This window comes from Clostridium moutaii (genome assembly GCF_041205085.1).
Classification (GTDB): domain Bacteria; phylum Bacillota; class Clostridia; order Clostridiales; family Clostridiaceae; genus Clostridium_B; species Clostridium_B moutaii.
Map to the genome: position 1 here is coordinate 286,783 of NZ_JBGEWD010000001.1, position 57,671 is coordinate 344,453.

Genomic DNA, 57,671 nt, shown 5'->3' on the forward strand with positions numbered 1-57,671 from the left:
TCCCCTTATGGTGATACCTTTATTTTTCAGGTAATCAACCGTTAAAAGTGTATGATTTATAGTTCCAAGACCTGCCCTGGCAACCAGAACAACATCCATGTTCATGTCTTTTATTAGATTGTCCAGAGTGTATATTTGGCTGTCGACATCCGCAATAGGACAAGTTACACCCCCACTTCCTTCACATATAATATAATCATATTTTTTCTTTAAATTATTTAATTTATCCTCAATCACTTTTATATCAATAGGCTTGTTCTCAATTTTTGAGGCCAGATAAGGAGAAACTGCTGTTTCATAAATATAGGGTGTTAAATCTTCGTATTTCTCATGAATACCGGCAATCGAGCATACAAATTCAGTATCTCCCGGTATAATCCTTCCATTTACGGATTCAGCACCGCTTAATGCAGCTTTAAAATAAGTTGTTTTGCAGCCATTTTTGCATAGAATATAAACTAAAGCTCCAGTAACCAGTGTTTTTCCGATTTCCGTATCCGTTCCCACTACATAAATACCTTTTGTCATTTATAAATACCCTCCGGTTTCTATTTTTAAAACTTAATTACAGACAATTTTTAAAACCTTTAATTTTAAGGACAAAAATGCCACCGATACACTTATCACAAGATCACCGCCTACGCATATAATAAAGCCGTAAAATATGGCCCATCCAATGGTCTTGCTGTCACCCATGTATAAATTATAAATTAAATACAAATGTAATACACCAAATAGATATACAAAGAACAATCCACTTAGAACACATAACAGGGATTTTATAAAAGTAATATTTTTAATTTGAGCTGATAATTTTCCAATTACGTAAGCAGCTACTATAAAACCTATCAAATATCCAAAAGTAGGCTTGAATACATAAGATAATCCTCCTCCTTCTGTAAAAATGGGGATTCCCATAAGGCCCATTCCCACATATAATATTTGAGATAGCGCTCCCAATTTAGCACCTAGAAGAATTCCACTCAATGCACAAAATAACCACTGCAGTGTAAAAGGTACAAATGGTATGGGTATTCTTATAAAAGCACCTATAGCTGTCAATGCTGCAAAAATCGATACTAAAACCATATCTTTTGTTTTCATCAAGATCACTCACCTTTGTTAAATTGTCAACCATATATCAAAATTAAGTTTACAATTACCTATTATAATTTCATATTTAACGCTTTGTCAATACAAAAAATATGTTGATATATTTTTTATGAGTTGTTATAATTGTATTGTTAACCTTTGTATAAAATTAAGTTTACAATAAATAAATTGTATAGGGAGATATTTTTATGGATGAATTATGGAATGAAATATTAAAAACAGGACAGAAAATCTTAAATGGAGGAAACATTACAAGGGAAGAAGCTGAAATTCTGGGGAAATCCAAAGACAGTGATATATTTCTGCTGTGCAGCTTTGCCAATAAAATAAGGGCAGAATTCAATGGAAATAATGTGGATTTATGTTCCGTAATAAATGCAAAATCAGGCAATTGTCCTGAGGATTGTGCATTTTGTGCTCAGTCTGCCCATCATCATACAAATGCAAAATGTTATCCGCTTGTGGATGAAGATAAAATTGTTGAAACTGCAATAAGACGTGAAAAAGCAGGTGCCAAGCACTGTGATATTTGTACAAGCGGCCTTGGCTATACTGGAAAAGAAAAGAATTTTAAAATCATATTAAATGCATTTAAAAGGATGAAGGAGAGTACCAATTTGAAATTATGCGCTTGTCTTGGAACTCTTACCATGGATGCGGCAAAGCAGCTGGCAGATGCAGGAGTTGAACGCTATAATCACAATCTTGAAACAGCAAGAAGTTTTTTCCCTAAAATTGTTTCAACTCACGGATATGAGGAAAGAATTGACACCATACGCTATGCAAAAAAAGCAGGTATGGAAGTATGTTCCGGAATGATTATAGGTTTGGGGGAAACCATGGAACAGCGTATAGAACATGCATTTTTGTTAAAGGAACTGGATGTGGACGCAGTACCTTTAAATGTGTTGAACCCGGTTAAGGGTACAAGACTCGAAAATGCAAGCCCGCTTACTCCTCTTGAAATAATCAAAACTTTTGCCATAATGAGATTTATATTACCTGATAAAAACATAAGATTCGCCGGTGGAAGAGAGAAAAATCTCAAGAGTCTTCAGCCCCTTGGATTTATTGCCGGTATAAACGGTATGCTGATAGGAGATTATCTAACTACAGGGGGACAGGAAGTAAACAAAGATTTTCAAATGCTTCAGGACCTGAATTTAACATATTGATTAATTGCACTTCACATTAAGCATATAAAATACAATTTTACTGCAGAGGAGACCTAAAACTATACCTGCCAAAACATCTGTAGGATAGTGGACATAAAGATACAGTCTTGAAAAGGCTATCAAAAATGCCAATACAAAAAACCCTGCTGCATATCTTTTAAAATATCTGGACAACACTGCGGCGGCTGCAAAGGCTGCCGTAGTATGACCTGAAGGGAAAGATGAAGACAAAGGCCTTGAAATCAAAAGATTCATGGTACCAGATTCTACAAAAGGCCTGGGTCTTTGAACAATGTGTTTAATTATACCTTCACCTAATACAGCTCCCAAAATCACAGCACACAAAGTTGCAATACCTGCATTTCTATACTTTTTGGTTATTATCAAAAATACCGCTATTATAATCCATATGGTCCCCAGGTTTCCCAACCGGGTAACGAAAATCATAAATTTATCCATAAAAGGTCCATGCATATTATTTTGTATGAACTGAAGTATGGAATTATCAAATTGATGCATCAAAGATATCATTTTTATTACCTCTTTTATATTTTATCCCATGGCTAGCCAAAGTGGGGTATGATAAGTATTCTTTATAGGCAAACTCCACCTCACCCGAAAATCACTTGATCTCTTGAAATCTCTTCTCTGCTGCCTCTATGGGTGCCACAGCTTCCCACAAGAAATTATATCACATCTTAGCGTTCTTTTTACGAAAGTTCACCACTTTTGCCTTTTAAGGCCTGAAACGCGGAAATTCCTGATTTTATTGCAGTACCCTTTATGACATTTTTTTATATGTTACATGATATCATATATTTAGAAGGAGGATAATTAAAAAATGCGAGCAGAAGAATAATATTTTTCAATAACCGCAACTTAAAATTCTGTATATTAAAAAATAGAGCTAAAATATAACATAATCGGTAGGTAGTGGAGAACCTTAATAAAAATTTGGTAATAGTAATTTATTATAACAAAGAGTGGAGGAATATATGATGAGAAAAATAACCATCATTTTAGTTGTTATAATGTTGTTTATGGTTATAGGTTGTTCAAATAAAGACGTAATTAAACACAGTTACACTTATAAAGGAGAAAATGAATTTTGGACTACCCAGTATAAGGTGAATGCCACAGGTACATTCACTAAGAAAAATGATAAACTGCATTATGAAGGTAATTCTAGCAACACATTAACAGTAACTTATAAGAAAAACATATCCAAATTATCTTCAGTAAAACATCTGGAAATATCGTATAAAAGTAGTGTTGGCGGCGGAAAGATAACGGAAAATTATAATAATGGTTCTCCAAAAGGAAAAACTTATACTATGACATCAAGTAGCACAAATGGAGTAATAGAGGATAAAGATGAAGTAATAAAAGTCACCATAAATCTTGATGGAAAAATACAAACAATTGAATTAAAGACTCTACACTCTCAATAATTTTTATCATGCCTATTCTATTTTACACAAACCTGTCTCTATATCCATATCCAGTAGAACCGAACTCAAACTTTTCCCATGAGTATCCAGTGACAGTGATCTTGTAACCCCTCCGCCCAATGCATCGTACATGACAAAATTCAAGGCACATATATTGGGCAGTTCATATCTTTTAACTTCTCCCTTTACTATATCCTTAAACCACTCCTTTACTTTTTCCTCAGTGACAATTTTTTTAATCAATTCATAATCATCATCTCTGTAGGCTATAAGTGATATATTTGAAATATTCCCTTTGTCTCCCGTCCGTGAATGTGCAATATCCCTTAATTTCACTTTTATACCTCCTCATAAATTACTTTTGTGATTATATCTCCACTGGGTACAAGTATAGATGCAACTGACACTATCTCCCTTATATATTTTCTAGCTCCCCCTCCTCCTGATGGACCATTGGTGTACAGGGCTTCAATTTCATTCCCTATTATTTCTGCACTTTGTCTATTTAATGTCCTTGCTGCAGCTCTAAGCCTCACTTCCTTAAAATCTTTTTTATCATCATTCAGCATACTGCTTAAATGATTTCCGTAAAGAGAATTTACTCCCATAAAATCAATTCTTAATTCTTCTACCGGTACATTTATATATTTCAACCTCTTTTTTATTATTTCTCCAGCTAACTCGGCTCTGCCATAGGCTCCTGATCCTCCGTAACTTATTTCACCTTCCCCTATATAACAATCTTTATAACCTATGCTGACTTTAAACAAACCGGTCTTTTTTTTCCCACTTGCACCTTTTACTAGGACTTTATTTTTTTCAATTTCCTGAACAGTCACTTCTGTAAAATCTGCTATAACATCTGGTGTAAAATAATTTGATGGATCATGGATTTCATATATAATCTGCTCCTTGCAAGTGTGCTCAGTAACCATTCCACCTGAATCTTCAAGCTTTGTTATAACTATATCACCATTTTCAGTTACCTCTGCTATGGGGAATCCTAAATTCCACAATTCCGGCACATCCTTATATCCCGGATCTGCAAAATAACCTCCTGTTACCTGACCGGCACATTCCAGCAGATGTCCCGCTAAAGTACCTCTACCAAGCAGTTCATAATCCTTTTCCTTCCATCCAAACTCAAATATCAAGGGTGCCAAAGTCAATGAAGGGTCTGCTGTTCTCCCCGTTATTACAATATCGGCTCCATTGCCTAAAGCTTCTATTATACCCTGTGTCCCTATATATGCATTTGCCGAAATTATATTTGATTTTATGGAATTTAGTCTTTTCCCAGTCTCAAATATTTCACAGTTCATATATTTATCTATATGTTCTAAAATATCATCTCCCAATACTACTGCTATCTTTAGGCCCTTTACTCCCATTTCCAATGCAGTCTTTTTCACTGCCTTAACTGCAGATAGGGGATTTGCAGCACCCATATTGGTTATTACTTTTATTTTCTTTTCATTACATAGAGGTAATATTTTTCTCATACGATACTCCAGAAGTTCATTATAACCTTTATCCTTATTGATTAATTTCTGCTGCTGACCAATTGCTATTGTCCTTTCCGCCAAACACTCGAATATAATATAATCAATATTTCCCTTTTTCATAATTTCTACAGCAGGTTCTATTCTATCTCCTGCAAAGCCTGCACCCGAACCTATCCTTACCTTTTTCATATTTAATAGCCTCCCTGAAATAATTATTTAAAAAAGACTGCTTCAAAGTTTGCCATGAGCAGTCTTCTCAATAAGCAGCCTTCCTATGGAAAAAAATATTTCTACTGCTAAATTCCGAAAAGTTTAAGCACCATCCAGCTGGATGCATAATAAGTCATATACTGTACTCCAGTATGCACACCGAAGAACCTGTTTAATATGCCGCCAAAAATGCCAATTGTCACTGAAATTCCAACTCCAACAAGGCCAGCTTCATAAAAAGATAAAACCGTTATCAATCCCACAAACATACAAATTATAGCTTCCTGACTTACATTTCTCAAAACCCATGCGCTGGCTGTTCTGGCATAATTCATAGACAATGGATAAGCTATGATATAAGCTACTATAATTCCTATCAATCCATATAATGCAAATTGCCCAGGTGTCAGCAGATTATGCAGATTGTGAACAGGTTGACTGGAAAATACAGGAGGAGCGTTGAACAGTGGTCCTGCTGGTCCAAGTCCTACAGGGCTCAATGGTATTCCAAAAGCAATTAAAGGTATTAATGTTTCAGCTACATAAGTTGCTTCAGTTACAGCATTCATTACACTCAAACAAGTTGTAAGACGCTGGTATAAGCTCTTTACTTTAGATGCCACTACTTCTCCAATCATTACTGTCATACCTACAGGGCTGAATGTAAAAGTAAGGGCAGATATACCGGCACCGGCAAAAGTATATGCAGCTTGTCTACGTGTAAGTATTTTCAGTGGATTGGGGAAATAACCCTTCCATGTTTTGAGTTCAGGAGCCAGCCAGAACTCCCTTGGTGAACTTTTAAGAATGGAACCGTGAGTCACCGGGGATAAAAGCGTAATTATATCGGCAAACATGGGGCCAATAGCAATACCAAGAAAAATTCCTATAGAAATACTCTGATGTCCGGCACCGGCCAGTTTAATAACACCCTGAAGAAATACGGCAAACGGTATTAATACAAATATGCTTGCCCACTTTCCTTTAGATGTATAGGCAATTATAATTGCTGCAATTGTAAAAATAATAGGCGCCCATATCTCCACTATATGAGAAAAAGGAGCAAGCAATGTGGCAAATCCAACTGAAATAGGCAGTGCAATAATCGCCCCAATGATTGCACCAGAAATCATCTTACGCAGAGCAACATGTGGAACACCCAATCGTCTCAGAACATTTGCATATTCCAAAAGTGGAACAGCCATTGTATCTCCCGGCACACCCATTAAGGCCGTCGGAATGGCATGAGTCATATGTTTGGAAACGGCTCCGCCAATAAAAAATGAAAATATGGCTACAGGTGGAAACCCCAGTAAAATAATCAACAGTGTTATTGGTGCAACTGTAGCAGTTTCATCAGTTCCGGATATAAGTCCTATAAATGAAAAGATTATACTACCCAGAAGAGCGCCTCCAATACCCCATAATACATTATGCAAAATTAGTGCATTCACAGTTTACCATCTCCTTTTCCTTATTTTTTTTCTTTTTCTCCAGTAAATAGTTCATACAACTGAAGACTTTTCATTTCTTCTATAACCTTTGTTTCTGCTGTCTTTAACTCTTCTCTTTCTTTATCCAGGTCTATGTCAAGCTCCTTCAGCACTAAACTTCTGTCTTCTTCGGAAAAATTTTTTTCTTGCAGAATGCGCTTTGGTTTAAACAGTTTAGCAGATATAAATGCACTCAACAGAGAAGACAACATGCCAATTAGCAGAGCATATGCTTTGCATAGTTTCACCGGTGTTTGCGGAAAATGCACTTGAATAAAACTCAGACTAAAAATAAAACATGGTAAACTAATAGCTATACCAATAATAATTGCAAAAAAGAGATGTCTAACATTTACCGTATCGCCCCATATATCTGCATAAATTTTCTTTTCCATATTAAACTAACCTCCATATTAAATTAGTAATGTTGTATCCTGTATAAGTAAATAGTCCTTTACTTATACAGGATAATAACATTCATCAAAAACATCACAAGAGTTTAAATGCTAGGCATATTACATGAAATGACATCTGTCAATATATTTTTTATTTAGAGTATTCCTTCATAAGTTCCTGGGCATATTCCAATCTGACGTTTTTTCCTTTCACCATCTTTTTTACAATTTTCTCAAGTACTTCACCCTTTGCCCCTGCAACGGAAGCTATGTTTCTGGCATGAAGGGACATATGTCCTCTCTGAATGCCCTCTGTGGCCAGAGCCTTGATAGCTGCAAGGTTCTGTGCCAATCCCACCGAAGCAATTATCTCTCCAAGTTCTACAGCACTCTTGACTCCCAGCATTTTTACCACAACCTGTGCTGCCGGATGAATTTTTGTAGCACCTCCTACAAGACCAACCGCCATTGGAATTTCAATTGTACCTACAAGATCTCCATTTTTATTCTTTTCCCAGGTTGTAAGGGATGTATACTGTCCTGAACGTGAAGCATAAGAATGGGCACCTGATTCTATTGCCCTGGTATCGTTACCTGTAGCTATAACCACAGGAATAATTCCGTTCATAATTCCCTTGTTATGGGTAGCCGCCCTGTATGGATCTGCTGCAGCAAAGGCATATGCAGTAATTATTTTGTCAACAACCTCTTCTCCACCTAAAGTTTCCTTTTTAATTGTCGCCCTTGAACGGACAAGTCTGTGTACTGCCAGGTTAGATAAAATTCTTAAATACACTTTACCTCCTGTAATTTCTTCAATAAAAGGTGCAACAGCTTCAGCCATTGTATTAACAGCATTGGCACCCATTGCGTCTAAAGTATTCACTTTAAGATGAACAACAACCATTTCACCTGCACTGGATTCAATAACCCTGACTTCAATGTCCTGCATTCCACCTCCGAATTTAACCAAGACCGGATCTTTGGCATTGCAGATCTCAATGATCTTATCTTTGTTTTCATAAATCTTCATTTTTGCATAATTAGGATCTGCCACGTCAATAATCTGAATTTGTGCAATCATGACAGAACCCGTATTGCTTGCGAAAAAGCCACCGGTTTCCCTAGCCATTTTAGCAGCATTGCTGGCAGCAGCAACCACAGATGGTTCCTCAATCACCATGGGTATTACATAATCTTTGCCATTGACAACAAAATTAAGGGCAACTCCCATGGGAAGTTGAAAAGTGCCAATTACATTTTCAATCATATGATCTGCTTTATCTATATCAAGTGCACCAGGTTCTTTTATGATTTTTTGCTCTTCCTCCGAGATGCCTGTAAATTCACTTACTTCCTTCAGTCTATCCTCTAGTGAAAGTTTATAAAATCCTGAATAACTGCTTGTTTTCATTTTTCCCATCCTTTCAACGCTAATTTTATTTATTATTGATTACCCGTTTACAAATTTACTCTTCTGTATCAATCTTCATTCTCATAAAAGCAGAGCCCATTGATTTTCCAAGGGAATCCAACCTTATGGAGAGAGTTGCTCCACCACCCAGTGCATGTTTCATTACAAAATTAAAACCTTTTAACGTATCCACATCATACCTTGTAATTTCTCCTTTTACCATATCGCCAAAATATTCTTTTACCTTTTCAACTGTCAGCACTCTTTTTAAAAACTCATAATCCTTGGGGTCACGGGCAAATACACACACATTGCTTGTATCACCCTTATCTCCGGATCTGCCGTGAGCTATATCTTTCAAATATATCTGAGCCATTTATTTCACCTCCAAAATATTTGACGTCAGCTTTACTGCATCTCTTGGAACAAATGTCGGCCATAAACCTATAACCTCGCGTACTTTGGCTCTGCCCCCAAAAAAACTTGCTCCTGGAGGACCATTCAGCTGAAGCGGAGAAATTTCAGGAATGATTTTATAAGCTTCCGATTTATCAATGGTACGTATGGCAATTCTTAAAACAATCTCATTCATATTTTTAACCAGTTCAGGATCCATATTGGCAACGTCTAAATGAAGAGCATTGAGTCCCAGATAATCTATCCTTATTTCTTCAGCCTTCAAGTTTTTGCGTTTCATTTTTTTCATCAATATTTCTGACGCATATTTTGCCTTTTCATAGGCATCCGGCCAAGCAAAGCACAAATATGTCTCCACCTTATATCCTGCATGATATCCCACACACAGCTTTAACTGATCAGGGCGCTTTTTACCTTTTATTCCTGCAACTTCAACTCTATTATCACCATCCTGAGTCAGTGTAGCATGGCTTATATCTACCGTAACATCAGGAGTGATATAATTCGAAGGATCATGCACTTCATATAAAAATTGCTCTTTACAGGACTGCTCACAAATAATACCGCCGCAATCAGGTGCTTTTGTTATATGGAGTTTATCATCTGTAATTTCAGCAATAGGAAATCCCAACTCATCCATTTTTGGAACTCCACGCCAATCATAGTCATAATTGCCGCCAGATCCCTGTCCTCCACATTCAAGTAAATGTCCAACCATTATTCCTCTTGCAAGATTATCATAATCATCTTCCGCCCAGCCAAATTCGTGCATAAGAGGTGAAAGAAACAAGGCCGAGTCGGCAGCCCTTCCTGTAACTACTATGTCAGCCCCCTGTTCCAGACATTCTACAATAGGTTCGTGTCCATGATATACATTCACATTTAAAATTTTGTCCTTAATATCAAGAAAGTTTCCTACATTATCGATATTTTTAAATTCAACGCCCTGGGCAAGTAATTCAGGTATCTGTGATTTTAAATCATCCCCAAGTACATATCCTATTTTATAACCTGACATTTTTTGCTCTTTTGCAATTTCTGCAATCTTTTTTACACAACCGGGGATATTCATGCCACCTGCATTGGATATGATTCTGATGTTTTTTTCATAACTTTCCCTGCCGATTTCCTTTACAAGATTTACAAAATCCCTTGCATACCCTGCATCAGGATTTTTGCTTTTCTGTCTCTGCATAATTGAAAGAGTTAACTCCGCAAGGTAATCACACCCCATATAATCAAGATTGCCTTTCCTGACCATATGTACGGCAGCATCATTGCTGTCGCCCCAAAAACCTTGTCCGCCACCAATACGTATTTTTTTCTTATCCATTCTGATACCTCCTCCTGCTTTGTACTATGTTTAATCAGCAAGCATTGTGCCAACGTTTTCATTGCCTTAAAAATAAGGTAATTTAAAGATTTTCACTTTAATTGTGAAAACCTTATCCAGACATTAGTGCCGATTTTGCCACACTTTGCAGAAAAATCAGTGTTTACTTTTAGCCTTATGTGTTTACTTTTAGTCACTGACAATCTCATATTCCTTCAATTTACGATAAAAAGTTCTTCGGCTGAGCCCCAGCAGCTGCATGGCTTTACTTTTATTGCCTTTACTTGTTACAATAGCATCCATAATTATCTTCTTTTCAAAAATTTTTACCGCTTTTTTTAATGTTCCATGACTGTATTTAAGTTCATCTTCTATTTCTATATTTTTCCCCATTGCTTCTTTCATATGAGGAGGTAAATAAGTAATATCAATGCAATTATCCTGACACATAATTACAGAGTATTCCACACAATTTTGAAGCTCACGCACATTACCCGGCCAGTTGTAAGAATAAAAAAATGAGTGTATCCTTTGAGAAAAAAATACATGCTTTTTGTATTTTTTATTATATTTCTGCATAAAATGATTTGCCAATAATCCTATATCTTCGCCTCGTGCCCTTAGAGGCGGTACTTTAATTTCTACCACATTTAACCTATAGTACAGATCTCTCCTGAATTTCTTCTCTTTAACCATCTTTTCAAGAGGCTGGTTTGTTGCAGCAATTAATCTGACATCTACAGGTATATTTTTTTGCCTTCCGATTTTTTCTATATCTCCTTCCTGCAGTACTCTCAAAAGTTTTGCCTGTATTGCCATAGGCATGTCACCTATTTCATCAAGGAACAGCGTTCCTCCATTGGCTAATTCAAATTTTCCCATTCTTCCACCGGATTTTGCACCTGTAAAGGAGCCTCCTTCGTAGCCAAAAAACTCGCTTTCGATTAAACTTTCAGGAACAGCTGCACAGTTGACAATGATCATTGGATGGGATTTTCTTTCGCTATTTGAATGTATGATCTTTGCAATCACTTCCTTTCCAGTTCCATTTTCACCTTTTATCAATACCGATGCTTCTGTTTTTGCCACAATCAATGCCTGTGAAACGGTCTTTAAAAAATCCGGACTTTTTCCGACAATCTCAAGTTTTGACAGTTCATTTTGTGCTTCAATTTGTTGTTTAAAACGCATGACAGTTTTATTTGCCTCTTCCATTTCTCTTCCCAATTTTACAATTTCAGTTGAATCAGTAAAAATCGATACGACTGCCTTCAATTCTCCGTCCTGTTCAATCGGATATATGTGTACTGAGACATATTTATCCAATGTATTTATCTTTTGTTTATACCTTATTATAGGCACCTTAGTTTTAAGTACATTCAATATCTCTGCTCCCGGCTCCACCTGCTGCATCTGTCTTCCTATAATTTTACTTATTGGAACTCCGAGAATTTTTGTATATGCATCATTTACATAAAAAATCCTTCCTTCTGCATCAATTGCAACAACTCCTTCCTGAAACTTATCTACAATATTGCTTATTATACTGGTATTTATACTATTGATAAGGTACCTAAATAAGTCTCTATCTACTTCCCCCACCTTATTTTCAGCATCATCTACTACTTCATAAACCGAATTATTCCACAGTGCATGAGCAACACTTAAGCTGTATATGCAACAATCTTTATTTATTCCATTTTTTATTTGCTTTTTCCCCTTCCAGGGCACCATGATATCCTGTATCCTCATTTCTTATCCCCCTCATTAAAAAATAATAGATCTATTGCATAATCACAATTTACCTATTGATTCAATCTTATGCTTTCATATACTGTAGTCATAACTTATGACTACAGTATATCCTGACTGGAATCTTATTTTCAAATAATTATTTATCCCATGGCTGCCATTGCTAACATTCACAGTTTTTTCAAAGCGGCGATGGTAAGCAATGCTAGGACCCTGCAGGGGTGTATGTACTTTAATTTGCATAAATAAATACAAAGAAAAGATTATTTATATAATTTTCCTCATTTAAAATGTTAAGTTCAGTTGACAAATTTCCATTTTTGCTTGATAGAAAAGATTTTTAGTGTTTAGTATACTATAGTTACAAGTTAACTTGAATTAGAGGAAAGGCTGGTGATAGTTGTGTCATTAGGCGAAAATTTATTATATCTGCGTAAAAAGGCTGGTTTATCCCAAGAGGCTGTTGCTGAAAAATTAAACGTATCCCGGCAGACAGTAAGTAAATGGGAAACAGGCCAGACAGTTCCTGAGCTCATTAAAGCAAAATTACTAAGTCAACTTTACAATGTAAGTTATAACTATCTTATTAGCGGAAGCCATATGGGCGGTGATGTTACTGATATTGAAATGATAGTTGATGAAATTGACTGGACAAGTGCCTGGAGTAAAAAGTATCCCATTTTAGATTCATATCAAGGCATGAAAGGAATAAATACCTATAGTGAGAAAATATCTGAGTTGTATGATACTTTCAAAAATGAGCTGGGATTTAACGATGTGGACACGGTTTTGGTTTTAAAGGACATTCTTTATCAAAAATATAAAACGGCAAAAAAGAAAACCAATCCTTAAATATAAAAGTTTAAATAATGGAATTCTCTTATTTAAAAGAAAAACAAGTATGGATTTGGGTAAAATTACAATCTATACTTGCTATCTTTAATTGCATTACAAATTAAAAACTAGTGAAGCAATCTTTATCAATTGCCCTCTGACTTCTGCTCTTACTGGCTCTCATAAGAAGCAGAATTACCTGAAACCATTTGAAACAACAAAACGGCATAATAAAAACTGACCATACCGTACTTCTTCATTGGGAGATACCTTATAGCATAAAGATTAATATTCTATTATTTTAGAAACATATATTAATCAAACTTTCATTTTTGTAATAGAAGTTGAAAAGTTTCTATTAAAAAAACTATTTCACTAACGCCCATAAGTTGAACTCCTATTAATGTTTCAGGAGTTTCCGGATCTTCTTTTCTCTCCATAATATAACTTATCCACAACACAACAGCAAACACAATTCCTAAAGTTAAAATAGAAAGTCCATCATTATGAAAAGAAAACCAAAGTCCTGATTTTAATCCTTCCTTTATGTACAGCAGTATATTTGCAGGATAGAAAACTATACTGGCTATTATTATAAGTTTAAATTTTAAATAGGGAGCTAATCCAACTAGCAGTATCCAGATCCCCATAAATCCTATGAATAGCATAATATATCCGTATGGAAATTTACCTTTTATTCCCTTGGATGATGCATTATTTTTTAACGTCTCAACATAAATAGCCCGGGAAGTATTGGTCAGATATCCTATTTTATATTTCTTTCCCACTTCAACATCTGAAATAAAAGAGAAGATAAGCTGTTTATCTCCTATATAAACATATTCATGAATATCTTTTCTCACATTTTCTATTCTACTTACATTGCCAGTAATATAACAAAGCTCTCCTTTTATAAGCTTGGGGATATCTAAAAAATATGATCCCAGAACTCCAATAGTAATTATCATTATTATTATAACCCAAATACTTTTCCCTAAAATTTTCAAAACCTTTATCCTGCTTTTTCTACTGCTTTTGGGTTCATAGAATTCATATTTAGGGGGTCTATAATTTTTATTTACATTAAATATAATATTAGGGAAAAATGCTATAATACCTCCAACCAGTAACCCAAAAGCTATTTCAATTACAAAAGATATAACCTGAAAAATATACATCTTCTAACCACCTTGTTTTGACTATCACATATGTATTTTACTAAAATTATAAAAGAGAGTTTGTCCAAAAACAGTTATATAATCAATGCTTTTTTTATACATTCTCAAATATGGATTATTCTGCTTATATTGAAGCAATATGACTTATGCTTATAGTATATCCTGCCAGCACCACTATTTTCAAAGACTAATTTATTCCAATTATTAATTACAAAAAAACAGCCAGCAGGTTTTTCCCCGTTGGCCGTAAAAATAAAAATCAGTTTTAAATTCAAGTCTTTTATCAGCTTTTATTTTTAAGTCCTACCTTATGATATGATTTTCCCTTCAGGACTTATTATAAAAAATTCACCGAATTTAGTAATTCTCCATATTTTTATGATATGATTGTATTATCTTACTATAAAAGGAGATGATGTAAATGTTCAAAAAAGTATTTTCCTGTATACTGATATCAATTTTTCTGGCATGCTCAAGCGGAGCTGTGGCGAATGTAAAAGCCAGTACTTTAGCTGCACCTGATAAAACTGAATTTACAGTGAGCATTGATGGAAGTAGTATCCCATCAAAATATGTACAACCTTATCAGGATTCAAACTCAGTAGTTATGGTTTCCCTCAATGTGTTGTCTTTAAAATTAAATTCAAAACTGCAGATAAAAGGTGACAGTGCTGTATTAACTACTCCTGATTATACTGTAAAGCTTGAAAGCACTAATAAAAAAGTATCTGTAAACAACAAAAATATTAACTTATCCACAGCACCTGTGATTAAAAATAATTATGTTTTTGTACCCCTTGAATTCTTTAGTCAGGTGTTTGACAAAACCATAAACTGGGACAGCAGCACCAAAACAGTTAAAATATCCACTCCTTTAAAAAACACATTGAATCAAGGAGGATATTCCTACACTTCACAAAAATTAGATACCTATTTAAATACACTGCAGAACACGGATAATTTTCATGGAAGCGTACTTGTAGCCCAAAACGGAAAGATACTTCTGGACAAAGGTTACGGCAAATCGGATTTCGAGCAAAACATACAGAATGCACCGGACACCACATTTCCAATAGGTTCCATGACCAAACAGTTCACAGCCATGGCAATAATGCAGCTGGTGGAAAAGGGATTGATAAATGTAAATGATCCACTCTCCAAATATATTCCCGATTTTCCAAATGGAAATATCATAACAATAGAAAATCTTCTCACCCACAGTTCCGGAATTGTAAACTGCACCAATCTCCCTGAATTCTGGAGCATGAGTCAGGACTCTTTAAAAGATATAAACAAGGTAATAGATCTATTTAAAAATAAGCCCCTGGAATTTAAACCGGGAACCAATTTCAGCTACAGCAATTCGGGATACATTCTTTTAGGATATATAGTTACAAAGACAAGTGGAATGAGTTATGAAGATTATCTTGAAAAAAACATCTTCCAGCCGCTCAACATGAAAAATACGGGATTGAGCTACAAGGGCACTGAAAAAATATATTCTTCTACAGGTTACAGCGGTTATCTGGACGTCTATCCTGTAAGCGACGAAGCAACACTGAATGGATCCTACGGTGCAGGATGCCTGTATTCCAGTACAGAAGACCTTTATAAATGGGACAGGGCTCTTTATACTGAAAAGCTGGTAAAGAAATCCACTCTGGAAAATATATTTTCAAATCATATAGCCATGACACCCTCCGGCCCCTACTACGGTTACGGCTGGATGCTCGCAAGTGGAAAATACGGAAAGGAAATATACCACGGTGGAAATACAGTTGGATTTACAAGCAATATAGCCAGGTATCCGGACAAGGATCTCACTATAATTATTCTCAGCAATATAGGTTATTACAATATAAATCCTCTAAATGATACTCTGGCAGATATAGCCCTTGGCGGAAGCTATGAACTTCCAAAGGCAAAGCAGATAGTTAATGTGGACAGCAAAACCCTTGATAAATATGTGGGTAATTATAAGCTTCAGGGAAATCTCGGAAATGTCTCCATAACAACTGATGGAAAAAATCTCTATTTTGAACAGAACAGCAGCGGTGAAAAATATGAATTGTTTCCTCAGTCACAAAATGAATTTTTTCTGAGAATAGCGGATGTAAGTCTCAAATTCAACATTGACAGTAAAAATGCAGTTACAGGACTTGAATTATACCAGCTGGGATTTGATGTACACGCTGACAGATCGGAATAAGAAGGGACAAACAGGGGTCTGACCCCCTTACAGAAAATGTAAGTGGGCCAGACCCTAACTTGTCCTCTAAAGCAATTTCAAAATATCTTCTTTCATCTTCAAAAGTTTCTGTGAAAACAGCCTGTTTTCTCTGTCGTCCCTGTTAAAATCCACTGCTATCTCTTTTTTCACCCTCCCTGGTTTTGAAGAGAGTACATATATTCTGTCTGAAAGCACAATGGCCTCCTCAATGTCATGAGTTACAAAGAGTATACTCCTGCCAAGCTTCTCCCTCATGCTTAAAATCCATTTCTGCATCTTTCCTCTGGTTATGGAATCAAGCGCGCCAAAGGGCTCATCTAAAAGCATCACTTCCCTGGAAGAGAGAAAAGTTCTCAAAAAACTGGCCCTCTGTCTCATTCCACCTGAAAGCTCATAAGGATATTTATTTTCATAGCCGCCCAGCCCAAATATGTGAATGTATCTTTTTGCATCTTTTCTCGACTGTTTCTTATCCCTTCCCTTTATGTCAAGGGGCAGCACCACATTTGAAAGTACAGTCTTCCAGGGCAGGAGTAAATCCTTCTGCTGCATGTACCCTATATCATCCTTTACAAAAACCCTGCCTGTGTCTTCATGTATGAATCCCGTTATTATGTTGAAAAGTGTACTTTTTCCACAACCGCTGGGTCCAAGGATGGAGACAAATTCTCCTTTTTCAAGATACAGGGATATATCTTGAAGTATTGTTTTGTCTTCAAACCTCTTGCACACATTTTCAAGTTCAATCATTACTTCATCACTGTTATTTTGGCAGGAATTCGTTTGTGAATGCATCACTTGTATTTAACTCCTTTTTTATAAGACCTTTGTCCTTTAAAAATTTGGCATAACGCTGCCATACTTCGGATTTCATAACTCCCCATCTAGGTGCATCCGCCACATACTGCTTAGCCATATATTGTTGACTTTGCACAGCAAGATTTTTGTCTATCTCAGGTGCATATTTCAAAAGTATATCTGCACTTTCCTCAGGGTGCTTTATAGAGTATTCATATCCTTTTGCAGTAGCTGCCAGGAATTTTTTTACCTTTTCGGGATTTTTGCTTATAATCTTGTCACTGCTTATAAGAATAGGTGTATAGTAGTCAAGAGCCGGATCCAGATCTTTAACAGGTATATAATCCAAATCTTCACCTTTCAACTTTGCCTGAATTCCAGTCCATCCTTCAAAAATCCATGCAAAATCTATATTCTTTTTTGTAGCTGCAAAGAAATCGTCATTTCCAATATTCACTATTTTAACCTTGCTGAAGTCCCCTCCGTCTTTCTCCATGACAGCTTTAAGTACTGCTTCTTCAGAAGGCGATCCCCAGCCTCCGTATACTTTTCCTTCAAAATCCTTGGGAGTTTTTATGTTCTTGCTTTTAGGTGCGGCAAAACCTGACGTATTGTGCTGAATTATAGTGGCAATAGCCTTTACAGGAAGAGGATTGTCACTTGTAAGTGCATAGGTGACATCCTCCTGATAACTGACTCCGAAATCACCTTTCCCAGCTGCTATGAGATTTGTGACGCTTCCCTCGGAAGGCTGAACTATTTTGACATCCAGTCCTTCATCCTTATAATATCCTTTATTCAAGGCCACATACAATCCAGTATGATTTGTATTCGGAGTCCAGTCCAATATTACAGTTGTCTTGTCTAAGGAATTTGATGTTTCCTTTTTATCATTTGTCCCGCATCCGTCCAATGCCAGTACGATTGTAAAAATAGCCAGTATTAAAAATATAAATCTGCTTTTTTTCATTATTATCCCCTCTTATTTCCAATGTATTATTTTTTTGCCTATAAAGTCTATCATATAGATTATTGCAATGCTCACTGCAACAATAACCAGAATTGAGGCAAATACCTTGTCCAGCTGATAGGCGTTTTTGGCCCTCACCATGTATACACCTATTCCGCTGTCTCCCCCCAGCCATTCACCTATAATTGCAGCCATTATCATGTAAGTTGCGGCAATCTTCAAACCTGAAAAAAAGTTGACCAGAGCATAGGGAAGTTTTAGATGGTAAAATATCTGTAATTTTGATGCCTTCATATTATGGAACAGATTTATGTAGTCCATGTCTATTTTTTCAAGACCATCTACAAGGCTTACAACTATGGGAAAAAAGCATACCGTTATTACAACTATTATCTTGGGAAGTGCTCCAAATCCGAACCATATTATAAAAAGCGGTGCTATGGCTATAGTGGGAACTGTCTGGGATATTAATAAAATAGGATAAAGTGATTTTTTGACCACATGAAAACTGTCCATTATTATAGCCAGTACAAAAGAAAATACTATGGATATGAAAAATCCTATAAAGGATTCATAAAGCGTGGTTTCCGTATTTTCCATTATATTTTTAAAGTCCGAAGCAAGAGTCTTTATAATATCCCATGGAGAAGGAAGAATATAAGGCTGTATATACTGAAAGCTCACTATTATCTGCCATAAAACCACAACTGCTGCTATGGTAACTACCGGGTATATCTTATCTTGAATATTTTCTGATTTTTTCATTTTAAACACCTTAAATTCATAATTTAAATCTGTTAAAATTGCTGGATATTTTGTCTTTAACCTCTTCATATTGAGTCCCTTTTATACTGGAGATCTTTTTTACAATATTTTCAACTTCACAGGGGTATCCATACTCTTTATTCACCCATTCAAGAGAAGTGGGTCCGTCTGTTTCGGTCAATATTCTATCCATGGGAAGAATCTTCACTATTTCATCTGTAAGCCTGGAATACCCTATATCAACACTTATGGTAAAATAGCATCCCAATTTTAAAAGTTCTTTAAGAGTATCCACCTTTCCGCTGTACCAGTGAATTATAGGTGTTCTCAATTTATAACTTCTTATATATTCCAGTATTTTTTCTTCCGCTCCCTTGGTGTGAATATTTACTATCTTGTCATAGTATTTTGCCCTGTCCAGAAAGTATTCAAATACCCTGCCCATTTTGGGATATTTTTCACTCTCCAAAACCCAATAATAATCAAGACCTATCTCTCCTATGGCCCTGCACTCCTTGACATAACCGTCAAAGCCATCAAGATCACCGCAATTTTTATATGCTTCCCAGGGGTGTATTCCAAAACAGGGTATTATATTTTCATTTTCTGCACTTATCTTTTTTGTGAAAATATAACTTTTCAGATCCATGGAACATCCCAAAGTCACGATATCATCTTTTTCTATGATATCAAGTGCTTTTTTTAAGTTCTTGCCATAAAAATCCATGTGATTGTGAGCATCAACAAACATCTAAATTATCCCCCTATAAAACTTTGACAAAAAATAAAAGCACTATTTATAAATAGTGCTTCAGGATACGAATTGTAAAGCGGTTTCCCTACGTCGGAGTTACCCGAATCAGGTTCAAAGGGTTAAAGCTTTCACTTTTCTCAGCCGTCACGGCACCCCTGACACTACAGACAATATTAGATTTATTACATTATTATATTATCACTTATTTATAAATATGTAAATATTTTATGTACACATTCACAATTTATTTATCCAATTTGTCAATTGCATCATGTTTTAGTATATAATCGGAATATCCAAGCTGATTTAACACATCCTCCTCATCCTTCTTAAGGCTGCTGTTTTCAGGTATCCTTTTTCCGGTCTTGACATTGTAGTACACATCATCCTGGGAGGAATAATAATAATTTTTATCTATAAAAGAACCATTTCTAAATATAATCCTCTGACTATTGGGATTGAAAAGATCTTTCCCAAACATATCTTTTCCGGGAAGATCAAATAAATTACATACTGTAAGGTATATGTCCATTTCACCCCCATAGGTATTATTCACACCTTTTACCGATTCATCGGGAAAATGTATGAGAAGAGGCACTTTCTGAAGTTTTTCCCAGTTCACATCAGAAGTAGAACTCATATTTAAAAATTTGAACAGCTGCTGCTCTTTGTCCTTAGGTATTGCATAATGGTCACCATAAAGCATTACAACTGAATTTTTCAGTGTTCCATTTTCATCAAGTTTATCCAAAAACATTCCCAGCTGCTCATCTGTATAATGTATGGCCTGCAGATAATTTCCAATAAGACTTCCTTTTAAATTTCCCACATCAAAATTACCATATTTATCCACAGCATCGTAGGGGAAATGACTTGTGAGTGTTATTAAGAAAGCATAATAGGGTGATTTCATATTGTTCAATTTTACAAGTGACTGATTTAAAAAAGATTTATCACTTAATCCCAGCCCTATGGATTCATCTTGCCTATAACTTTTTTCACCGTAAAAATCATCAAATCCAAAGCGTTTGTACATTATATCCCTGTTCCAGAAATTTTCCCTAAAGCCATGAAATGCTGCTGTACTGTAGCCATTGTTTTTGAAGTTTTCAGGCATTGCCTGGAATTTATTTCCTGAATATAGAAAATAAACTGCTCCCGCAGGAGCTGGATACATGGAATTATTGGTCATGAACTCTGCATCGGAAGTACCTCCTGCAGCTACCTGATAGTAAAAATTATCAAAATACTCGGATCTCTTCACCCACCTGTTTAAATTTGGAGTTATCTCCTGTCCATTTATGGAAGCATTTATTACAAATTCCTGAAGAGCTTCCACCTGTATCATTATCAAATTTTTTCCCTTTACAGATCCCTTTAAGTTTTTATTATCCGATTTGTTTTTATCCATAAAATCATCTATGGTATCAACTTTTTCTTTAGAAATAGGTGCCAATTTAGTTATATTGGCAGAAATTGAATTGTAAATATCCAGACAGTGGTAATTTAAAATACCTAGTTTTCTGGTTATGTATACCTTATTGTACATTGTACTCAAAAGTCGTGGCTGCTCCTTGGACAGATTATAAAAGCTTTTAAAATCCGTCAATACCCCCAAAAAAAGAAGTACTACAAGCACTGATATCCTGTAACTTATGGAAATATCAGTTTTTCTGCTTCTAACACACTTATTTATAAACGGCACTATAAATATAACATCAAAAAAGTACAGAAAGTCTTTAAAATTCATCAAATCTGCCACACTGGATTTTACTGCACCCAATTGAAATCCGCTTATAAGTACAGGCAGGGATATAATATCCTTAAAATATCTAAAATAAATCAAATCGCTTACTATAAAAGAACTGATTATGATGTTCAATATATAGAGCATTTTTGAACGTACTTTTGTTTTAAAAATAAAGGATATGGAAACAATAATAATTACCGAGGCAATAGTTGGAATAAAAAGTGATTCAGTTTTTATATATCCTGTTTCCAAATGCCTGCCATATACTAATATTTTAAAAGTTACACATATTATAAAAAAGATTACATCTAAAAAATTCAGCAAAAATAAATTTACCCTATTCATATTAAATATCCTCGATTATCCAAATTCATATAACACTAAAATTATAAAACTAATCCACAAAATTGTAAAACAATATGTGAACAATAATGAAAGATTTTTTTATACCTATTTACATAGATGCCATAGTGTAGCATAATATATTTGTTATGGAAAGGTTAAAAATAACAAGGAGGTATGTATTTAATGGACGAAAAAGATGAAAATAAAAATGAGCTCTCAGTAGATGAAGATGCAAAAAAGCAGTTTCTAGAAGAACTTAAAAATAAAAATATGGAAGAAAAGAAAAAATTAGAGGAAACTAAAAGGAAAGAAAAACAGGAAAAAGAAGAACAGCTTAAGAAAACAAAAGAGCAGGAGAAACCAGAGGAATCCGGTCAGGAAGAAGAGGAACACCTTGAAAATACTAAAATTGACAATATTAAAGAGGAAAGCAATAAAAGTGATACAGTAGATGAAAAAAGTTCAGATGAAAAAACCTCTGATAATAGTTCTGGTTCTAAGAAGAAAAAAAGTTTGGTACCTGGCAATTTAAAATCTTCTATTATAGATACAGCTGTCACAGCTGCAATTTCATTAGCATGTCTATATTTATTTGATCTTATTTTGAGACTGTTGTTTGGATGTTATATAGCAGATATGAAAGGTATGTTTATAATAGTATTTTTAATAGTATTGATCTTATATCCTGTTATAATGAAAAGCTGCAAGTTGAAAAAAACATTAGGTGAAAAATTTTCTAGGACATCAAAAGGAGAAGATTAAAAATTGAAAAAGGGAAATGAGTATGAATTTTACATAAAAAAATTACAGTTTCCGGCTATGGGAATAGCAGAAGAAAATGGAATAAAGGTATTGATAAAAAATGCTGTTCCCGGTCAAAAAATAAAAGCACAAATTACAAAAAAAAGAAATAAACATGCAGAAGCCAAGATGCTAGAAATAATTGAAAATGTAAGTTATGCAATAAATCCTACTTGTCCCCATTTTAATCTTTGCGGTGGATGTAATTTTCAATTTATACCTTATAATATACAAGTTGAACTAAAAAAGCAGCAGGTTCTGGATTTGTTTGAAGAATCCTCCATTGAAAATTTTGAATTTATGGGTATAGAAAAAAGTCCCGAGGAATTTCAATACAGAAACAAAATGGAATTCACTTTTGGAGATTCACAAAAGGGCGGCATTCTGAACTTGGGCATGCACATAAAAGGAAAAGCATTTGACATTGTAAATGTGGATAATTGTAAAATAGTAGATGAGGATTTTACACTGGTGCTAAATAAAATTGTAACCTACTTCAGGGAAAATGAATTACCCTATTACAGGGTACGGAGTCACAATGGATATTTAAGAAATTTAGTGATTAGAAAAGGCAGAAATACAGGAGAAATTCTAATAAATATTGTAACAACTTCTCAAACTGAATTTGATTTTAGCCAGCTCACTAAAATATTAAAAAACCTAAATTACAAAGGCAGGCTAATGGGCATACTCCACACTACAAATGACAGTTTATCAGATGTAGTTAAAATAGACTCAATGGAAATATTATATGGAAATAATTATATAATAGAGGAAATTTTAGGTTTGAAGTTTAAAATTTACCCCGAGTCCTTTTTTCAGACCAATTCCAAAGCCACTGAAAGGCTGTACAGTATAATTAGAAGTTTTCTTGAGGATGCCTCTTCAAAAACAGTTTTTGATTTATACTGCGGTACTGGAACCATAGCACAAATACTATCCCCTCATGTAAAAAAAGTAATAGGTATAGAGCTCATAGAAGAAGCAGTAAAATCTGCCAATGAGAATACAAGATTAAATGGAATAGAAAATTGTAGATTTACAGCCGGAGACGTAGTACATGTAATGGAAACTTTAAAGGATAAACCTGACTTAATAATATTGGATCCGCCAAGGCCTGGAGTCCATCCCAAGGCACTGAAACAGATTATAAATTTCAATGCTCCAGAAATAATTTATGTATCCTGTAATCCCAAGACACTTGTCCGGGATTTAAATACACTAACTGCCTCCGGATATAGATTGGATAAAGTAAAGCTTATGGATATGTTTCCCCACACCCCTCATGTGGAAACGGTTGCTAAACTGGTTAGAAATGATGATCTATAGTATTTTCATCTTAAATCATCCCATAATATATTGTATAATGTAATTATCTTATATAATAGTGGAGGAATAATCAAGATGGAAGTAATATTGGATTTCGATTTTAAATTAAATAAGGCTCAAGTAATACAGACTATAAAATCCTATGGTAAAATACTGACAGATGAAGAAATGGAAAGCTTATATAATAAGCTTCTTCCCATAGTATATGAAACAATAGAACCAGTAGGTATATTTGATATACAAAAGAGAGAGGAAAACTTTAATTTTAAAATTATAAAAGATTATAATTACATAGTGTACTGTATTATAACTATTGGAGATACCTGCAGCAAAAAAATAAATGAGTTTTTTTCTTATGGAAACATGAAAGAAGGTATGGTAATGGATGCTATGCTCACTTCCTATCTATTTGAAGCAAGTTCCCAACTTTTCAACCATATTTATAATAAGTCCAAAGAATTAAAATTAGGATTAAGCTGCAGGATATCACCTGGTGATGGAGAAATACCACTTCAATATCAAAAATACATACTTGACAGACTAGATGCTGAAAATTTTTTAAATTTGACTGTCACAGATAGCTATATGCTTTCCTCAACCCACTCCATGGCATATATATATGGAGCTGATAAAAGCCTGCCCCTAAGCAAAAAAGATCATGATTGTTCCAGATGTCCCAACAGGGATCTCTGTAATATGAAAAATTCTTAATTTATACACTATGGCTATCTCAGTTTCTTTTTATATTTTGTTTTTTATTACGATTATTTCTAATTCTCTTATATACGAAATCCGAAGTAATCGCCAAAAGTAAAAACGCAGACAGCAATATTTCCAATTTATTGCCTAATTGAGAATAGAAATATGTAACTAATTCAATGACTAATATTACTGTTCCCACTGTAATAAGAAAATTTATTTTAAAATTAACATATTTCTTGTCCACGCCTTCTGCATCCAGCATGAACTTTTTACGTACTGACTTGCTGTATTTCATTCCCAGCCCTTGAATAATACCCATAAATCCTAAAAAAGTTAACAGACCTGTCATTGTTGAATCCATATAAGATACCTCCATATTTAAATATTTTCTCAGGATAAAGACACTTATTAAAAATTATATCACCATAACATATAAATTTCAAAATTTACATGATGATTTTGTACTTAGTTCATAACTTTGTTTAAAGAATAAAATATGTTATCATCTATATATGTTAAAATATTTATAGAATTCTAAGAGGAAGTGTCGTTAAATGGATTTGAATAAAATAAAAGGCAATACTTATTATATAGATAGTCCAACTAATTGTGGAATTTTTATTTTTAAAAATAAGAACTGCTTAATTGTAGATACAGGTATAAATAATAGTGAGGCTAAAAAAATGGACAATTTACTGACAGAAAATAACCTTCATCCTAAGTTTATAATAAATACCCACAGTCATTTAGATCACTGCGGCGGGAATTTATACTTTAAAAAGAATTATCCAGGTTGCCTGGTTTATACCTCTAAAAATGAAAAACTATTTATGGAAAATCAAGAACTTTTCTCATCTATGCTTTCATCTTCCTATCCTTCAAGGGCATTTGATAGAAGTAACAAACCTATAGATGTAGATTTTATTTTAGATTATGGAATAAACAAATTAAATGAAGAAAAATTTATCATTATTCCACTACCCGGTCATTCCATAGAACATATAGGCATAGTGACACCTGAGAAGGTATGTTTTCTGGGAGATTCCATATTCAGCAGTGAAATACTTGATAAATATTCTTTTCCGTACTTATATAATATAGAAGACAGTCTATTGTCATTAAATAAAATAAAGGATATAGATGCAGACTATTTTTTAATAGGACATTCTAAAAAATTACTTGATAAAAAGGGAATAATGGCTTTAGTGGATAAAAATATTTCCAATATAAATGACTACAAAAATGAAATTCTGGATCTCTTGGATCAACCTTTAACCCGGGAGGATATATTGGAAAATATAACCATACTAAATAATTTATCTTTAAATTTTTATGAATACCATCTAAACTTTGGTGGAATATCTGCCTTTATATCCTATTTATATAATAATAAACTTATAGATTATTCTGTGGAAGATGGTAAATTATATTATTTCAGTTCAAAATAATAAATTTTAAAAAAGGAAAGATAAGGAGCATGTCCGCTATCTTTCCTTTTTTATTCAAAGAATCATTTGATCTATTTTCCATCCTTTGGAGAAAAAGCATTGTCTTCATTATTCATTACGCTGTGACTTCTACTATAACAGAAATAAATTACAAGTCCTATACATAACCATAACACAAATACCATTTTGGTCAAGTGAGGAAGATTCCATATCAAATAAGCACAGAATAGTATAGACACTATTGGTACAAAAGGTACCCATGGACATTTAAATGGCCTGTTGTATTCTGGTCGTCTCTTTCTAAGAACTATGACGGATGCAGATACTATGATGAAGGCAAACAAGGTTCCTATATTTGTAAGAGTGGCCAATTCTCCCAGCGGAACAAATCCTGACAGCAACATTACTATAATTCCAACAAGAACAGTACTCTTTACAGGTGTACCATATTTAGGATGTACTGATGAAAAAACTTGAGGAAGCAATCCGTCTCTTGATAATGAGAATAATATACGGGTTGAACCATAACTCATAACCAAAAGCACTGAAGTAAGTCCGCATACAGCACCAACAGAAACCAAAGCGGATCCCCAGGAAATTCCTATTTGCTGAAGTGCAAATGCCACTGGAGCTGCAGTATCCTTATAGACATAATATGGCAATACTCCTGTCAATACTGCTGAAACTATAATGTATAAAATAGTACAAACTAACAGAGAACCTATTATGCCTATAGGTAAATCCTTTTGGGGATTTTTAACTTCTTCAGCTGCTGTGGAAACAGCATCAAAGCCTATATAAGCAAAAAATATAACTGCTGCGCCCTTAAATACACCACCAACACCATATGGGAAAAATGGATGATAGTTAACTGGTTTTATATGTCCTACTCCTAAGATTATAAACAGCACTACCACACCTAATTTTATTAAAACAAGTATGTCGTTGAGTTTGGCACTTTCACTAACCCCTCTAAAAAGGAAAAGCATTATTACAAATAAAATCAACACTGAGGGCAGGTTTATCATCCCTCCATTTAGACCTGGAGGATTAACTAAAGCCGATGGCAATTTGATTCCACCTGATTCCAAAAGTGCTACTATATACCCGGACCATCCAACAGCAACGGCTGAAACCGCTACCATATACTCCATCAATAAATCCCAACCTATCATCCACGCCCAGATTTCACCTAGACCCACATAACCAAAGGTATAGGCACTACCTGCAACAGGAATCATTGCAGCCAGCTCGGAATAACATAATGCAGCAAAAGAACAGGTAATTCCCGAAAATACAAAAGATAATATTAGTGCTGGTCCTGAATAATTTGCTGCCGCTACTCCTGTCAATACAAATATTCCCGTCCCCACTATAGCACCTATTCCAAGCATCATGAGTTCAAAAGGTCCTAATACTTTTTTTAATGCCTTTTTTCCCTTCGTTTCAGCTAATAGCGAGTCAAGCGATCTGGTCCTAAATACGGAATTACTAGTAGCCATATTTACACTCCCTTCAAAAAAATAATATTAATTAAATTTAAAACTAGTGTAATTATAGCATAAATTTATTTACTTGAATTAATATATAGAATATTCAGAATATTATCTATAAAATACGTTTTCAGTCTAAAGCTTTGTAAATTCAATAACCACAGGCGTTTTGGCAATTTAATTTCTTTCAAAAAATATGATTGTATTATTTTTACGTATATTTTTTTGTTATTTTATCAATATACAAAAAATTCATAGAATATATTCTTTAAATTATTCGCAATTATAAATAATATAAATATTCAGAACTATGAATGTAATCTAGCAATGCTGCAATAACTAATAAGGATATATTGCTAGTAATATAATGTTCTTTTACTTATACACAGCAATATATCCTCATATTAAAATAAACTATTCACTATTTTATTTCCATTCTGACTTATTACTCCATAATCATACACAGATATCAACTTTCCTTCATACTTTGTAATCTTGCCTGTAGTTAGTTCTTTTATTTCACCTGCTTCCGGACTATCCACATATATTTTTCTGTCTCTTGTAATATATATGCTGCTTTTATTCACATATTGCGGAAGAGTATATGTCTTCCAATTGTTTCTGTCTACTTTAAGATTTGTCACAAATATTTTATTAACTTTATTATCTTCACCATTTCCTATATAGATATTATTATTTTCATCTGTATTTAAAAGATAGTGCATTGCGTTTTCTCCAGTTGCTATTATTCCTCCCCTTCCAGTTCTGATTCTGTTGGATGTCCTATCTTCATATATGAGTTCATCTCCATTCGTACCATTTACAGCACCTATATTTCCAAGTTTGCATCTTACAAAATTAACCAGATTCATTCTTATCATTACATCAATTCTGTATATTCTGCTGTTTGTGTCCTCACTTCCCGAACTGGTTACATAAAATACATTACTTGCCCCTGAGAAAGCTATGTGTTTAGCTTCATAGGAATCATCCGGAAGTAATATGGAAAGCTCCTGATTTTTTTCTAAATTTTTCAGCGGATAAATTTCATCACGTTTTGCATCATATGATTCAAATTTTAAATTTCTTGAATTTCCTCCTGTACTTGTCTTTTCTGCTATAAGCAGCGTATCCGTGTCTAAATTCCATGTATAATAGGACAAATCATTTTCAAGACTAACCTGTTTTACATCATTTTTGATGGTGTCAACTACCTGTAAAGCCTGACCATCATAATAGGATATGTAATTTCCGCTGCTGGCTACTTTAACCTGCTCTGCATCTTCTGGTATCTTCACATTTATTTTATGTTCAGCCTGCTTTGAAGAAGTATCAACTTTTTTTATACTGAAATTTGTTTCCCCAGCAAAATAAAATTTATCCACAAAGAAAAGACCTATTAATTCTATAACTACAGGTATCAGACTCCACATAATTATTCTCTTAAAGTTTTTCATTACACACTCTCCTCTAAGGTTTTACATATATAACTGTAGCTACAGTTCTCTCTCCATTCCAATCACTTGGATTATTTATAACTTCTCCATTTAAATACATAGTACTGGATGACCCTCCATCTAAGTTGCTTGCATTGATTGCTCCCTGCTGCAAAAGTATGTTTTGGATATCTTTTAAAGAGGCCCCCAGTTTCAGTCCCTTTCTTCCATCTACAACAACCATGATTATGGTTCCATCTGCTTTTTGCCCTATGGCTGTTCTTGGATTTAATCCCTCATTTTGCACTGCTACAGTTTTTCCATTTATTATTAGTGAATTTCTGAAAGAAATGGCCTCCACCACATTTTGAGCAAGTAATTCATTTAGCGTATGATCCCCTACTATGAGTCTTCCGCTTGAAGTAAAAGCTGTAACATTTATTTTTTCATTGGCGTTTACATCGCTGTATATGAGCTTTCCTCCTGATATTACAATTCCCTCAGGATAGGCCCCTGTTCCTACCCAAAGCTTTCCACCGCTAGTCTTATCTGTAAATCCTCCTCCATTTATAGCAGCTACTGCTCCATTGCGTTTTGCTATTTCACTGGTTCTCTCTCCCACTTCACGTAGCTTGCTGGTATATCCTATGCGTATCCTTTTAGGATCATTTATTTCCAGAATATAACCATTAAATTTTGAAGTATCTATATCATATCTTTTTATGTTCTTATCCCCAACATGAGCTATATTTACATCATTTGGGTTTTCAGCTTCCCCACTTGTAGTCTGACCATCTTTTCCTTCCTGAAGTATTTGATTTATCTTGTCTTTTGACAAAAATAAGGTGGCTATATACTGGTGAGTAAAAGTCGCCATAGCCGTTCCCACTACTTGATTTCTTACATTTTTAAATGGCCCGTAAAATATAAGCACAGGGGCAGTTACTGTAATTACTATAAGTTCATAAATTATAAATATAAAAAACAATTTAAAAGAAAATTTCTTTTTCCTCTTTTTAGTTCTTCTCGTATTACCCATATTAAAATAACCTCCATATAGTAAACAACTATTTTATATTTTACTATTATCTTAAAATTATTTCCAGTAAAAAAGAATTATGTAACAATAATTTAAAAAACTGATCTGTTTTTCATTTAAACAAGATCAGCTTTTATTAAGATAAATTTAAATATAAATTATTTTCCTATATCTTTTCTAAAGTACATTCCATCAAAACTTATTTTTTTCAAGTTTTTATAAGCACATTCAATTGCACCATTTAAATTATCACCAATTCCATAGGCTGATAAAACCCTTCCCCCGCATGTTTTAAAAATTCCATCTTCTTTTTTTACGCCTGCTGTAAAAATATTGCTTTCACTATTTATACCCTTTATCTCAAATCCACTGTCATATTTTACAGGGTACCCTTTAGAAGCAGCTACAACACAGCAGCATGCGCCTTTTTTCCACTCCAGATTAAAATCCAGGAGCTTTCCGGAAAGAGCAGCTTGAATTAAATCTATAAAATCACTTTTCATAAGGGGAAGCACAGCCTGAGTTTCAGGATCTCCCATTCTGACATTATACTCCAAAAGATAAACTCCCTTTTTAGTTATCATAATTCCAAAGAAAATTATACCCGTATAATCCAGCTTTTCCTGCCGTATTCCCCTTAAAGTGGGATTCATTATATTTTCTTTAAAATCTTTTAGAACTTCTTCACTGCAATATGGGTTTGGAGCTATGGCTCCCATTCCTCCAGTATTTGGTCCTATACCGCCATCATAAATCTGTTTATGATCTTTTGAGGATATAAAAGGAATAATAGTATTTCCATCTGTTATAGTCAGTATTGAAGCTTCTACCCCCTGTAGGAACTCTTCAATAATAACATTTTTTCCCGCCCCCTTGAATACATCTTTTATCATAAAATCTTCTAGTGCCACTTTAGCTTCACTGTAATTCTGACATATGGATACCCCTTTTCCAGCTGCCAGTCCATCTGCTTTTACGACAACAGGATAACTGCAATTTTCAATATATTTTAAAGCTTTATTCACATTGTCAAAAATCTCATATTCTGCTGTTTTAATACCATATTTCTTCATAAAGTTTTTCGAGTAAATTTTGCTTCCCTCCAGCATAGAAGCTTTTAATGAGGGACCAAATATGCTAAGTCCCTTACTTTTAAATTTATCCACGATTCCATCTGTAAGTGGAATTTCAGGACCCACTACAGTTAAACCTATATTTTTTTTCAAAACAAAATCCATAAGATCATCTATCTTTGTTATATTCACATTGCTGCACTTGTGTTCCAACTCTATTCCACCGTTTCCCGTAGCACAAAATATTTTATCCACATTGGGACTTTGAGCTAATTTCCAGCAAATAGCATGTTCTCTTCCACCTGATCCTATCACCAATACCTTCAACTCATAATTACCCCCTTTCTATTTCAAATTAATGTTTAAAATGCCTTACTCCCGTAAACACCATAGAAATTCCATTTTTATTACATTCTTCTATGGAATCATTATCCCTTATAGATCCGCCTGGCTGAATTATAGCTTTTATCCCGTATTTTACAGCTTCCGCTACCACATCATTAAATGGGAAAAATGCATCAGATGCCAGTACCACACCATCTTTTGCCCTGTCCAGCGCCTGACATGCAGGCCATATTCTGTTTACCTGTCCCCCTCCAATTCCCTTTGCCATAAGATCTTTAACCACTACAATGGCATTTGACTTTACATATTTACAGACCTTCATTCCAAAAATCAAATTGTCAATTTCCTCTTTTGAAGGTCTCTTTTCCGTTACAACTTTCATTTCATCTACCAGTTTTGTATCTGCAGATTGTACAAGTATTCCTCCGTCTAATTTTGCTATTTCATAGCCATTTGTAGGTTTTGCCTCACATTTTATTATTCTTAAATTCTTCTTTTTCTTTAATATTTGAACTGCATTTTCATCAAAATCCGGTGCTATGACTATTTCCACAAAGATTTTCACTATTTCCTCAGCAGTTTTTGCATCCAATTTTCTATTCAGTGCTATAATTCCTCCGAAGATGGAAGTTGGATCACATTCATAAGCCTTTACATAAGCCTCATGAAGATCTTTCCCAATTGCCACACCACAAGGAGTATTATGCTTAACTGCGACACAACATATGTCATCAAATTCATTTACTGCTTTCCATGCCATATCCATATCCCTCATATTATTATATGAAAGCTTTTTACCGTTAAGCTGTTCAAAATCTTTCATAGGGGCTTTTCCTACGGTTTCAGTGTAATAAGCTGCACTTTGATGTGGATTCTCCCCATATCTTAAATTCTCCAATTTTTTATAAGACAAACTCAAGTATTCCGGATATTCCTCTTCCAGCAGGAAATTACTTATAGCTCCATCATAAGCAGACATCAAATTGAACACCTTTCCTGCCAGTTTTTTTCTAACCTCATATCTTACATTCCCTGAAGATTTTATTTCTTCAATTATCCCAGAATAATCATTTACATCAGTAACTACTATCACATCTTTAAAGTTTTTGGCTGCAGCCCTTATCATCGTTGGCCCACCAATATCTATAAACTCTATCTTATCCTCAAAACTTATATTGTCACATACTTTATCGAAAAAAGGATATAAATTTACAACTACCATATCTATGGGAAGTATACCCTTGTCCTTTATGGTATCCATATGCTTCTTATTGTCTCTCTTGGCAAGTATACCTGCATGTATAACCGGATGAAGTGTTTTAACCCTTCCGTCCAATATTTCATCAAATCCTGTAACGTCTGACACTTCTGTAACCTTTATTTTATTTTCAGCTAAATATTTATAAGTTCCCCCCGTAGATATTATTTCAACTTCCCTATTTGTTAAAAACTGTGCTAGTTCCAATAAACCTTCTTTATTATAAACACTTATAAGTGCACGTTTTATCATAATTTGCGCCTCCAATTATTTTATCTGCAAATTTTAACTTTTCCACTTTTTACTGTAACTTTATTTTCAGAAATAAGCTTAATAACTTCAGGAAGTGCTTTGTGCTCCTCTTTCAATATTCTCTTTTGAAGTTCCTCTGCCGTATCCTCAAAATAAACAGGCACTGCTTTTTGAAAAATTATAGGACCGCTGTCTGTACCCGTATCCACAAAATGCACAGTGCATCCAGATACTTTAACACCCTTTTCAACTGCATTCTTATGTACTTTTATACCATACATTCCATCCCCGCAAAATGCAGGTATCAGAGAAGGATGTATATTTATTATTTTATTTTCAAATTTTGAAATCAAATCCCCTTTAAGTATGGAAAGCCATCCTGCACATACTATCAAATCCACTTTCCCATACAGCAGCTTCAATATTTCATCTGATATTTTATCTTTGTAAATTTTTCTATCAACCACATGATATTTAACCTTATGCCTTTTAGCTCTTTCAAGAGCGTATATGTCCGGACGATCTGTTATCAAAAGCTCTATAGTACAATTTTTCAGATATCCATTTTCAACTCCATCTATTATGGATTGAAAATCCGTTCCACCACCGGAAGCCAGAACCGCTATTTTAAACATACTTTCTTTTCCCCTCTTCTTACAGTTCCTATTACGCATGCTTTTTCACCCATTTTACTGAGCTCAGAAATTATACCTTCGGAGTCTTTAGGATCTACACAAAGCACAAAACCTATTCCCATGTTATAAGTATTATACATCTGCTTTTCTTCTACTCCTAAATCCATGATATATTTAAATATATCGGGCACTTCATAACTTTTTTTGTCAATAACTGCAGTAAAATCTTCTCTAAACATTCTAGGTACATTTTCAAAAAAACCTCCGCCAGTTATATGAGCCATGGCTTTAATATTAAATTTTTTCAAAAGTCCTAAAACAGGTTTTACATATATTTTAGTAGGAGTTAAAAGCACTTTTCCAATAGTATCTTCACCAAAACTATCGTCAAAATCCTTTATAAGACTTCTTACAAGAGAATAGCCATTACTGTGAATCCCACTTGAAGTTATTCCTATAAGTGCGTCCCCTTCTTTTACCGTACTCCCGTCTATTATGCCGTCTTTTTCCACAATTCCTACAGCAAAGCCTGCCATATCATAATCACCTTTAGCATAAAAGCCGGGCATTTCAGCTGTCTCACCGCCAATCAATGCACATCCTGCTTGAATACATCCTTCCGCTACACCTTTCACCAGATCAGACGCAACCTTTGCCTGTAAATTAGAGCAAGCTAAATAATCCAAAAAGAAAAGCGGTTTTGCTCCATGACATAAAATATCATTTACACACATGGCAACGCAATCTATTCCCACTGTATCATATATATTCATTTGAAAAGCTATCTTTAATTTTGTTCCAACTCCGTCCGTACCCGAAACAAGCACGGGATTTTTGTATTTTCCCAATTCAAACATGCCTGCAAAACTCCCAAGTCCATTCAAGACACCTGGAATAAAAGTCTTTGCTGAATATTCCTTCATAAGTTTTACAGATTTATAACCTTCTTCAATATTAACACCTGCATCTTTATACGTTACCATGCTAAACCATCCTTTACTCTAAATAATTTTTGTCCTTTTCCATAGGTGCAGATATTGGATAAACTCCACTAAAACATCCTACGCAGTATCCTCTTTCAGCATTACAGTCTAAAGATTTTAAAGTTCCGTCTATACTGATATATCCCAGACTGTCCGCTCCTATTTCATCTCTAATCTCTTCTATTTTTGCACTGGAACCTATGAGTTCATTTCTGTAAGGAGTGTCAATGCCAAAATAGCATGGATATTTTACAACAGGAGAACTTACTCTAAAATGGACCTCTGTAGCTCCAGCTCTTCTCAGTATCTGTACAAGTTTTTTGCTTGTAGTTCCCCTTACTATGGAGTCATCAACTATCACAACTCTTTTGCCCTCAACATTTACTTTAAGCGGATTTAATTTTACAGCTACAGCTTTGGATCTGAGTTCCTTGGAAGGAGATATAAATGTCCTTCCCACATACTTATTTTTTATAAAACCTATAGCATATGGAATACCCGAAGCCTCCGAATATCCAAGTGCAGCTGGTATTCCCGAATCAGGAACACCTATTACCACATCTGCTTCTGCCGGATTTTCACTATAGAGTATTTTTCCTGCCTTGATTCTAGAGGTATAAACATTTATCCCATCTATAGTGCTGTCTGGTCTTGCAAAATATATATATTCAAAAGAGCAGGTTTCACATTTTGTCTTTTCTGCAAAATTTATAGATTTAATTCCATCTTCATTTATTATGACAATTTCTCCGGGATCTACATCTCTTACAAAATTCGCACCTATTGAATCCAGTGCACAGCTTTCAGAGCACAGTATATAATCTCCATTTAACTCACCTATGCAAAGAGGTCTTATTCCATTTGGATCCCTAACACCTATGAGCTCATTTTCCGTCAAGATAACAATAGCATAAGATCCTTTTACAGCCTGAACCGCATCTACTACAGCTTTACCTATATCTCTTTTTGCCTCCCGTGCAATAAGGCTTAAAATAACTTCTGAATCCACAGAAGTTTGAAAAATATACCCTGCGTCTTCTAGAAGCGCTCTTATAACATCTGCATTAACTAAATTACCATTATGCGCTATAGCAATAGATCCCAATTTATACTTAACTATAAGAGGCTGGGCATTGTTTAAAGTACTGGATCCGGCTGTAGAATATCTCACATGGCCTATAGCGCTTTTTCCCTTTAGCCCATCCAGCAATTTTTTATCAAATACGTCTGAAACAAGTCCCATTCCCTTATGGTATTTAAATTCACTTCCATCGGAAACTACAATTCCTGCACTTTCCTGTCCTCTGTGCTGCAGCGCATAGAGTCCATAATAGGTCAGAGATGCTATATCTAAATCATTTTTAGAAAATATACCAAATACACCACATTCATCTTTAAATTTATCCTCTTCCAAATCAATACAGGAACAAGTGTTAAATTTATCATTTAAAGTGCACATAAAATTCTCTCCTTTTATACCCATAGAATAAGTATTTTAACTAATTATTGCTTATTCTTTTTAATATTTCCTCGTATGCTTCCTTTACATTCCCCAAATCTCTTCTAAATCTATCTTTATCTAATTTTTCATTGGTTTTTGCATCCCACAATCTGCAGGTATCCGGTGATATTTCATCAGCTAAAAGTATTTTTCCATTAAATTTTCCAAATTCGATTTTGAAATCTATTAATTTTATCCCCTGCTTTAAAAAGAACTCTTTCAAAACATCATTTATCTTTGCTGTCATATCATAAATAACCTTGAGCTCATCAAAAGTAGCAGCTCCAATTCCAACTGCATGATAATCATTTATAAGAGGATCTCCAAGTTCATCATTTTTGTAACTCAATTCATAAACTGTAGTTTTAAGGGCAGTTCCCTCTTTTAAGCCCAACCTTTTTGCCATGCTTCCTGCTGCTACATTTCTCACTATTACTTCAAGTGGAATTATATCAACTTTTTTACAAAGCTGCTCCCTGTCACTTAATTTTTTTTCAAAATGAGTTTCTATTCCATGTTTCTCTAAAAGCTCAAAGAGCATTGAAGTTATTGTGTTGTTCATTACACCTTTATCTGAAATCTGTCCTTTTTTCTCTCCATTGAAAGCTGTAGCATCATCTTTATAATAAATTATAACTTTATTCTCATCCTCAGTTTCATAGACCTTTTTTGCTTTTCCCTCATATATCATCTTTCCCTTTTCCATCTTATAATTCCACTCCTTTTCCATTTTCATTAATAAATTTTTCCTTCATATTTTTTCTATATTCAATTAATTTCTTTTTAATTTCAGAATATTTAAGCGATAAGATCTCCACTGCCAGCATTCCAGCATTGTAGCTATTATTTATGCCGACTGTAGCAACTGGTATTGATTTTGGCATCTGCACTATTGAAAATAGGGAGTCAAGCCCTGAAATAGCTGCATTAAGCGGCACTCCTATAACAGGTACCGTTGTATTAGCTGCAATAACCCCCGGAAGATGTGCCGCAAGACCTGCACCTGAAATAATACACTCACAGCCTTCATTTTCCAGCCTTTTTACAGTTTCTAAAAGTTTTTCCGGAACTCTATGAGCTGATAAAATATAAGCTTCATATTCAATATCAAACTCTTTTAACGCTTTAGCCGCTCCTTTCATCTTATCAATGTCAGAACTGCTTCCAAATATAATTGCTACTTTCATACGTATCCTCCTTAAAATTCATAATCCTTGTATTATATTTTCTAAATATAAAAGGATCCCTAAAATCCATAATTATGAATCTACAGGGAACCTTGAAATTGGCAAACTTATTTTTAAAATTCAGCACAACAAAAATATGCAATCTCAAATAAGTTTATCCATAGACGGGAAATTTACGGCTTCCTGTAGAAACTCCTAAACCAGATTATTAGGATTATATGGATGCTCCATTTGTATTTGTTTCTGATATAATTATATTAACATATGGAATTGTATAATTCAATATATTAACTTCAATTTATCTTGTAATATTCGTATAAATTGAAATTGTAACATCATTTATATGAATAATATTCGTATCATATCGAACATTATTATTAGATGAATAAGTTCAAAGCACTCAATTCTAAAAACTATATAAAACAAGGAGGTATTCAAAAATGAAATTAGTATGCATAGGGGATAGTTTAACTTCCGGATATGGTGTTGTCAACGATGATAGCTGGGTATCGCTTATAAAAGAGCCTCTCCAAATGGAAGTCTTAAATAAAGGTGCAAATGGAGATACCACTTCTGGAATGTTATCACGTTCTTATGAAGACGTAATAAAAAATCATCCGGATTATGTAATAATCATGGGTGGATGCAATGATTTTATGAGTAACAGACCCTTAAAGATGGTGACAGATAATTTAACCTTAATTGTAAAAGAAGCTTCAACTTCAAAAATAACTCCAATAATAGGAATAGAACCTGCCGTAAATAAAACTATAGCTGAAAAAAAGTGGGATAGTATCCTTGATTATGAAAAAACAATTCAACTTCAGGAAGATTATAGAAAGTGGATAATACAATTTTGCAGTGAAAATAATTTTCACTACATAGATTTTTATAATTGTTTTCTGGAAAAGTTGAAAGATACAAGTGCTCACCATTTATTTATAGACGGTTTACATCCCTCACCATTAGGACATAAATTGATGGCAGAATGTACAATAAATTTATTTAAATCTTTAGTGTGAATATTTATATATATGAGCTATTCTTTATTGACATTTCGTACACAAAATGATACATTTAAGATGTAATATGAGTTATATATCACTTATTAAAGATATATAACATATAATATATTAATATTGTATAGGAGGATTTGTTAAAATGAATACTACTTCCTGTTTTTCTAAAATACCTGAAGATTTACAAAAACAGATTGGAGATTTAATTTCTAAATCCGGATTGTCAGCAAAAGATTTTATAAAAGAATTAGCTTATTGTTATAATATAGAGGATGCAAAGTCAGATTCAATAGTACTTGATTACTCAAATTACTGGAATAGTTTTGTGGATTAAAAATATACCTCATAACATAGTTATGAGGTATATTTTTAATAATTTAGCAATTTGATCTTCAAAATAATTTAACAAGATAATATTTCCACATAGCTGGTACTTCTCTAATGTAGCCGCTAATTTCTTCCTTTCTATGTGAAGATACAAACACTCCTGAATAGCTTCCGTTTATATGCTGACTCTCAGCCATCAGAGACGCCCTTTTTAAATGGTATTTATTGGATACTATTACTGCACTTTTAAATCCCATTTCATCCATTGCTTTTTTGGAGTTTATTAGATTCGCCATAGTAGATGCGGATTTGTCTTCCATTATTATTTTTGAGCCATCTATTCCTTTAGATACTAAGTATCTCTTCATGGCCTCAGCTTCAGATATATTTTCGCCAGTACCCTTTCCTCCAGATACAATAATATATTTTCCATAACCACTATTATAAAGAGCGAGTCCCCTATTCAATCTCCACACTAAAAATGGACTGGGAGTAGTACCATATACTCTACATCCGAGTACAATTATACAATCTGATTTTTCTGGCTCCGCGTTTTCCCCAAAAAAAATTATTTGAAATCCCGTTAGCAAAACAGCTACAAATGCTATAGTGGTAAAACACAGCACAAATTTCAATTTCCCGCTCATACAAAAACCACCTATCACCTTATCATCTACAATATCATAGTTTATTGGAAACGGAATTTCAACCTTATATTCTTATATTTATTAGTTTATTCATGCCTGCAAGTGATTAAAGCATAGCAAACCTGAATATAAAAAGTGCTGCAAGTACATATACTATTGGATGAACTTCCTTGTATCTTCCTGTAACTACTTTAACTACGGGATAAAATATTATTGCTGCTGCAATACCATTTGCTATACTATAACTAAAAGGCATAAAAGCTATGGCAAAAAAAGCTGGCAGAGCTTCTGTAAAATCATCAAAGTCTATTTTAGTAACTGCTCCCATCATAAGTACTCCTACAATTATAAGAGCTGGAGCTGTAGCTTCAGTTGGAACTATGCCAACTAGTCCTGAAAAAAACAATGAAAGTATAAACAATATTCCTACAGTAAAAGAAGTAAGTCCGGTTCTTCCTCCTGCCGTAACACCAGCAGTAGATTCTACGTATGTGTTAACGGTGCTTGTCCCAAGTAAAGATCCTATAGTAGTTGCCAGGGCATCTGACAAAAGAGCCTTATGCATATTTTTAACTCTTCCATTCTTATCTACCATGCCGGCCTTTTCCGCCGTTCCCACAAGAGTACCTATAGTATCAAACAAGTCCACTAAAGTAAAAGTTATAATTACCATAATCAAACTGGTAATGGCACCTACTGCACCAGCTTTTCCTATTCCCAAAAGTCCCTTAAAATCAAAGGCAAAAAGTGTAGGTGAAAGTGAAGGTGGAGTACTTATAACTTGTATACCTGAAGTATGGGTTACTCCAAAAGGTATTCCGATTATAGTAGTTAAAATTATTCCAATGAGTATTGAACCCTTGACTTTTCTTGCCATAAGTACAGCTGTAATCAAAATGCCTATGATTGCAAGAAGTACATGTGGAGTTGTCAATTTTCCAAAAGCCACCAAGGTAGCAGGATCGGATATTACAATTCCTGCATTTTTAAGACCTATAAGAGCTATAAAAAGCCCTATACCACCTGATATGGCCAATTTTAAATTGTGAGGAAGAGCATCCACAATTTTTTCCCTTATAGATGTAACTGTAATTATTATAAATATTATTCCTGAAACAAGAACTGCTGCCAGTGCCTGCTGCCACCTATAGCCCATTCCTATACAAACACTATAGGTAAAAAATGCATTTAACCCCATACCAGGTGCCTGCGCAAAAGGAAGATTTGCATAAAGTGCCATGACAAAAGTTCCAATAGCCGCTGCTATACAAGTTGCTACAAATATTGATGCAACTACAGGATCATTAATTGCAGAAAGTCCAGCTTTAACAGCCGCATCTCCCATAAGATTCTTGCTGTTCATACCAGCCTGCATAAGTATGCTTGGATTTACAAAAATTATATAGGCCATGGTAATAAAAGTGGTAATGCCTGCTAGAATTTCTGTTTTTACATTAGTATTGTTCTCGGTTAACTTAAAAAATGAATCCAACTTAGATTTTTGAACTTCCATGTCGATACCTCCAAAATAAAAAATTTCTAATATGAATTATGGGATAATCCAAATTAGAAAATACTTAAAAAATACTTTCTTCCCGGAATTCACTCATAGTCAAAGGTTTTGGCCCCCTGGTAGAAACTCTTGAACCATATTATCAAGATTATACGAATGTTCTTCTAAAGAATTTATTAAATTTACGTAATTATATTACCATCATATATATAATAAGTCAACACGTTTCCCTAAAATAAGTTTACTAATATTCTTACATACTAAGACTATATGAATCATATCGCCTATATAGTTCGTTACATGTCGAATGTTGTAGTTTATCATCTATTCTTACCCACATATAGTGCTGCTAATATTATAATTATTATCAGAAAAGGCAGTGAAAACACTATTTTAAAAATAATACCAATTACAGCCATAATAAGAGCTATGAATATTACCATACCTACAATTGGAAGCACTACAATTCCTATCACGGATAATACAAGATACAATGTCAAAATTACAAATAAAATACAAAATAAGGTTATCATAAATCATCCCCCCAATCTGATTTTTTACAATTCCTATTGCTTTCTACTTCGTCGGCTATAATATACCTATATCTATAATCAATATTATATAGGCTAAACACAATTTCGTCTAATTCTTTTTCCAATACAGCTTTTTCCCTTTTTTCACACATTATTTTACGTACTAACTTTTCCACCTTCATCATATCCTGTAAATTACACTTATATATAGGTATTTGATCTAAACTATATTTTTTAATCTGAGGGGTTGAATGAAGATTTGTTATTAAAAAGTTCAAATAGTACCACTGTATTAATGTTGAATTCAAAATTCCCAAAACATAATAAGCAGAAATCTCCCTGTTTTTGCTTATTATGCCATATAGGGATTGTTCTATTATACATCCTTCAGGATCCAGTGCTGCTATTAAACTCTTCCCTGTTTTTCTTATAATTATTTTATTTTTACTGGCAAGCTTTTTTATATCCTTGGTTCCGCCTTTTATATTCCCAGGAATAAAATCATAATAATAGTTGCCTAATACTTCAAATTTTCTTATATTTTCACCTTTTATTACTTTAACTTGATTGTGGTGAATTTTATTTGAAGTCATCTTGCTGCTATATCCTATAAATCCAGTAAAGGTATTACATATGTCAGAAAGTATCTTACTCTGTTTTTCAATGCACTCCTTTATGGCCAAACTTTTAATATTATAACAATATGAAAACTCAAAATTCAAATTTTTCAAATATTGCTGCTGACTTATAGTATAAATTCTCTTTTTACATACGTCTATTTTCACCTTATTTTGACTTTTATAACTATTTTCAGCTATAATAATCATGGAATCAGCATTTACTTCTGGAAATTTTATTTCAAAAACCAGATTCAATATATTATAATTTTCAAGCAGGTTCTTTCTAAAATCTTTATAGTAAAGATTACTGGCCAACCTATCTGGTATTATAAATCCAAATCTTCCATGAGGTTTTAGAAGTCCCACGGATCTTTTTATGAAGTATTCATACAAATTAGGTAAATATGTATTTCCACCGTAGTTTTTATTATAATAATCCATTAATTTATCTTTTATATTTTTTTTATATTTCCTGCTCAATGATATCCATGGTGGATTTCCCAGTATATAGTCATACTTTTTTCTCCAAAATTCACCTATATCTTCAGATTTCAAATCTCCCCATTCTTTTTCACCATGTCCCCTTTCCCATTTTATTAAACTGTTGCAGCATATGATGTTATGCTTAAGATTTAAATTAATTCCACTTTTATTGAATAAATTTATTTTTGCCAGGTTTATGGCAAAACCGTCTATATCTGCACCATATATACATTCTTTAAGTATGTGATAACTTAAATTGGAATACTGCCAGTATTCCATGCCCTTTATATATTTAACCCCATTTTGATCTTCAACCCTATAATTTTTATCTTTAAAATCATATCTAATAAGTTTTAAATTCTCGCTAAACTTTTTCATTAGAACTTCATATACTTTTATTAAAAAATATCCGCTGCCACAAGAAGGATCCAATATCTTCACAAAAGGATTTTTTTTAACATCCAAATTGGACATAATATTTTCTACTATATAATCCACTATATAATGAGGTGTATAAAAACTTCCTTTTTCCTTTCTTTCTTCCCTATCCATAGATTTTTCATAAACTTCACCTAATACAACAGGTTCCTGCTTCTTCATTAGAAACTGTCCTCCTCTTTATTGAATTTTCAATTCACAGTTCCCTTAAGAATAACCTGAACAATCTCAGATTTACTGTGAACCCTTATGGGAGGCCCCCAGGTTCCAAATCCTGAAGAGACTATAATATTAAAATTGCAGTCTCTTAAATATCCCCAATCAATTTTAAATTTTCTTTTAGTTATAAGATTCAAAGGATAAAACTGACCTCTATGAGTATGACCGGAAAACTGAACATCTATTCCTGAATTTTTACAATTTTCCAATTCCACTGGCTTATGATCTACTGCTATCAATAATTTTGTTTTATCACATTTATCTGTCAATTGAAAAATATCTTTTCTGTTTTTACCTGTAAAACTTTTACAAGCCATGTCATTTCGACCTATTATATAAAATCTATCATCTACATTTTTCACTTCATCTACTAAAAGTTTTATATTTAATCTCTCATATATTTTTGTCATATATCTTGTATTTTTGCCTATATACTCATGGTTTCCAAACACCGCATATACACCATAAGCAGTATTTATATTTTTTAGCGGTGTGAGGATGCTTTCCAAAGTCCTTAGATTCACATCGTCATCTATAACATCCCCTGCCAAAATAGCCAAATCAGGCCCTAGAGAGTTTATGCTTTTTACCAATTTTTCCAATTTGTTTTTACCTACTATTCTACCTGCATGAATATCGGATACCATTACCACGTTCAATTTTTCAATGCCATCTATATTCTTTTTAACCTGCAGGTTATATTTTGCCAACCTTATTACATTGGCATTATAAGTGCCAATTATTAAAATAATACAGATTATTGTCATTGAAATAATATAAAATACAGCTTTCATCTTGCCTTGATTTACAGTATTTAAAAAAGGCAAAAAATAATTGATTAAATTGACAGTCTGAAATATTATTGCAGCTATCATAAAATAGAGAATTACAGCCAACCAGTAACAACCTATCAAATAGAATATTCTGCTGATAAATTCAGGCATGAATTTTTTTAAAAACCTTCCTATAAAAAAGGATAATACAATAACTACAAATATAACCCAGTAAATATATGAATTTATAGATGGTATAAAATATTTAAAAGTTTCAAGAATAGTTTTTCCAATATATAAATTTACCCCGGCAAATATAAATATTGACAAAATGCCAATCGCGTATATCATAAAATCACCCTGTTTGTAATAAAGTTTTAATTTATTTTGCACATTCTGGTGGAAATTCAGAATCAGAAGAAATTACTGTTTTCTTTTGTAATTTCAGTTTTTTAATTTCAAATGCCAAAAATACGGCTGTAAGAATAGAAGATACTCCGTCGGAAACAGGCCCTGCCATCCAGACTCCATTTAGTCCAAATATTTTAGGTAATATCAATAACATTGGTATAAGAACTATTACCTGCCTTAAAAGTGCCAGGAACATGGATATCTTGGCTTTTGCTATAGCTTGGAAAAAATTAGAGCTTACTATCTGAAACCCTACTATGGGGAATAAAATCATAAATATTCTAATGCCATTTACTGTTATATTAGTTAAATTGACATCTGTTTTATTAAAAAGACCCACTAGTGCATAAGGGAAAATACGGGCACCTAGTGCTCCTATTGTGGATATACTGGTAGCTGCTATAATAGCCAATTTAAGTGCACTTTTCACACGTGTGTACAATTTTGCTCCATAATTAAATCCGATTATTGGTTGAGCACCCTGGTTGAGTCCAAATATAGGCATAAATATCATAGTTGTTATACCGTTTATTATGCCCATGGCTCCTATGGCCAAATCACCGCCGTATATTGCCAGGCTCTTGTTTAATATCACATTTACAAGGCTAGCCGCCAGCTGCATGGCAAATGGTGACATGCCTATGGAAAATATATTCTTTATTGTTTCTACTTTTAAAATCAAATTTTCTTTCTTTATTTTAAGCAAGCTATTTCCCTTTAAGAAATAATAAAGCACCCATATCATATTTATACCCTGAGAAATCACAGTAGCTGAAGCTGCACCTCTTATACCAAAATGAAATAAATATATAAATATATAATCTAAAATTATATTGGTTATGGCACCTATGAGCATTGTGGTCATGGCCTTCTTAGGATTTCCTTCTGAACGTATTATATTATTAAGTCCAAAGCCTATTATTTGAAATATGGAACCTGCAATTATTATAATTATAAATTCCTTGGCATAAGTCAATGTATTGCTGCTCGCTCCAAATGCCACAAGCATTGGTTCCACAAATACAAATCCTAAAATGGTAACTATTATACCTACTATAATGAGAAGCACAAGTGCATTACCCAATATATGTTCCGCTTCACCCTTTTTATTCTGTCCCAATTTTATAGATATATTTGCAGCAGCACCAATTCCAACCAACATACCAAAAGCCATTATAAGTATTCCAATGGGGAAGGTCAAGCTTACCCCGGATATAGCCATTGCACCTACAACTCTTCCTATAAAAATCCTATCTATTACAATATACATGGAGTTTACCAACATACCGATTATAGCCGGTATGGAAAATTCCAGCAATAATTCACCTACTTTTTTATCCCTTAATTTAATTGAACGTTCCAAATAAGCATTACCTCCTATAATAAATTTTTATATAGCTTTTTTAACCAATACAACATCATCTGTTTTTCTGTTTTGGAAAAATCTTTTTCCAGTACTTTTTCAACTTCATCATTTACTTTTATACATTTAAAGGTAATATCCCTACCTTCTTCTGTTAAGTAAATTCTATTTATTCTAGCATCCTCTGAATCTTCTTTTCTCTTTACCCATCCTTTTAAAGCCAAAGTATTCACCAATGATGTGATTGAAGCCGGTCGTATTTGAAGTTTCTGTGACATCTTTTTCTGAGTCAGTCCATCTTCCATCAATAATTGTATAAGTACCCCAACCTGTGATGTAGTTAAATCATATTTTACCAACTTTGCATTATGCAGATTTGTCATATTCCTATATATCAATCTCAACCAATGGGTTATAAGACCATTACATGCCCCACAGTCTAATTTATCTTCCATTTAGTTAGCCTCCTAATCAATTGTACAAAATATAATTATATAATAATGTATTAGTAATGTCAATTTTTTTTTAATTTGAGGATTGATAAAATTCGTAACATATATTAAACAGAATTGTCATAACTAGTTAACAGTTTTGACATATAACTGTAACAAATAAAATCTATTATATAATCATAATATAAGTTCTAGAGATTTTTCAAGGAGGAATTTTAATATGGATAATTATGATGAAAACCAGGATACTACAAAAATGAATATAATATCCCGCTACAAAAATAAATTATTTAAAAATCACTTTAAAGGTAAAAGAGTTTTATCCTATATATCTGTAGCGCTGATATCCAGCTTAATAGGCGGTTTTTTATCTGTTGCAGCTTTTTTATACGTAATCCCGAATACAGATTTTTTCAAAAATACACCTCTTTACGAAAGTATGAATTTATCGGAAGCCAAAGCTCCTCAAACCCAAGCTTCCCCTATATCTACTTCAAGTAAAAATGGTCTTACCATAACAGAAATAGCGAAAAAAGTAAGCCCTGCCGTAGTAGGTGTATCCACTAAATCCATTTCTGAATCATCAGATATATTTGGTTTTTCAGAAAATCAAAACAACAATAATGGTAATGAGCAAGATGGAATGGGTTCAGGAATAATAATAAATTCTGATGGGTATATACTTACTAATTATCACGTAGTAGCGGGCGCTCAAAGTATAAGTGTAATACTGAGCAACAAAAAAGAAGTGGCTGCTAAAGTTGTAAATTATGACGAAAATCAAGATTTAGCTGTAATACAGGTAACTACTAAAACTCAGATGCCAGCAGTGGCAGAACTCGGCAACTCTGATAATGTTCAAGTAGGCGATTCGGTAGTTGCCATTGGCAATCCTCTTGGCAAAGAGCTTTTAGGTTCTGTCACAAGTGGTATTATAAGTGCTACAAACCGACAAATCAACGTTGGAAATACTACTCAAAGTTTTTTGCAGACAGATGCAGCTATAAATCCAGGAAATAGTGGAGGAGCTCTTGTAAATTCACTTGGACAGGTAATAGGGATAAATTCCGCTAAAATAGGTGGAAACGGAGTTGAAGGTATAGGATTTGCCATTCCAATAAATACTGTAGCTTCCAAATTAAACGGCCTTTTGAAACCCATATTGAAAATTGGAATTGAATGTATAGATATTGATTCCAGCTTATCGCAGCAATATAACATACCCCAGGGTGTTTACGTAAAACAAGTTGAACAATCCAGTGCAGCCGAAAATGCCGGACTGAAAACAGGCGACATTATACAAAAATTCGATGGTAAATCAGTCAAAACCGTAGATGAGGTAAACCAGATAAAATCTACCCATAAATCCGGTGATGTAGTTTCAATAGTAGTTTACAGAAACGGAGCTACCAAAACACTGGAGTTAAAATTGACAGAATAGGATATTTTAAAAAAGGGTTGATTTAAAATTTATTTTGAATCAACCCTTTTTGTTATTAACAATGAATAATATATAATTAATAGTTACCAGCTAAGACAAGCCTCTGTTTTTTTTAATCCTCAAGTATACAAAATAACCTATACTGAATAAAATTCCCACAAGGCTCATTAGCTGGGCAATTCTTATATTTCCCAGCATTAAGCTATCTGTTCTGAATCCTTCTATAAAAAATCTTCCTAAAGAATATAAGCCAATGTACGCTGCTATTATAGAACCTTTTTTATGCTTTTTTCTAAAAATATATATTAAAATGACACACACAATCAAATCCCAAATGGATTCATATAAAAATGTAGGATGATAATAAACACCATTTATGTACATTCCCTTTTGTATAAAAAGAGGAAATTTACTTATGAATTCATAAGTTACTGGGCCTCCATGGGCCTCACCATTAAAAAAATTTCCCCACCTGCCTATTGCCTGGGCAAGTATTATAGAGGGTGCTGCAGAATCCACTAATTTTATGAAGTCCATTTTTTTATATCTGGTAAATATATAAGCAGCCAGCAACCCAAATATGAGCCCACCGTGAATTGCTAGCCCCCCCTGCCTTATATTTATCATATCCATTATACTGCCTTCATAATATTTAAATTGAAAAATAACATAATAGGCCCTTGCACCTATAATTGCAAATGGAAATGACACTAAAAATACATCTATCAAATCATCAAAATTATATTTTTTATACTTACAATTAAAATTAGCCAATAAGATGGCTGCCAATACTCCTGAAGCTATCATGATTCCATACCATCTTATTGCAAAACCATTAATGGAAAAAGCTATTGGATCCATAAATATTACAACCTTTCCTTAAATTTATCTATCATTTAAAATAAAAAACACTATAGTAATTGTAGCAAAGTATCAATACTTTAGCAATTTAACAGATTATTTCGGTCATTGTTTTGCCAAAGCAGTTACAATAGGCGCAGCGGTTAATACAGCAGTTAATATAATTAATACTATAATAGTTATCCATCCAATTGCATTTTTGGTTTTACTATTTATGTACTTTCCCATAATTTCCTTATTATTTACCATAAGCATCATGCAGATTAAAACTACCGGCAATAATACACCGTTTATTACCTGTGACCATAATGTTATCTGAATTAAAGGTGCCTTTGGAATCAATATAATGACAACTCCTATAATAATTATAATGGTAAATAAGGTAAAAAACTGTGGTGCTTCCTTTAATGTTTTATCTATACCAGCTTCAAAACCAAATGCTTCACAAATATAAAATGCTGTAGCCAGTGGTAGTATCGTAGCTGAAAAAATGGAAGCTATAAAAAGTCCAAATGCAAAAATCTGTGAAGCAAAAACTCCTGCAAGAGGTTTCAATGCTACTGCAGCATCTTCAGCCTCTTTTATTTGGATTCCGCCTTTATGAAGTGTGGCCCCGCAAGCTACGATTATAAAGAAAGCAACTGCAACTGTAATAATACTACCTGCAGCAACATCCCAAATTTCATATTTAAGATCTTCAATCTTAAGACCTTTTTCTATAACCGATGACTGCATGTAAAATTGCATCCATGGAGCAATGGTGGTTCCCACCATACCAATAACCATACTTATATAATTAAAATCAACTTTAACAGTAGGATGAATTAAAGCAGTCCCTATTTCATGCCAGTCCGGTTTAGCAAGAAATGCAGAAGCAACATAGGATAATAAAAATATGCTAAAAATCAAAAATATCTTTTCAGTGGTTTTGTATGTGCCCTTTACTACCAGAATCCACACTGCAACAGCAGCCAGGGGTACTGATATATATTTACTTACTCCCAAAACCTGCATGCTGCCTGCCACACCTGCAAACTCAGTAGCCGTATTTCCTATATCTGCAATAATCAGGCCAATGAATATAAAAAAAGTTATCTTGACGCCAAAATTTTCTCTAATTAAATCTGCCAGCCCTTTTCCTGTAACTATACCCATTCTGGCATTCATTTCCTGCACCACAAAGAGTACGATAAAACATGGGATTAGTGACCAAAGCAATTTATAACCATAAGTAGCCCCTGCTACAGAATATGTTGTAATACCACCTGCATCATTATCTACACTGCCTGTTATAATCCCAGGCCCTAAAACACTTAAAAATATAAATAGATTTGTCATCCAATTTTTTCTTTTTGCATTCATCTTTATCACCCCTCCATTACTTCAATTTCCTATTATGTTTAATAAGTTCATAAAAAATATCATTTATATATGCAATTCCCATTAGGTGGATATATTTATCAACTACAGGCACAGTAAATAGATCATATTTTGATATAACTTTTACCAAATCTCTTATTTCGTCTGTATCCTGTATATATATAATCTCTTTATTCATAATATCTTCTAATTTTTCGTCTGCGGTAGAAACAATTAAATCCCTTAAAGATATTTCTCCAATAATTTTATTGACATTATCCACAATATAAACATAATAGACCTGGTCAATTTCTTCTGTAGATTTACGAATATCATTCATTGCATCAGCTACGGTATAGTCAGCAGGACATGATATGAAATCAGTATTCATAATACTTCCCACTAGATATTCGTCATATTCCATAAGTTCCCTTATTTCATCTGAAGATTCTTTTTCCATTTTATTCAATAATTCCTCTGCCCTGTTTTCATTTAATTCATCCAATACATCAGCTGCTTCATCTGCCGGCATTTCTTCTAGTATATCAACTGCCTTATCTGTAGATAAAGTTTTAAGTAATCTCACCTGTACATCTTCTTCTAATTCTTCTAACACATCTGCAGCTTTTGTATTATCCAAACTTGCAAAAATAATTTCTCCTGTATTTGAGTCAAAATCTTCAATTATATCCGCTAAATCCGAGGGATGAAGTGTGTGTAATTTATTATAGGTTTTGGAAAGCAAGATATTTTTTGAAGTAAACGCTGTTTGAACGTTATCCCACAATATGAGTTTACTTGATACTTTAAATCCTAACCTTTTTAGCGGTTTGGCAATTCCAATCCGTCGCAGCAGTCCATCCATACCGATATCTACTGCTGCAATAAACATTCCTGAAGGCACTATAGCCAATCTGATATCGTTGGCTCTAACTACTTTTCTTCCATTAACATCAACGATTTGTTTATCCAAAACATACTTTTTCAGCAGCATGTTGTTGCTTATATCTTTATCTACAACTTTATTACATATTAAAACATATTGTCCTTTTCCTTTAGAAATATTAATACTATCAAAATCAATAAATTTTACTCCCGCTTTTGTTTTAACAGCAGCCATAGTAACTTTAGGATTTTGAAAATTCACATCAACAGCTAAATCCTTTAAAGTTCCTATTACATCTTTATTAACCGTAAAAATCTTATTGCCTAATATTCTGCTTAGGTAAACACTTCTAAATTGCATTGAACTCACTCCTCTTTTTTGGGGCGCACAATGCAATGTTTAAAGTTTAATGTAGGCACACCCCTATTATATTCTTTAATAAGTTCCCAAATCTTATTCTATTATGTTTATACTCCGGTCCGCTGTCCATTAAACTTATCACTCTCCATAATTTAAAATAGTAATATTTACTTTAAAATTAATCCATAAAATAAAAAAAAAGCTTTTAAAAGCTCGTCAAAATAACACATCATTATTCCTTCGTTGAGCTTTAGCACTATGTGGCTTTGAGTTAAACTCAGCTATATTAAGTAAAACCTTAATCCGGCAGTACTTGTTGACCCATTGGCATCTCTCGATGTTTTTGGGCATTAGCATATATCCTATACATAGGAGCCTCACCTAACAATATTATTAAATTTTTATAAAAGCATATTATTTCATCTTCAGCTAATAACGATCCAATATCTATTATATATATATAAGATTTAATTGTTAATACTTTTATTTATTAAAAATATGTTAAAATAAAAAACACTAAGCATAAGACCTAGTGTTTTCAATCCATAAGTAAATCTATAAGCCGAGTTCTGTATTATATTTTTTAAGGTTATTATAATAATATAAAAAAGAGCTGATCAAAAATAGGTCAGCTCTTTCCTTTGGTTAAAGGATACAATCAAAAAAACATAGATTGAGAAACATTATATCACAATCTATTTGTTAATCAATAGAAAGTTTTTGGAAATGTCTACATAAAGCATAACTCCAGCTTTCAAGCCGGAGTTTTTAATTGCTAAATAAAATTTTTAATAATCTTCCACCTGCTCCTTTAATTCTCTAGCATAACTGTTCTTATAATGTATAAACTTAATTATGACTACATTATACAAGGAGTGATATAAATGCGGAAAAATTTTTATATAATTATAACATCTTTACTGATTATAATAAATTTAGCAGGCTGTGGAACTCAGCAACAATCTAACAATGTTAAAAACAAGGTTCAAAATATAGAGAATAAAACTAAAAACGATTTAGTAGAACTACCTAAAGCTCTAAAAACTGATATGGGCCCAGGCAAATTTTATATATCTTCATCATCCAATACATTTAAAGATGGAAATATTCCGATTATAAATATTAAGAAAAATACTTCATCTCAAAAAGTTGAAATAGTCCCAAGTGAGTTTAATAATAAATATCTAAGCTATATATTTATAGACGGTATTTTTAACTCTAGGAAACAATTATCCAATAATAAAACAAATATAGAGTTAAAGGGAAATGATATCAAAGCTGGCAAACATAAAATAGATATTATTCAATTTAATAATAATAAAACAACCGATACGGTTCTTACTCACAAAATCTCATATTACTATATTAATATAGTATAGCAACAGCCCCGATTTCTCGGGGTATAATTATTTCTGTGTCGGTTAAAAATTATGCTATAATAATTATTAGAAACATATCTTAAAGATAGACTTAAAATTAAAGGTAAATCTTCAGTTGGCAAGTTAACTGAAAATGAAATATCTATAACCACTGAAGAAAAAAACTCAAAAAATTAAAATGTACCCATGCCTAAGTACATTTTAATTAACTAAAAACCTTAAAAACAATTTTTTAAAACCGTGACGGCTTCTTTTAAATACATTATACCACAATTTATTATTTCAAATCATATTTCCTCAATAATATGGATCTTAATTATATGTAAATATTGAATATATTCTAATTAGTATGATTTAAAATAATATTTAAAAAGCAAAAGGATTCTCCCAAAAGGAGGAAAATCTAGGATTTCTAAATTATTTTTGACGACAAAACATATGTTTCTCACGTAGAGCTATGAGACTTTCCCATGGTCGCTTTATAGTCAATACTTTCATAAAATCCTTCCTCAAATTACTAGAATAATAAATTGAATTCTGTAAATAATAATTCACATAAGGTTATCAATATATTAGAAATATTAATATATAGCAACAATATGTTGATACTTATTTGTGCTGGGGATGATGAATCCCCAGTGTTTAAACTTCCCCCAGATTCCTATATTAAATAACATATATTTTTTTACTTTAATTAATTATTGTTCCAGGGATTTTCACCCCTGGCTTTTTCTTTGTAAAATTTTTGATTTACGAATTAATTAGCTTAACATCAGGTCTAAAACATTTTGCTGCTCCACCATCAAATTCTACATGACCTGTAAAACCAATATCAGTTATTTTATGCGGTAATTTTTTATCAAATCTAGTGTCACAGCAATATGATTTGGTAGATATTCCTGTACTCTTGTACCATTCATTTCACTTCCTTTTGCTGTTAAAATTAAATCATGAAATAATTACACTACTTCATTTGTTATTTATTTGGCAACTAAATGATATTATGATTTTAAAAAGGTGTTATTACGGCAGCTTTTAATCAAATAATGAAAGAGCTTAGAGCAGCTAAAAATATAACTTTAGATGAGCTTGCAAAAATTTTAAATACAATTAAATCTACTCTATCCAGATATGAAAATAATTTACGAATACCAAATATTGATTTTGTAAACCAATTAGCCGAGTATTTCCAATGTTCTACTGATTACCTACTTGGTAATACTAACATTAAAAACTCAAATGATTCTTCTAGCAAAATAACTGAATCCCTAAATGATGATCCGGAGTTAGCTCAATTCTGGGATGAATTAAAAGAAAGAGAAGATTTAAAACTACTATTCAAGCAAACTAGGAATATGGATCCCAACGATATAAAAAAATAATCAGAATTATAAAAGCAATTGAGGATGCTGATGATATGGCTAAACTTGCCTATATGATAGGACTGGATATGCAGTATACATATATGAAACATCCGCTGATTCTGTAGCAAATAAATTATATGGTACTAAGTAGATTACTCAATTTTATGATTTTGAGTTTTTATTTTTACCTAATGGAGAAAATTTTATAATTATAAGTTTATATTAGATAATTATCCATTAACTCTATTAATTATGTGATCAAATATATAAAATTTTCTAAACATTTACTTGAATAACCAGTTTTTATATTATATAATGTAAAAGTTGGTATATAAATGGTAAGGAATTTAAAATATATGGAAAAACTATTAGAAGAATTAAGAGATAAATTAAATAAAATGCTCGATTCAAATAAATATACAAATGAGGAAATATTAGAGGTAAGTCAGCAATTGGACAAGCTCATTGTATATTATTATAAATTAGGAAAAAAATATTAAACTTAATCTAAAGTATATTTCTTTAGGTTAAGTCTAATATTCTTACAGATTATGCAGGAAAAATAAAATTATTATAGAATATATAAAATAATGTGTATTTAAGCTGTTTTCACAAAATTATAGGAGGTTATAGAAATGAAATCTTTCAAGAAACGTCTTTTAAAGAAATCTACGAAAATGGTAGGCTCTATAGCGCTATTTCTAGGTTCACTCGTATTATTTCCAAATTCACTTCTTAGCGGACATCAACCGAAATGTCCCGATGAGCTTTTGAAGTAACTAGATGAGGTTTTTCCTTGGATTATTTAATAATATATCTATGGGAAAACCTAAAACATGCATGGGAGAAAAATATGGGCATTGTAAGAGAAATATTATCAGACGGAATAGAATCTATACTTTTTTTGATACTCTTTGAATCATTATATGATAATAAAACATTTATACGGAAAAATAGAATTAAAACGATTTATTTTTGCATATTATATACTATTGCTAGTTATTTTAGTACATATTATGTTACTAAAATCTATCATACATTAATAATTTTAATATTTTGCATTCTACTATTAGCTTATATTACAAAAATAAATTTTTCCATTTCATCTGTAATATTTTTTTCATTTCTTTCAATAATTTTTGTTACTGAAAGTCTTACCGAAATTATTGAACTGTTTATACTTAATATAAATTTAGATCAATTATTTTTAATTCAAAAATATTTTTGGATCTTTTTAATAATATCCAAACTACTTCAAATATTTATAATATTAGCTATCTTTAAATTTAATAAATTTTCCATTAAAGATAAAGGTACTTCTATGTCCAGTTTAATGCTTCAGGTAGGAATGCTCGGTTTTTTTATATTTATTGTAAATTTTAGCACATTCAATATGAAGATCACAAAGCTATATAACATCTTAATTTTTATTTTATATCTTATATTTTTAATAATAGGACTTAAAGAGCTAAAAAAGCACGAAAAATTTATAAACATAAAAGCAAATTATAAGATTCAAGAACACCAAATTAAAAATATGGAAGAAATAATTAGTATAATCAGACAGGAAAAGCATGATTTTGCTAATCATATTAATGTTATATGGGGACTTTGTTCATTAAATAGACCAAATACCGTTGAAAGAATAAAAAATTATGTAGATGGAATCTCAGACAATCTCCATTCATCATTCAAGTACATAGCCACAGGTAATGACTATTTGGATGGATTGTTATCTATTAAAAATAACTACGCAGTTAAAAATAATATAAATTTTGATATAATGATTGATGAACCTTTTAGCAAACTAAAGATTAAAGAAAACGAATTGATAAGTATTATAAGCAATCTTGTAGACAATGCGTTTGAATCATTTCAACCTGAATCCAATATTGAAAGTAAAAAAATAACCTTTGATACTTTTATTGAAGATAATAAATTTTATATTGAAATCTCTGATAATGCCAGCATGATCCCTAAAAATATACAAAATAAAATTTTTGAAAAAGGTTTTTCCACAAAAACTGAAAAATCAGGTGACCATGGATTTGGCCTATATATTACTAAACAATTAATTGAGAGAAACAATGGCTGTATATCGCTAGAAAGTAATTCTGAAATAACTAAATTTTTAGTCTCATTTAAAATAAAGGGTGATGATAAATGAATAAACTTATAGCTTGTTTAGTAAAAAAAATTTCTGAATCTAACCCTGAATTTTCAGAACTACAATTAAGAAAAATGGAATATGGATTAGTTTGTACTTTTGATGAAATTACAAAATTAATACCTTATTTTATTATATTCTGGATATTTTCTTTACAAAATTATTATATAATTACCCTTTTATTTTTTTGCCCCATTAGATTATTTTCAGGTGGATACCATGCAAAAACTTATTGGGGTTGCTTTTTTATTAGCTTTATTATATTTTATATAATAGTTACTGCTGGTAAATATATGATAATTAATAATATTTTTATAATATTTTTATTAAGTATTTCTTTTATATTAATTTGTATTTTCTCTCCTGTAGATAATATTAATAAAAAGATAAAAAGCGAAAGTCGACGAAATCAACTTAGACATTATTCAATATTAATTACTATGTTGCTAATTATAATGTGTTATTTTATTTCAAATAAATTCTTATCTACTGCTGTAATTTCAATTATTACTGCAACATTAATGATGCTAATAGGTAAATTAAATATAGGAGCATAATAGTAAAATACATCTCCTATATATTTTTCAATTTTATAAAGAACATAAGTTTGTATTAAAGGAGGAATTCTATTGAAAGGCGGAGTTAGAAAACGTGGCAAAACCTGGAGCTGCTATTTTTATATTGGTGAAATAAATAGTAAAATGCAACTCTTTTACTCCAGGAGGGGAATGATTTAAAAGTTATCCAGGAATGTTTTGGTCATAAGGACATTTTCACTACTGCAAATATATATTCCCATGTAAATAAGAAAATGCAAAAGCGGGCCACAGATAGTATATCAAAACTAATTCAGGGATGATTACGGTGGCAAATCGGTGGCAAAATCAAAAACACTAAGCTGTAAGCCCAGTGTTTTCAATGGTTAAGCAAATCTATAAGCCGAGTTCTGTATTAGACAATCATCTATCTAGGCCCATTGTTACCAATAAGCTCCAGCGATACTACCCGAAAGCAAAGCGGGCCACTTTTTTATGCTTTCCTATTCGATCTTGCTTCAGATGGGGTTTACATAGCCGCAAAGTCACCCCTGCGCTGGTGAGCTCTTACCTCGCCTTTCCATCCTTACTACAGGACAAAACAAGATATTCTGTTACCTGCAGCGGTATATTTCTGTTGCACTTTCCTTCAAGTCACCCTGACTGGGTATTACCCAGCACCCTGCCCTATGAAGCTCGGACTTTCCTCTCCTGTAATTCTACAGCAGCGATTGTCTGATTTACTTACGATATTCATAATATCATAGTTAATGTTATATTACAATAGTATCTTAAAATTTCACCTTAGGTACTTTATTATTTATCATGGTAATGTATTATTCTTCCACAATTGTCGCAATAAACTATGTCCTTATTATTTTTAATATCATCTATAGTTATAGCAGATACTTTCATTCTACATCCAAGACACACTCCATTTGATAATTTTGCAGCTCCTGTACCTTTAACTGAGCATAATTCATTAAACTTATCCAATAATTTTTTAGGAACTTTTTTTTCACAATTTAATATATTGTCTTCAGCTATTTTTATATCTTCTTTAGCTTTGATTATTTTTTCATTAATGATTTTCTTATGATTATAAAATTCATCCTTTATATCTACTAATTTTCTGCCGCTGATTTCCCTTTCTTTT

General features: G+C 32.9%; 56 protein-coding genes, 1 other RNA gene, 1 pseudogene and 4 riboswitches (2 of these 62 only partly in view). Of the genes and pseudogenes, 18 read left to right on the forward strand and 40 right to left on the reverse strand.

Annotated elements, in window-relative coordinates:
• Together bioD and AB8U03_RS01545 are read right to left on the reverse strand one after the other, a co-directional pair.
• A protein-coding gene (bioD, locus tag AB8U03_RS01540; protein ID WP_369702770.1) for a dethiobiotin synthase crosses the window boundary here: on the reverse strand, window positions 1–528 show its 5' portion. Its footprint begins 198 nt before the window's first position; the window shows 528 of its 726 coding nt (coding positions 1–528); its start codon is at window positions 526–528; the stop codon falls past the left edge of the window.
• Between the two features lie 33 nt (window positions 529–561).
• Entirely contained in the window at window positions 562–1,104 is a 543-nt protein-coding gene (locus AB8U03_RS01545) for a biotin transporter BioY (protein ID WP_369702771.1), read from the reverse strand.
• Between the two features lie 197 nt (window positions 1,105–1,301).
• On the opposite strand from AB8U03_RS01545, the gene bioB reads away from it, so the two are divergent.
• Entirely contained in the window at window positions 1,302–2,288 is a 987-nt protein-coding gene (gene bioB, locus AB8U03_RS01550) for a biotin synthase BioB (protein WP_369702772.1), read from the forward strand.
• On the opposite strand, the gene AB8U03_RS01555 is transcribed toward bioB, so the two are convergent.
• Window positions 2,289–2,819, reverse strand: coding sequence for a phosphatase PAP2 family protein (locus AB8U03_RS01555; protein WP_369702773.1), 531 nt, complete (start codon window positions 2,817–2,819; stop codon window positions 2,289–2,291).
• Window positions 2,820–3,283: 464 nt separating this feature from the next.
• Between AB8U03_RS01555 and AB8U03_RS01560 the strand changes: the two genes are divergently transcribed.
• Complete coding sequence (locus AB8U03_RS01560) at window positions 3,284–3,739, forward strand: hypothetical protein (protein ID WP_369702774.1); 456 nt, start codon at window positions 3,284–3,286, stop codon at window positions 3,737–3,739.
• A gap of 12 nt (window positions 3,740–3,751) precedes the next feature.
• On the opposite strand, the gene AB8U03_RS01565 is transcribed toward AB8U03_RS01560, so the two are convergent.
• From AB8U03_RS01565 to AB8U03_RS01600, 8 genes are all read right to left on the reverse strand, one after another.
• Window positions 3,752–4,075, reverse strand: coding sequence for an AtuA-related protein (locus AB8U03_RS01565; protein ID WP_369702775.1), 324 nt, complete (start codon window positions 4,073–4,075; stop codon window positions 3,752–3,754).
• A gap of 2 nt (window positions 4,076–4,077) precedes the next feature.
• A complete protein-coding gene (locus AB8U03_RS01570) occupies window positions 4,078–5,433 on the reverse strand; it encodes an acyclic terpene utilization AtuA family protein (RefSeq protein ID WP_369702776.1) in 1,356 nt (451 codons plus the stop codon).
• Between the two features lie 107 nt (window positions 5,434–5,540).
• Entirely contained in the window at window positions 5,541–6,908 is a 1,368-nt protein-coding gene (locus AB8U03_RS01575) for a tripartite tricarboxylate transporter permease (RefSeq protein WP_369702777.1), read from the reverse strand.
• A gap of 20 nt (window positions 6,909–6,928) precedes the next feature.
• The gene (locus AB8U03_RS01580) at window positions 6,929–7,342 is read right to left on the reverse strand and encodes a hypothetical protein (protein WP_369702778.1); all 414 of its coding nucleotides are present in this window, start codon (window positions 7,340–7,342) and stop codon (window positions 6,929–6,931) included.
• A gap of 151 nt (window positions 7,343–7,493) precedes the next feature.
• Complete coding sequence (locus AB8U03_RS01585) at window positions 7,494–8,756, reverse strand: hydroxymethylglutaryl-CoA reductase, degradative (RefSeq protein ID WP_369702779.1); 1,263 nt, start codon at window positions 8,754–8,756, stop codon at window positions 7,494–7,496.
• Window positions 8,757–8,811: 55 nt separating this feature from the next.
• Window positions 8,812–9,132, reverse strand: a complete 321-nt coding sequence (locus AB8U03_RS01590; RefSeq protein WP_369702780.1) for an AtuA-related protein — start codon at window positions 9,130–9,132, stop codon at window positions 8,812–8,814.
• Window positions 9,133–10,506 carry an acyclic terpene utilization AtuA family protein gene (locus AB8U03_RS01595; RefSeq protein ID WP_369702781.1) on the reverse strand — a complete coding sequence of 458 codons (1,374 nt, stop codon included), beginning with the start codon at window positions 10,504–10,506 and terminating at the stop codon, window positions 9,133–9,135.
• Window positions 10,507–10,695: 189 nt separating this feature from the next.
• Complete coding sequence (locus tag AB8U03_RS01600; protein ID WP_369702782.1) at window positions 10,696–12,258, reverse strand: sigma-54 interaction domain-containing protein; 1,563 nt, start codon at window positions 12,256–12,258, stop codon at window positions 10,696–10,698.
• A 402-nt stretch (window positions 12,259–12,660) separates the two neighbouring features.
• On the opposite strand from AB8U03_RS01600, the gene AB8U03_RS01605 reads away from it, so the two are divergent.
• Window positions 12,661–13,110, forward strand: coding sequence for a helix-turn-helix domain-containing protein (locus AB8U03_RS01605; RefSeq protein WP_369702783.1), 450 nt, complete (start codon window positions 12,661–12,663; stop codon window positions 13,108–13,110).
• A gap of 308 nt (window positions 13,111–13,418) precedes the next feature.
• On the opposite strand, the gene AB8U03_RS01610 is transcribed toward AB8U03_RS01605, so the two are convergent.
• Window positions 13,419–14,270, reverse strand: coding sequence for a hypothetical protein (locus tag AB8U03_RS01610; protein WP_369702784.1), 852 nt, complete (start codon window positions 14,268–14,270; stop codon window positions 13,419–13,421).
• Window positions 14,271–14,691: 421 nt separating this feature from the next.
• Here AB8U03_RS01610 and AB8U03_RS01615 point away from each other — a divergent pair, with 421 nt between their 5' ends.
• Complete coding sequence (locus AB8U03_RS01615; RefSeq protein WP_369702785.1) at window positions 14,692–16,479, forward strand: serine hydrolase; 1,788 nt, start codon at window positions 14,692–14,694, stop codon at window positions 16,477–16,479.
• 66 nt (window positions 16,480–16,545) lie between these two features.
• Here AB8U03_RS01615 and AB8U03_RS01620 read toward each other — a convergent pair whose 3' ends face one another.
• The 5 genes from AB8U03_RS01620 to AB8U03_RS01640 all read right to left on the reverse strand — a co-directional run bounded on the left by AB8U03_RS01620 (window position 16,546) and on the right by AB8U03_RS01640 (window position 21,882).
• Window positions 16,546–17,295 carry an ABC transporter ATP-binding protein gene (locus AB8U03_RS01620; protein ID WP_369703015.1) on the reverse strand — a complete coding sequence of 250 codons (750 nt, stop codon included), beginning with the start codon at window positions 17,293–17,295 and terminating at the stop codon, window positions 16,546–16,548.
• Window positions 17,264–18,268 (reverse strand): ABC transporter substrate-binding protein, encoded by a 1,005-nt coding sequence (locus AB8U03_RS01625; RefSeq protein ID WP_369702786.1) that lies wholly within the window; start codon window positions 18,266–18,268, stop codon window positions 17,264–17,266. Before AB8U03_RS01625 ends, AB8U03_RS01620 begins: the two co-directional genes overlap by 32 nt.
• Window positions 18,269–18,280: 12 nt before the next feature.
• Window positions 18,281–19,033: an ABC transporter permease gene (locus tag AB8U03_RS01630; RefSeq protein WP_369702787.1), complete on the reverse strand. Its 753-nt coding sequence runs from the start codon at window positions 19,031–19,033 to the stop codon at window positions 18,281–18,283.
• Window positions 19,034–19,049: 16 nt separating this feature from the next.
• A complete protein-coding gene (locus AB8U03_RS01635) occupies window positions 19,050–19,784 on the reverse strand; it encodes a TatD family hydrolase (protein WP_369702788.1) in 735 nt (244 codons plus the stop codon).
• Between the two features lie 67 nt (window positions 19,785–19,851).
• Window positions 19,852–19,954: riboswitch (TPP riboswitch) on the reverse strand.
• 77 nt (window positions 19,955–20,031) lie between these two features.
• Window positions 20,032–21,882, reverse strand: a complete 1,851-nt coding sequence (locus AB8U03_RS01640; RefSeq protein WP_369702789.1) for an LTA synthase family protein — start codon at window positions 21,880–21,882, stop codon at window positions 20,032–20,034.
• Window positions 21,883–22,065: 183 nt separating this feature from the next.
• Between AB8U03_RS01640 and AB8U03_RS01645 the strand changes: the two genes are divergently transcribed.
• The 3 genes from AB8U03_RS01645 to AB8U03_RS01655 all read left to right on the forward strand — a co-directional run bounded on the left by AB8U03_RS01645 (window position 22,066) and on the right by AB8U03_RS01655 (window position 24,723).
• Window positions 22,066–22,644 (forward strand): RDD family protein, encoded by a 579-nt coding sequence (locus AB8U03_RS01645; protein WP_369702790.1) that lies wholly within the window; start codon window positions 22,066–22,068, stop codon window positions 22,642–22,644.
• Window positions 22,645–22,647: 3 nt separating this feature from the next.
• Window positions 22,648–24,012, forward strand: coding sequence for a 23S rRNA (uracil(1939)-C(5))-methyltransferase RlmD (rlmD, locus tag AB8U03_RS01650; RefSeq protein ID WP_369702791.1), 1,365 nt, complete (start codon window positions 22,648–22,650; stop codon window positions 24,010–24,012).
• Between the two features lie 75 nt (window positions 24,013–24,087).
• Window positions 24,088–24,723: a 5-methyltetrahydrofolate--homocysteine methyltransferase gene (locus tag AB8U03_RS01655; RefSeq protein ID WP_369702792.1), complete on the forward strand. Its 636-nt coding sequence runs from the start codon at window positions 24,088–24,090 to the stop codon at window positions 24,721–24,723.
• 19 nt (window positions 24,724–24,742) lie between these two features.
• On the opposite strand, the gene AB8U03_RS01660 is transcribed toward AB8U03_RS01655, so the two are convergent.
• Complete coding sequence (locus tag AB8U03_RS01660) at window positions 24,743–25,075, reverse strand: hypothetical protein (protein WP_369702793.1); 333 nt, start codon at window positions 25,073–25,075, stop codon at window positions 24,743–24,745.
• A 193-nt stretch (window positions 25,076–25,268) separates the two neighbouring features.
• On the opposite strand from AB8U03_RS01660, the gene AB8U03_RS01665 reads away from it, so the two are divergent.
• Window positions 25,269–26,162 carry an MBL fold metallo-hydrolase gene (locus tag AB8U03_RS01665; protein WP_369702794.1) on the forward strand — a complete coding sequence of 298 codons (894 nt, stop codon included), beginning with the start codon at window positions 25,269–25,271 and terminating at the stop codon, window positions 26,160–26,162.
• Window positions 26,163–26,233: 71 nt separating this feature from the next.
• Here the strand turns inward: AB8U03_RS01665 and AB8U03_RS01670 are convergent, their stop codons facing one another.
• The 10 genes from AB8U03_RS01670 to purE all read right to left on the reverse strand — a co-directional run bounded on the left by AB8U03_RS01670 (window position 26,234) and on the right by purE (window position 37,364).
• Window positions 26,234–27,664 carry an amino acid permease gene (locus AB8U03_RS01670; protein ID WP_369702795.1) on the reverse strand — a complete coding sequence of 477 codons (1,431 nt, stop codon included), beginning with the start codon at window positions 27,662–27,664 and terminating at the stop codon, window positions 26,234–26,236.
• Between the two features lie 395 nt (window positions 27,665–28,059).
• Window positions 28,060–29,112 (reverse strand): hypothetical protein, encoded by a 1,053-nt coding sequence (locus AB8U03_RS01675; protein WP_369702796.1) that lies wholly within the window; start codon window positions 29,110–29,112, stop codon window positions 28,060–28,062.
• Window positions 29,113–29,125: 13 nt separating this feature from the next.
• The gene (locus AB8U03_RS01680) at window positions 29,126–30,130 is read right to left on the reverse strand and encodes a phosphodiester glycosidase family protein (protein ID WP_369702797.1); all 1,005 of its coding nucleotides are present in this window, start codon (window positions 30,128–30,130) and stop codon (window positions 29,126–29,128) included.
• Window positions 30,131–30,288: 158 nt separating this feature from the next.
• Window positions 30,289–31,530 carry a phosphoribosylamine--glycine ligase gene (purD, locus tag AB8U03_RS01685; protein WP_369702798.1) on the reverse strand — a complete coding sequence of 414 codons (1,242 nt, stop codon included), beginning with the start codon at window positions 31,528–31,530 and terminating at the stop codon, window positions 30,289–30,291.
• 28 nt (window positions 31,531–31,558) lie between these two features.
• Entirely contained in the window at window positions 31,559–33,058 is a 1,500-nt protein-coding gene (gene purH, locus AB8U03_RS01690; RefSeq protein WP_369702799.1) for a bifunctional phosphoribosylaminoimidazolecarboxamide formyltransferase/IMP cyclohydrolase, read from the reverse strand.
• Window positions 33,059–33,078: 20 nt separating this feature from the next.
• On the reverse strand, window positions 33,079–33,693 hold the full coding sequence (gene purN / locus AB8U03_RS01695) for a phosphoribosylglycinamide formyltransferase (RefSeq protein WP_369702800.1): 615 nt from the start codon (window positions 33,691–33,693) through the stop codon (window positions 33,079–33,081).
• Window positions 33,681–34,676, reverse strand: a complete 996-nt coding sequence (purM, locus tag AB8U03_RS01700; protein WP_369702801.1) for a phosphoribosylformylglycinamidine cyclo-ligase — start codon at window positions 34,674–34,676, stop codon at window positions 33,681–33,683. The genes purN and purM overlap by 13 nt, the downstream gene beginning before the upstream one ends.
• A 13-nt stretch (window positions 34,677–34,689) precedes the next feature.
• Complete coding sequence (gene purF / locus AB8U03_RS01705) at window positions 34,690–36,135, reverse strand: amidophosphoribosyltransferase (protein WP_369702802.1); 1,446 nt, start codon at window positions 36,133–36,135, stop codon at window positions 34,690–34,692.
• Window positions 36,136–36,175: 40 nt separating this feature from the next.
• Entirely contained in the window at window positions 36,176–36,883 is a 708-nt protein-coding gene (purC, locus tag AB8U03_RS01710; RefSeq protein WP_369703016.1) for a phosphoribosylaminoimidazolesuccinocarboxamide synthase, read from the reverse strand.
• Between the two features lies 1 nt (window position 36,884).
• Window positions 36,885–37,364 (reverse strand): 5-(carboxyamino)imidazole ribonucleotide mutase, encoded by a 480-nt coding sequence (purE, locus tag AB8U03_RS01715; RefSeq protein WP_369702803.1) that lies wholly within the window; start codon window positions 37,362–37,364, stop codon window positions 36,885–36,887.
• Between the two features lie 141 nt (window positions 37,365–37,505).
• A riboswitch (purine riboswitch) is annotated at window positions 37,506–37,606 on the reverse strand.
• Between the two features lie 198 nt (window positions 37,607–37,804).
• Here purE and AB8U03_RS01720 point away from each other — a divergent pair.
• Together AB8U03_RS01720 and AB8U03_RS01725 are read left to right on the forward strand one after the other, a co-directional pair.
• Window positions 37,805–38,386, forward strand: a complete 582-nt coding sequence (locus tag AB8U03_RS01720; RefSeq protein ID WP_369702804.1) for a GDSL-type esterase/lipase family protein — start codon at window positions 37,805–37,807, stop codon at window positions 38,384–38,386.
• Between the two features lie 139 nt (window positions 38,387–38,525).
• Window positions 38,526–38,717, forward strand: coding sequence for a hydrolase (locus tag AB8U03_RS01725; protein ID WP_369702805.1), 192 nt, complete (start codon window positions 38,526–38,528; stop codon window positions 38,715–38,717).
• 58 nt (window positions 38,718–38,775) lie between these two features.
• On the opposite strand, the gene AB8U03_RS01730 is transcribed toward AB8U03_RS01725, so the two are convergent.
• From AB8U03_RS01730 to AB8U03_RS01760, 7 genes are all read right to left on the reverse strand, one after another.
• A complete protein-coding gene (locus tag AB8U03_RS01730) occupies window positions 38,776–39,357 on the reverse strand; it encodes a YdcF family protein (protein ID WP_369702806.1) in 582 nt (193 codons plus the stop codon).
• 106 nt (window positions 39,358–39,463) lie between these two features.
• Window positions 39,464–40,870, reverse strand: coding sequence for an NCS2 family permease (locus AB8U03_RS01735; protein WP_369702807.1), 1,407 nt, complete (start codon window positions 40,868–40,870; stop codon window positions 39,464–39,466).
• A gap of 76 nt (window positions 40,871–40,946) precedes the next feature.
• Window positions 40,947–41,046, reverse strand: a riboswitch (purine riboswitch).
• A 144-nt stretch (window positions 41,047–41,190) separates the two neighbouring features.
• Complete coding sequence (locus tag AB8U03_RS01740) at window positions 41,191–41,403, reverse strand: hypothetical protein (RefSeq protein WP_369702808.1); 213 nt, start codon at window positions 41,401–41,403, stop codon at window positions 41,191–41,193.
• The gene (locus AB8U03_RS01745) at window positions 41,400–43,106 is read right to left on the reverse strand and encodes a TaqI-like C-terminal specificity domain-containing protein (RefSeq protein ID WP_369702809.1); all 1,707 of its coding nucleotides are present in this window, start codon (window positions 43,104–43,106) and stop codon (window positions 41,400–41,402) included. The genes AB8U03_RS01740 and AB8U03_RS01745 overlap by 4 nt, the downstream gene beginning before the upstream one ends.
• Window positions 43,107–43,135: 29 nt before the next feature.
• The gene (locus AB8U03_RS01750) at window positions 43,136–44,287 is read right to left on the reverse strand and encodes a metallophosphoesterase (protein WP_369702810.1); all 1,152 of its coding nucleotides are present in this window, start codon (window positions 44,285–44,287) and stop codon (window positions 43,136–43,138) included.
• Between the two features lie 31 nt (window positions 44,288–44,318).
• A complete protein-coding gene (locus AB8U03_RS01755) occupies window positions 44,319–45,710 on the reverse strand; it encodes an MATE family efflux transporter (RefSeq protein ID WP_369702811.1) in 1,392 nt (463 codons plus the stop codon).
• Window positions 45,711–45,724: 14 nt separating this feature from the next.
• Window positions 45,725–46,165, reverse strand: coding sequence for a MarR family winged helix-turn-helix transcriptional regulator (locus AB8U03_RS01760; RefSeq protein WP_369702812.1), 441 nt, complete (start codon window positions 46,163–46,165; stop codon window positions 45,725–45,727).
• 253 nt (window positions 46,166–46,418) lie between these two features.
• Between AB8U03_RS01760 and AB8U03_RS01765 the strand changes: the two genes are divergently transcribed.
• On the forward strand, window positions 46,419–47,603 hold the full coding sequence (locus AB8U03_RS01765; protein ID WP_369703017.1) for a S1C family serine protease: 1,185 nt from the start codon (window positions 46,419–46,421) through the stop codon (window positions 47,601–47,603).
• A gap of 90 nt (window positions 47,604–47,693) precedes the next feature.
• Here the strand turns inward: AB8U03_RS01765 and lgt are convergent, their stop codons facing one another.
• The 3 genes from lgt to AB8U03_RS01780 form a co-directional block, all read right to left on the reverse strand.
• Window positions 47,694–48,464, reverse strand: a complete 771-nt coding sequence (gene lgt / locus AB8U03_RS01770; RefSeq protein WP_369702813.1) for a prolipoprotein diacylglyceryl transferase — start codon at window positions 48,462–48,464, stop codon at window positions 47,694–47,696.
• A 105-nt stretch (window positions 48,465–48,569) separates the two neighbouring features.
• Window positions 48,570–49,826 (reverse strand): Nramp family divalent metal transporter, encoded by a 1,257-nt coding sequence (locus tag AB8U03_RS01775; protein ID WP_369702814.1) that lies wholly within the window; start codon window positions 49,824–49,826, stop codon window positions 48,570–48,572.
• Between the two features lie 16 nt (window positions 49,827–49,842).
• Complete coding sequence (locus tag AB8U03_RS01780; RefSeq protein ID WP_369702815.1) at window positions 49,843–51,069, reverse strand: magnesium transporter; 1,227 nt, start codon at window positions 51,067–51,069, stop codon at window positions 49,843–49,845.
• A 227-nt stretch (window positions 51,070–51,296) separates the two neighbouring features.
• Window positions 51,297–51,465, reverse strand: a riboswitch (M-box (ykoK) riboswitch).
• A gap of 488 nt (window positions 51,466–51,953) precedes the next feature.
• Here AB8U03_RS01780 and AB8U03_RS01785 point away from each other — a divergent pair.
• The 7 genes and pseudogenes from AB8U03_RS01785 to AB8U03_RS01815 all read left to right on the forward strand — a co-directional run.
• The gene (locus tag AB8U03_RS01785) at window positions 51,954–52,448 is read left to right on the forward strand and encodes a hypothetical protein (protein ID WP_369702816.1); all 495 of its coding nucleotides are present in this window, start codon (window positions 51,954–51,956) and stop codon (window positions 52,446–52,448) included.
• A gap of 1,046 nt (window positions 52,449–53,494) precedes the next feature.
• Entirely contained in the window at window positions 53,495–53,830 is a 336-nt protein-coding gene (locus tag AB8U03_RS01790) for a helix-turn-helix domain-containing protein (RefSeq protein ID WP_369702817.1), read from the forward strand.
• 338 nt (window positions 53,831–54,168) lie between these two features.
• A complete protein-coding gene (locus tag AB8U03_RS01795) occupies window positions 54,169–54,312 on the forward strand; it encodes an aspartyl-phosphate phosphatase Spo0E family protein (protein ID WP_369702818.1) in 144 nt (47 codons plus the stop codon).
• Between the two features lie 135 nt (window positions 54,313–54,447).
• Window positions 54,448–54,591, forward strand: a complete 144-nt coding sequence (locus tag AB8U03_RS01800) for a cyclic lactone autoinducer peptide (RefSeq protein ID WP_369702819.1) — start codon at window positions 54,448–54,450, stop codon at window positions 54,589–54,591.
• A gap of 74 nt (window positions 54,592–54,665) precedes the next feature.
• The gene (locus tag AB8U03_RS01805) at window positions 54,666–55,979 is read left to right on the forward strand and encodes a sensor histidine kinase (RefSeq protein WP_369703018.1); all 1,314 of its coding nucleotides are present in this window, start codon (window positions 54,666–54,668) and stop codon (window positions 55,977–55,979) included.
• Window positions 55,976–56,536, forward strand: coding sequence for an accessory gene regulator B family protein (locus AB8U03_RS01810; protein WP_369702820.1), 561 nt, complete (start codon window positions 55,976–55,978; stop codon window positions 56,534–56,536). The genes AB8U03_RS01805 and AB8U03_RS01810 overlap by 4 nt, the downstream gene beginning before the upstream one ends.
• Before the next feature lie 158 nt (window positions 56,537–56,694).
• A pseudogene (locus AB8U03_RS01815) lies at window positions 56,695–56,838 on the forward strand (tyrosine-type recombinase/integrase); the annotation flags it as partial.
• A 60-nt stretch (window positions 56,839–56,898) separates the two neighbouring features.
• Here AB8U03_RS01815 and rnpB read toward each other — a convergent pair.
• An RNA gene (rnpB, locus tag AB8U03_RS01820) (RNase P RNA component class A) lies at window positions 56,899–57,262 on the reverse strand.
• A gap of 69 nt (window positions 57,263–57,331) precedes the next feature.
• A protein-coding gene (locus AB8U03_RS01825; protein WP_369702821.1) for a zinc ribbon domain-containing protein crosses the window boundary here: on the reverse strand, window positions 57,332–57,671 show its 3' end. Its footprint extends 368 nt past the window's final position; only the last 340 of its 708 coding nucleotides appear in the window; the start codon falls outside the window, past its right edge; its stop codon occupies window positions 57,332–57,334.

What these genes read in the sequence shown, in the direction of transcription:
- AB8U03_RS01580 (WP_369702778.1), bottom strand. Translation starts at nt 7,342, where the DNA reads ATGGAAAAGAAAATTTATGCAGATATATGGGGCGATACGGTAAATGTT.
- AB8U03_RS01555 (WP_369702773.1), bottom strand. Translation starts at nt 2,819, where the DNA reads ATGATATCTTTGATGCATCAATTTGATAATTCCATACTTCAGTTCATA.
- AB8U03_RS01805 (WP_369703018.1), top strand. Translation starts at nt 54,666, where the DNA reads ATGGGCATTGTAAGAGAAATATTATCAGACGGAATAGAATCTATACTT.
- AB8U03_RS01630 (WP_369702787.1), bottom strand. Translation starts at nt 19,033, where the DNA reads ATGAAAAAATCAGAAAATATTCAAGATAAGATATACCCGGTAGTTACC.
- AB8U03_RS01660 (WP_369702793.1), bottom strand. Translation starts at nt 25,075, where the DNA reads ATGGATTCAACAATGACAGGTCTGTTAACTTTTTTAGGATTTATGGGT.
- purM (WP_369702801.1), bottom strand. Translation starts at nt 34,676, where the DNA reads ATGGTAACGTATAAAGATGCAGGTGTTAATATTGAAGAAGGTTATAAA.
- AB8U03_RS01590 (WP_369702780.1), bottom strand. Translation starts at nt 9,132, where the DNA reads ATGGCTCAGATATATTTGAAAGATATAGCTCACGGCAGATCCGGAGAT.
- AB8U03_RS01750 (WP_369702810.1), bottom strand. Translation starts at nt 44,287, where the DNA reads ATGATATACGCGATTGGCATTTTGTCAATATTTATATTTGCCGGGGTA.
- AB8U03_RS01810 (WP_369702820.1), top strand. Translation starts at nt 55,976, where the DNA reads ATGAATAAACTTATAGCTTGTTTAGTAAAAAAAATTTCTGAATCTAAC.
- AB8U03_RS01600 (WP_369702782.1), bottom strand. Translation starts at nt 12,258, where the DNA reads ATGAGGATACAGGATATCATGGTGCCCTGGAAGGGGAAAAAGCAAATA.
- AB8U03_RS01680 (WP_369702797.1), bottom strand. Translation starts at nt 30,130, where the DNA reads ATGGGTAATACGAGAAGAACTAAAAAGAGGAAAAAGAAATTTTCTTTT.
- purC (WP_369703016.1), bottom strand. Translation starts at nt 36,883, where the DNA reads ATGGAAAAGGGAAAGATGATATATGAGGGAAAAGCAAAAAAGGTCTAT.
- purF (WP_369702802.1), bottom strand. Translation starts at nt 36,135, where the DNA reads ATGTGCACTTTAAATGATAAATTTAACACTTGTTCCTGTATTGATTTG.
- AB8U03_RS01795 (WP_369702818.1), top strand. Translation starts at nt 54,169, where the DNA reads ATGGAAAAACTATTAGAAGAATTAAGAGATAAATTAAATAAAATGCTC.
- AB8U03_RS01595 (WP_369702781.1), bottom strand. Translation starts at nt 10,506, where the DNA reads ATGGATAAGAAAAAAATACGTATTGGTGGCGGACAAGGTTTTTGGGGC.
- AB8U03_RS01625 (WP_369702786.1), bottom strand. Translation starts at nt 18,268, where the DNA reads ATGAAAAAAAGCAGATTTATATTTTTAATACTGGCTATTTTTACAATC.
- purN (WP_369702800.1), bottom strand. Translation starts at nt 33,693, where the DNA reads ATGTTTAAAATAGCGGTTCTGGCTTCCGGTGGTGGAACGGATTTTCAA.
- bioB (WP_369702772.1), top strand. Translation starts at nt 1,302, where the DNA reads ATGGATGAATTATGGAATGAAATATTAAAAACAGGACAGAAAATCTTA.
- AB8U03_RS01645 (WP_369702790.1), top strand. Translation starts at nt 22,066, where the DNA reads ATGGACGAAAAAGATGAAAATAAAAATGAGCTCTCAGTAGATGAAGAT.
- AB8U03_RS01730 (WP_369702806.1), bottom strand. Translation starts at nt 39,357, where the DNA reads ATGAGCGGGAAATTGAAATTTGTGCTGTGTTTTACCACTATAGCATTT.
- AB8U03_RS01655 (WP_369702792.1), top strand. Translation starts at nt 24,088, where the DNA reads ATGGAAGTAATATTGGATTTCGATTTTAAATTAAATAAGGCTCAAGTA.
- AB8U03_RS01745 (WP_369702809.1), bottom strand. Translation starts at nt 43,106, where the DNA reads ATGAAGAAGCAGGAACCTGTTGTATTAGGTGAAGTTTATGAAAAATCT.
- AB8U03_RS01780 (WP_369702815.1), bottom strand. Translation starts at nt 51,069, where the DNA reads ATGCAATTTAGAAGTGTTTACCTAAGCAGAATATTAGGCAATAAGATT.
- AB8U03_RS01760 (WP_369702812.1), bottom strand. Translation starts at nt 46,165, where the DNA reads ATGGAAGATAAATTAGACTGTGGGGCATGTAATGGTCTTATAACCCAT.
- AB8U03_RS01775 (WP_369702814.1), bottom strand. Translation starts at nt 49,826, where the DNA reads ATGAATGCAAAAAGAAAAAATTGGATGACAAATCTATTTATATTTTTA.
- AB8U03_RS01725 (WP_369702805.1), top strand. Translation starts at nt 38,526, where the DNA reads ATGAATACTACTTCCTGTTTTTCTAAAATACCTGAAGATTTACAAAAA.
- AB8U03_RS01635 (WP_369702788.1), bottom strand. Translation starts at nt 19,784, where the DNA reads ATGTTTGTTGATGCTCACAATCACATGGATTTTTATGGCAAGAACTTA.
- purE (WP_369702803.1), bottom strand. Translation starts at nt 37,364, where the DNA reads ATGAAAGTAGCAATTATATTTGGAAGCAGTTCTGACATTGATAAGATG.
- AB8U03_RS01670 (WP_369702795.1), bottom strand. Translation starts at nt 27,664, where the DNA reads ATGGCTACTAGTAATTCCGTATTTAGGACCAGATCGCTTGACTCGCTA.
- AB8U03_RS01620 (WP_369703015.1), bottom strand. Translation starts at nt 17,295, where the DNA reads ATGCATTCACAAACGAATTCCTGCCAAAATAACAGTGATGAAGTAATG.
- AB8U03_RS01585 (WP_369702779.1), bottom strand. Translation starts at nt 8,756, where the DNA reads ATGAAAACAAGCAGTTATTCAGGATTTTATAAACTTTCACTAGAGGAT.
- AB8U03_RS01640 (WP_369702789.1), bottom strand. Translation starts at nt 21,882, where the DNA reads ATGAATAGGGTAAATTTATTTTTGCTGAATTTTTTAGATGTAATCTTT.
- AB8U03_RS01735 (WP_369702807.1), bottom strand. Translation starts at nt 40,870, where the DNA reads ATGGAAGTTCAAAAATCTAAGTTGGATTCATTTTTTAAGTTAACCGAG.
- AB8U03_RS01570 (WP_369702776.1), bottom strand. Translation starts at nt 5,433, where the DNA reads ATGAAAAAGGTAAGGATAGGTTCGGGTGCAGGCTTTGCAGGAGATAGA.
- AB8U03_RS01720 (WP_369702804.1), top strand. Translation starts at nt 37,805, where the DNA reads ATGAAATTAGTATGCATAGGGGATAGTTTAACTTCCGGATATGGTGTT.
- AB8U03_RS01560 (WP_369702774.1), top strand. Translation starts at nt 3,284, where the DNA reads ATGATGAGAAAAATAACCATCATTTTAGTTGTTATAATGTTGTTTATG.
- AB8U03_RS01675 (WP_369702796.1), bottom strand. Translation starts at nt 29,112, where the DNA reads ATGAAAAACTTTAAGAGAATAATTATGTGGAGTCTGATACCTGTAGTT.
- AB8U03_RS01665 (WP_369702794.1), top strand. Translation starts at nt 25,269, where the DNA reads ATGGATTTGAATAAAATAAAAGGCAATACTTATTATATAGATAGTCCA.
- AB8U03_RS01785 (WP_369702816.1), top strand. Translation starts at nt 51,954, where the DNA reads ATGCGGAAAAATTTTTATATAATTATAACATCTTTACTGATTATAATA.
- lgt (WP_369702813.1), bottom strand. Translation starts at nt 48,464, where the DNA reads ATGGATCCAATAGCTTTTTCCATTAATGGTTTTGCAATAAGATGGTAT.
- AB8U03_RS01790 (WP_369702817.1), top strand. Translation starts at nt 53,495, where the DNA reads ATGAAAGAGCTTAGAGCAGCTAAAAATATAACTTTAGATGAGCTTGCA.
- AB8U03_RS01545 (WP_369702771.1), bottom strand. Translation starts at nt 1,104, where the DNA reads ATGAAAACAAAAGATATGGTTTTAGTATCGATTTTTGCAGCATTGACA.
- purH (WP_369702799.1), bottom strand. Translation starts at nt 33,058, where the DNA reads ATGATAAAACGTGCACTTATAAGTGTTTATAATAAAGAAGGTTTATTG.
- AB8U03_RS01615 (WP_369702785.1), top strand. Translation starts at nt 14,692, where the DNA reads ATGTTCAAAAAAGTATTTTCCTGTATACTGATATCAATTTTTCTGGCA.
- AB8U03_RS01765 (WP_369703017.1), top strand. Translation starts at nt 46,419, where the DNA reads ATGAATATAATATCCCGCTACAAAAATAAATTATTTAAAAATCACTTT.
- AB8U03_RS01740 (WP_369702808.1), bottom strand. Translation starts at nt 41,403, where the DNA reads ATGATAACCTTATTTTGTATTTTATTTGTAATTTTGACATTGTATCTT.
- AB8U03_RS01610 (WP_369702784.1), bottom strand. Translation starts at nt 14,270, where the DNA reads ATGTATATTTTTCAGGTTATATCTTTTGTAATTGAAATAGCTTTTGGG.
- AB8U03_RS01800 (WP_369702819.1), top strand. Translation starts at nt 54,448, where the DNA reads ATGAAATCTTTCAAGAAACGTCTTTTAAAGAAATCTACGAAAATGGTA.